The organism is Marinomonas ostreistagni (genome assembly GCF_016461785.1).
GTDB classification, from domain to species: domain Bacteria; phylum Pseudomonadota; class Gammaproteobacteria; order Pseudomonadales; family Marinomonadaceae; genus Marinomonas; species Marinomonas ostreistagni_A.
In genome coordinates, this window is record NZ_JAEMUH010000014.1 from 1 (window position 1) to 57,671 (window position 57,671).

Annotated in this window: 58 protein-coding genes and 1 riboswitch (1 of these 59 running past the window's edge); of the genes, 37 read left to right on the top strand and 21 right to left on the bottom strand. The window is 42.7% G+C overall.

Annotated features, from left to right (window positions below; all coding sequences use genetic code 11):
- Positions 1–571 precede the first annotated feature (571 nt).
- The gene (locus tag JHD44_RS14285) at positions 572–1,180 is read left to right on the top strand and encodes a hypothetical protein (protein WP_199463445.1); all 609 of its coding nucleotides are present in this window, start codon (positions 572–574) and stop codon (positions 1,178–1,180) included.
- 255 nt (positions 1,181–1,435) lie between these two features.
- On the opposite strand, the gene JHD44_RS14290 is transcribed toward JHD44_RS14285, so the two are convergent.
- The 4 genes from JHD44_RS14290 to JHD44_RS14305 all read right to left on the bottom strand — a co-directional run bounded on the left by JHD44_RS14290 (position 1,436) and on the right by JHD44_RS14305 (position 5,370).
- Positions 1,436–2,428, bottom strand: a complete 993-nt coding sequence (locus tag JHD44_RS14290; protein ID WP_199463446.1) for an AraC family transcriptional regulator — start codon at positions 2,426–2,428, stop codon at positions 1,436–1,438.
- 56 nt (positions 2,429–2,484) lie between these two features.
- Complete coding sequence (locus JHD44_RS14295) at positions 2,485–3,267, bottom strand: SDR family NAD(P)-dependent oxidoreductase (protein ID WP_199463447.1); 783 nt, start codon at positions 3,265–3,267, stop codon at positions 2,485–2,487.
- Between the two features lie 530 nt (positions 3,268–3,797).
- Positions 3,798–5,042, bottom strand: a complete 1,245-nt coding sequence (locus JHD44_RS14300) for an HD-GYP domain-containing protein (protein WP_199463448.1) — start codon at positions 5,040–5,042, stop codon at positions 3,798–3,800.
- Positions 5,043–5,214: 172 nt separating this feature from the next.
- On the bottom strand, positions 5,215–5,370 hold the full coding sequence (locus tag JHD44_RS14305) for a hypothetical protein (RefSeq protein ID WP_199463449.1): 156 nt from the start codon (positions 5,368–5,370) through the stop codon (positions 5,215–5,217).
- Between the two features lie 239 nt (positions 5,371–5,609).
- Here JHD44_RS14305 and JHD44_RS14310 point away from each other — a divergent pair, with 239 nt between their 5' ends.
- Entirely contained in the window at positions 5,610–6,704 is a 1,095-nt protein-coding gene (locus tag JHD44_RS14310) for a DUF748 domain-containing protein (protein WP_199463450.1), read from the top strand.
- Positions 6,705–6,745: 41 nt separating this feature from the next.
- Here JHD44_RS14310 and JHD44_RS14315 read toward each other — a convergent pair whose 3' ends face one another.
- The 3 genes from JHD44_RS14315 to JHD44_RS14325 all read right to left on the bottom strand — a co-directional run bounded on the left by JHD44_RS14315 (position 6,746) and on the right by JHD44_RS14325 (position 9,983).
- The gene (locus JHD44_RS14315; RefSeq protein ID WP_199463451.1) at positions 6,746–7,927 is read right to left on the bottom strand and encodes a multidrug effflux MFS transporter; all 1,182 of its coding nucleotides are present in this window, start codon (positions 7,925–7,927) and stop codon (positions 6,746–6,748) included.
- 185 nt (positions 7,928–8,112) lie between these two features.
- Positions 8,113–8,553: a cyanase gene (cynS, locus tag JHD44_RS14320; protein ID WP_199463452.1), complete on the bottom strand. Its 441-nt coding sequence runs from the start codon at positions 8,551–8,553 to the stop codon at positions 8,113–8,115.
- Between the two features lie 317 nt (positions 8,554–8,870).
- Positions 8,871–9,983, bottom strand: a complete 1,113-nt coding sequence (locus JHD44_RS14325) for an App1 family protein (protein WP_199463453.1) — start codon at positions 9,981–9,983, stop codon at positions 8,871–8,873.
- Positions 9,984–10,205: 222 nt separating this feature from the next.
- Between JHD44_RS14325 and JHD44_RS14330 the strand changes: the two genes are divergently transcribed.
- The gene (locus JHD44_RS14330; protein WP_199463454.1) at positions 10,206–11,039 is read left to right on the top strand and encodes a hypothetical protein; all 834 of its coding nucleotides are present in this window, start codon (positions 10,206–10,208) and stop codon (positions 11,037–11,039) included.
- Positions 11,040–11,129: 90 nt separating this feature from the next.
- Here JHD44_RS14330 and JHD44_RS14335 read toward each other — a convergent pair whose 3' ends face one another.
- The 3 genes from JHD44_RS14335 to JHD44_RS14345 all read right to left on the bottom strand — a co-directional run bounded on the left by JHD44_RS14335 (position 11,130) and on the right by JHD44_RS14345 (position 14,514).
- Entirely contained in the window at positions 11,130–13,121 is a 1,992-nt protein-coding gene (locus tag JHD44_RS14335; protein ID WP_199463455.1) for a BCCT family transporter, read from the bottom strand.
- A 210-nt stretch (positions 13,122–13,331) separates the two neighbouring features.
- Complete coding sequence (locus tag JHD44_RS14340; protein ID WP_199463456.1) at positions 13,332–14,075, bottom strand: helix-turn-helix domain-containing protein; 744 nt, start codon at positions 14,073–14,075, stop codon at positions 13,332–13,334.
- Positions 14,068–14,514 (bottom strand): carboxymuconolactone decarboxylase family protein, encoded by a 447-nt coding sequence (locus JHD44_RS14345; RefSeq protein WP_199463457.1) that lies wholly within the window; start codon positions 14,512–14,514, stop codon positions 14,068–14,070. Before JHD44_RS14345 ends, JHD44_RS14340 begins: the two co-directional genes overlap by 8 nt.
- A gap of 144 nt (positions 14,515–14,658) precedes the next feature.
- Here JHD44_RS14345 and JHD44_RS14350 point away from each other — a divergent pair, with 144 nt between their 5' ends.
- Positions 14,659–15,039 (top strand): MAPEG family protein, encoded by a 381-nt coding sequence (locus JHD44_RS14350; RefSeq protein ID WP_199463458.1) that lies wholly within the window; start codon positions 14,659–14,661, stop codon positions 15,037–15,039.
- 28 nt (positions 15,040–15,067) lie between these two features.
- Here the strand turns inward: JHD44_RS14350 and gvpU are convergent, their stop codons facing one another.
- Positions 15,068–15,502 carry a gas vesicle accessory protein GvpU gene (gvpU, locus tag JHD44_RS14355; protein WP_199463459.1) on the bottom strand — a complete coding sequence of 145 codons (435 nt, stop codon included), beginning with the start codon at positions 15,500–15,502 and terminating at the stop codon, positions 15,068–15,070.
- Positions 15,503–15,716: 214 nt separating this feature from the next.
- Between gvpU and JHD44_RS14360 the strand changes: the two genes are divergently transcribed.
- The 7 genes from JHD44_RS14360 (at position 15,717) to hpf (ending at position 23,133) form a co-directional block, all read left to right on the top strand.
- Entirely contained in the window at positions 15,717–17,240 is a 1,524-nt protein-coding gene (locus JHD44_RS14360) for an FMN-binding glutamate synthase family protein (RefSeq protein WP_199463460.1), read from the top strand.
- Positions 17,241–17,328: 88 nt separating this feature from the next.
- A riboswitch (yybP-ykoY riboswitch) is annotated at positions 17,329–17,495 on the top strand.
- 79 nt (positions 17,496–17,574) lie between these two features.
- Entirely contained in the window at positions 17,575–18,543 is a 969-nt protein-coding gene (locus JHD44_RS14365) for a calcium/sodium antiporter (protein ID WP_199463461.1), read from the top strand.
- A gap of 32 nt (positions 18,544–18,575) precedes the next feature.
- A complete protein-coding gene (locus JHD44_RS14370; RefSeq protein ID WP_199463462.1) occupies positions 18,576–19,421 on the top strand; it encodes a mechanosensitive ion channel family protein in 846 nt (281 codons plus the stop codon).
- Between the two features lie 195 nt (positions 19,422–19,616).
- A complete protein-coding gene (locus tag JHD44_RS14375; RefSeq protein ID WP_233402166.1) occupies positions 19,617–21,236 on the top strand; it encodes a thiamine pyrophosphate-dependent enzyme in 1,620 nt (539 codons plus the stop codon).
- A 201-nt stretch (positions 21,237–21,437) separates the two neighbouring features.
- Positions 21,438–22,022 carry a YqaA family protein gene (locus tag JHD44_RS14380; RefSeq protein ID WP_199463463.1) on the top strand — a complete coding sequence of 195 codons (585 nt, stop codon included), beginning with the start codon at positions 21,438–21,440 and terminating at the stop codon, positions 22,020–22,022.
- Positions 22,023–22,113: 91 nt separating this feature from the next.
- Entirely contained in the window at positions 22,114–22,449 is a 336-nt protein-coding gene (locus JHD44_RS14385) for a DUF411 domain-containing protein (RefSeq protein ID WP_199463464.1), read from the top strand.
- Positions 22,450–22,737: 288 nt separating this feature from the next.
- Positions 22,738–23,133, top strand: a complete 396-nt coding sequence (gene hpf, locus JHD44_RS14390) for a ribosome hibernation-promoting factor, HPF/YfiA family (protein ID WP_199463465.1) — start codon at positions 22,738–22,740, stop codon at positions 23,131–23,133.
- A gap of 72 nt (positions 23,134–23,205) precedes the next feature.
- On the opposite strand, the gene acnB is transcribed toward hpf, so the two are convergent.
- Positions 23,206–25,806, bottom strand: a complete 2,601-nt coding sequence (acnB, locus tag JHD44_RS14395) for a bifunctional aconitate hydratase 2/2-methylisocitrate dehydratase (RefSeq protein ID WP_199463466.1) — start codon at positions 25,804–25,806, stop codon at positions 23,206–23,208.
- Between the two features lie 217 nt (positions 25,807–26,023).
- The gene (locus tag JHD44_RS14400; protein WP_199463467.1) at positions 26,024–27,745 is read right to left on the bottom strand and encodes an SUMF1/EgtB/PvdO family nonheme iron enzyme; all 1,722 of its coding nucleotides are present in this window, start codon (positions 27,743–27,745) and stop codon (positions 26,024–26,026) included.
- A gap of 95 nt (positions 27,746–27,840) precedes the next feature.
- Between JHD44_RS14400 and JHD44_RS14405 the strand changes: the two genes are divergently transcribed.
- On the top strand, positions 27,841–28,452 hold the full coding sequence (locus JHD44_RS14405; protein ID WP_199463468.1) for a tRNA-(ms[2]io[6]A)-hydroxylase: 612 nt from the start codon (positions 27,841–27,843) through the stop codon (positions 28,450–28,452).
- A gap of 120 nt (positions 28,453–28,572) precedes the next feature.
- A complete protein-coding gene (locus tag JHD44_RS14410; protein WP_199463469.1) occupies positions 28,573–28,884 on the top strand; it encodes a hypothetical protein in 312 nt (103 codons plus the stop codon).
- Between the two features lie 33 nt (positions 28,885–28,917).
- Here the strand turns inward: JHD44_RS14410 and JHD44_RS14415 are convergent, their stop codons facing one another.
- The 4 genes from JHD44_RS14415 to queC form a co-directional block, all read right to left on the bottom strand.
- Positions 28,918–29,697, bottom strand: coding sequence for a UDP-2,3-diacylglucosamine diphosphatase (locus JHD44_RS14415; protein WP_199463470.1), 780 nt, complete (start codon positions 29,695–29,697; stop codon positions 28,918–28,920).
- A 4-nt stretch (positions 29,698–29,701) separates the two neighbouring features.
- Positions 29,702–30,199: a peptidylprolyl isomerase gene (locus JHD44_RS14420; protein WP_133559679.1), complete on the bottom strand. Its 498-nt coding sequence runs from the start codon at positions 30,197–30,199 to the stop codon at positions 29,702–29,704.
- Between the two features lie 30 nt (positions 30,200–30,229).
- On the bottom strand, positions 30,230–30,880 hold the full coding sequence (queE, locus tag JHD44_RS14425; protein WP_199463471.1) for a 7-carboxy-7-deazaguanine synthase: 651 nt from the start codon (positions 30,878–30,880) through the stop codon (positions 30,230–30,232).
- Positions 30,881–30,985: 105 nt separating this feature from the next.
- Entirely contained in the window at positions 30,986–31,645 is a 660-nt protein-coding gene (gene queC / locus JHD44_RS14430) for a 7-cyano-7-deazaguanine synthase QueC (RefSeq protein WP_199463472.1), read from the bottom strand.
- Between the two features lie 174 nt (positions 31,646–31,819).
- Between queC and JHD44_RS14435 the strand changes: the two genes are divergently transcribed.
- The 5 genes from JHD44_RS14435 to cysS all read left to right on the top strand — a co-directional run bounded on the left by JHD44_RS14435 (position 31,820) and on the right by cysS (position 36,973).
- The gene (locus JHD44_RS14435) at positions 31,820–32,764 is read left to right on the top strand and encodes a bifunctional helix-turn-helix transcriptional regulator/GNAT family N-acetyltransferase (RefSeq protein ID WP_199463473.1); all 945 of its coding nucleotides are present in this window, start codon (positions 31,820–31,822) and stop codon (positions 32,762–32,764) included.
- A 1-nt stretch (position 32,765) separates the two neighbouring features.
- Positions 32,766–33,488 (top strand): AzlC family ABC transporter permease, encoded by a 723-nt coding sequence (locus tag JHD44_RS14440; protein WP_199463474.1) that lies wholly within the window; start codon positions 32,766–32,768, stop codon positions 33,486–33,488.
- The gene (locus tag JHD44_RS14445) at positions 33,481–33,810 is read left to right on the top strand and encodes an AzlD domain-containing protein (RefSeq protein WP_199463475.1); all 330 of its coding nucleotides are present in this window, start codon (positions 33,481–33,483) and stop codon (positions 33,808–33,810) included. The genes JHD44_RS14440 and JHD44_RS14445 overlap by 8 nt, the downstream gene beginning before the upstream one ends.
- 101 nt (positions 33,811–33,911) lie before the next feature.
- Entirely contained in the window at positions 33,912–35,582 is a 1,671-nt protein-coding gene (locus tag JHD44_RS14450; RefSeq protein ID WP_199463476.1) for a glutamine--tRNA ligase/YqeY domain fusion protein, read from the top strand.
- 8 nt (positions 35,583–35,590) lie between these two features.
- Positions 35,591–36,973 (top strand): cysteine--tRNA ligase, encoded by a 1,383-nt coding sequence (cysS, locus tag JHD44_RS14455; RefSeq protein ID WP_199463477.1) that lies wholly within the window; start codon positions 35,591–35,593, stop codon positions 36,971–36,973.
- 67 nt (positions 36,974–37,040) lie between these two features.
- On the opposite strand, the gene JHD44_RS14460 is transcribed toward cysS, so the two are convergent.
- The gene (locus tag JHD44_RS14460; RefSeq protein ID WP_199463478.1) at positions 37,041–37,478 is read right to left on the bottom strand and encodes a universal stress protein; all 438 of its coding nucleotides are present in this window, start codon (positions 37,476–37,478) and stop codon (positions 37,041–37,043) included.
- Between the two features lie 54 nt (positions 37,479–37,532).
- On the opposite strand from JHD44_RS14460, the gene JHD44_RS14465 reads away from it, so the two are divergent.
- Entirely contained in the window at positions 37,533–38,012 is a 480-nt protein-coding gene (locus tag JHD44_RS14465; RefSeq protein WP_199463479.1) for a hypothetical protein, read from the top strand.
- On the opposite strand, the gene JHD44_RS14470 is transcribed toward JHD44_RS14465, so the two are convergent.
- The gene (locus tag JHD44_RS14470) at positions 37,978–38,766 is read right to left on the bottom strand and encodes a DNA topoisomerase I (protein ID WP_199463480.1); all 789 of its coding nucleotides are present in this window, start codon (positions 38,764–38,766) and stop codon (positions 37,978–37,980) included. The two genes, JHD44_RS14465 and JHD44_RS14470, sit on opposite strands and share 35 nt — an antisense overlap.
- A 179-nt stretch (positions 38,767–38,945) precedes the next feature.
- Here JHD44_RS14470 and topA point away from each other — a divergent pair, with 179 nt between their 5' ends.
- From topA to JHD44_RS14485, 3 genes are read left to right on the top strand one after another with little or no spacing between them, the layout of a single operon-like run.
- Positions 38,946–41,573 (top strand): type I DNA topoisomerase, encoded by a 2,628-nt coding sequence (gene topA / locus JHD44_RS14475; protein WP_199463481.1) that lies wholly within the window; start codon positions 38,946–38,948, stop codon positions 41,571–41,573.
- Complete coding sequence (locus JHD44_RS14480; protein ID WP_199463482.1) at positions 41,570–42,040, top strand: DUF6586 family protein; 471 nt, start codon at positions 41,570–41,572, stop codon at positions 42,038–42,040. The genes topA and JHD44_RS14480 overlap by 4 nt, the downstream gene beginning before the upstream one ends.
- A 2-nt stretch (positions 42,041–42,042) precedes the next feature.
- Positions 42,043–42,309 carry a hypothetical protein gene (locus JHD44_RS14485; protein WP_133559692.1) on the top strand — a complete coding sequence of 89 codons (267 nt, stop codon included), beginning with the start codon at positions 42,043–42,045 and terminating at the stop codon, positions 42,307–42,309.
- Between the two features lie 72 nt (positions 42,310–42,381).
- Here the strand turns inward: JHD44_RS14485 and lexA are convergent, their stop codons facing one another.
- A complete protein-coding gene (gene lexA, locus JHD44_RS14490; protein ID WP_199463483.1) occupies positions 42,382–43,008 on the bottom strand; it encodes a transcriptional repressor LexA in 627 nt (208 codons plus the stop codon).
- Positions 43,009–43,078: 70 nt separating this feature from the next.
- Here lexA and dinG point away from each other — a divergent pair, with 70 nt between their 5' ends.
- From dinG to JHD44_RS14565, 15 genes are all read left to right on the top strand, one after another.
- On the top strand, positions 43,079–45,202 hold the full coding sequence (dinG, locus tag JHD44_RS14495) for an ATP-dependent DNA helicase DinG (protein WP_199463484.1): 2,124 nt from the start codon (positions 43,079–43,081) through the stop codon (positions 45,200–45,202).
- A gap of 88 nt (positions 45,203–45,290) precedes the next feature.
- Positions 45,291–46,622 carry a DEAD/DEAH box helicase gene (locus tag JHD44_RS14500; protein WP_199463485.1) on the top strand — a complete coding sequence of 444 codons (1,332 nt, stop codon included), beginning with the start codon at positions 45,291–45,293 and terminating at the stop codon, positions 46,620–46,622.
- 9 nt (positions 46,623–46,631) lie between these two features.
- Positions 46,632–48,047, top strand: a complete 1,416-nt coding sequence (locus JHD44_RS14505; protein WP_199463486.1) for a protein adenylyltransferase SelO — start codon at positions 46,632–46,634, stop codon at positions 48,045–48,047.
- A gap of 19 nt (positions 48,048–48,066) precedes the next feature.
- Positions 48,067–49,098, top strand: a complete 1,032-nt coding sequence (locus tag JHD44_RS14510; RefSeq protein ID WP_199463487.1) for an NAD(P)H-dependent glycerol-3-phosphate dehydrogenase — start codon at positions 48,067–48,069, stop codon at positions 49,096–49,098.
- Positions 49,091–49,366 carry a DUF4389 domain-containing protein gene (locus JHD44_RS14515; protein ID WP_199463488.1) on the top strand — a complete coding sequence of 92 codons (276 nt, stop codon included), beginning with the start codon at positions 49,091–49,093 and terminating at the stop codon, positions 49,364–49,366. Before JHD44_RS14510 ends, JHD44_RS14515 begins: the two co-directional genes overlap by 8 nt.
- A 1-nt stretch (position 49,367) precedes the next feature.
- Positions 49,368–49,841: a phosphohistidine phosphatase SixA gene (sixA, locus tag JHD44_RS14520; RefSeq protein ID WP_199463489.1), complete on the top strand. Its 474-nt coding sequence runs from the start codon at positions 49,368–49,370 to the stop codon at positions 49,839–49,841.
- A gap of 19 nt (positions 49,842–49,860) precedes the next feature.
- A complete protein-coding gene (locus JHD44_RS14525; RefSeq protein ID WP_199463490.1) occupies positions 49,861–50,721 on the top strand; it encodes an alpha/beta fold hydrolase in 861 nt (286 codons plus the stop codon).
- Between the two features lie 32 nt (positions 50,722–50,753).
- Positions 50,754–51,563 (top strand): DUF4892 domain-containing protein, encoded by an 810-nt coding sequence (locus JHD44_RS14530; protein WP_199463491.1) that lies wholly within the window; start codon positions 50,754–50,756, stop codon positions 51,561–51,563.
- A 26-nt stretch (positions 51,564–51,589) separates the two neighbouring features.
- On the top strand, positions 51,590–52,516 hold the full coding sequence (locus tag JHD44_RS14535) for a patatin-like phospholipase family protein (RefSeq protein ID WP_199463492.1): 927 nt from the start codon (positions 51,590–51,592) through the stop codon (positions 52,514–52,516).
- Positions 52,517–52,617: 101 nt separating this feature from the next.
- Positions 52,618–53,355 (top strand): hypothetical protein, encoded by a 738-nt coding sequence (locus JHD44_RS14540; protein WP_199463493.1) that lies wholly within the window; start codon positions 52,618–52,620, stop codon positions 53,353–53,355.
- A gap of 57 nt (positions 53,356–53,412) precedes the next feature.
- Positions 53,413–54,321: a 50S ribosomal protein L3 N(5)-glutamine methyltransferase gene (gene prmB, locus JHD44_RS14545; RefSeq protein ID WP_199463494.1), complete on the top strand. Its 909-nt coding sequence runs from the start codon at positions 53,413–53,415 to the stop codon at positions 54,319–54,321.
- Between the two features lie 9 nt (positions 54,322–54,330).
- Complete coding sequence (aroC, locus tag JHD44_RS14550) at positions 54,331–55,431, top strand: chorismate synthase (protein WP_133559705.1); 1,101 nt, start codon at positions 54,331–54,333, stop codon at positions 55,429–55,431.
- Positions 55,432–55,478: 47 nt separating this feature from the next.
- Positions 55,479–56,042, top strand: coding sequence for an inosine/xanthosine triphosphatase (gene yjjX / locus JHD44_RS14555; protein ID WP_199463495.1), 564 nt, complete (start codon positions 55,479–55,481; stop codon positions 56,040–56,042).
- A complete protein-coding gene (gene yjjG / locus JHD44_RS14560) occupies positions 56,026–56,718 on the top strand; it encodes a pyrimidine 5'-nucleotidase (RefSeq protein WP_199463496.1) in 693 nt (230 codons plus the stop codon). Before yjjX ends, yjjG begins: the two co-directional genes overlap by 17 nt.
- A gap of 725 nt (positions 56,719–57,443) precedes the next feature.
- Positions 57,444–57,638, top strand: a complete 195-nt coding sequence (locus JHD44_RS14565) for a hypothetical protein (protein WP_199463497.1) — start codon at positions 57,444–57,446, stop codon at positions 57,636–57,638.
- A 32-nt stretch (positions 57,639–57,670) separates the two neighbouring features.
- Here the strand turns inward: JHD44_RS14565 and JHD44_RS14570 are convergent, their stop codons facing one another.
- On the bottom strand, position 57,671 holds a 1-nt sliver of the coding sequence (locus JHD44_RS14570; RefSeq protein WP_199463498.1) for a CLCA_X family protein. 737 nt of this gene lie beyond the right edge of the window; just 1 of its 738 coding nucleotides falls inside the window; the start codon falls outside the window, past its right edge — the gene reads right to left on this strand; the stop codon is cut by the window's right edge — 1 of its three bases falls inside, at position 57,671.

Genomic DNA, 57,671 nt, shown 5'->3' on the forward strand with positions numbered 1-57,671 from the left:
TTAGCTATTTTATATTTGTTTTTTTAGAGATTTTATCATTCTATTTATATATTTATAATGTTTCTAATAGAACTGGCAATGAATTATCTAGCTCGCCAATAATATTAATGGTGTATCTAGCAATTCCTATAGCATTTGCGTTCTATCCGATATACTTCTTTAATAAAAAAACATTGTTTTCAAAGAAGTATGATTAATTGAGATACCCATCTTAAAAAGTGACTGGTACTTCAATTCTAACCAGCGCCAAACAATCAGCCAGCTTCAATCGAAACTGGCTTTTTTGTGTGTATTTGCTGGGGAGTTAGCTTTATCTGCGCTGTTTTGACTAGTTTAAGGCGAGTGGGGGGGGCTTACCAGTTAGGTAATCGTATAAGAGTTGGGGAGATTTGTTAGAGCAGTAGTTGTTTGGCTTTGCGGATTTTGGGCCTTCGTTTATAGCCGGCATTTTGGTAGTAGCTTGATAAGATTATTTCAGTACCTACAACAGCTAAGGTATGTTGTTTAAATTTAATGGCGATGGTGTGCCAATTTTCCGATGGGATGTTGAGGCGTTGCAGTATGGGGACAAATGATAGATCGACGCAGACATATTTATCTTATGCGGCCAGTGAGGTCAACAAGCTCTAGGCAGTCTTACGGTTTAGAACTGGCCTTTAGACCGGTTTTCTTATTGATTGCCTTCAAAGTTAGCTTTATTTACAATGCTTATATTAAATATATTCAATTTTTATCTATGAAAATTTTATTGTTACTGTTTTTTGCAGCTTGTATTAGTGGATGTACGGGGTTAGCAGTTGGTACTGTCGGTGTTTTTGAAAGAGAAAACAAAAGCTTTACTAGTAAAGAATTAACCAAACAACAATTCATCTCTAAAATGGGAGAGCCTGATGATATTTGGAATTATAAAAAATGTGAGGTTCTAACCTATTATGATGGATATACATGGGGAGGAATAGGGGCTTTTGTTTTAATTTTACCTATCCCATTAATGCTTCCAACTGGATATAAAGAAACAGACTTTTATTTTATTGACAATATATCCGTACGAGAGATTTACGAGTTCAGTGATATCACAGCTTCTTTTGGCTATACATGTGGAAGCAATGATTGCTCATGGTTAAACCCTAAAGGAAACACACACGACAAAAGAAAAGTAGAAGTTAGTTGGTGTGATTAAAAAACAGGAAGTTAATTGAGGCACCCACCTTAAAAAGTGTTCGTAGTATCCCTAGCCTTTTCCAGAAAAATAGTAATTTTTAGCTATTTTTCCTGAAACTTGAGTTTCGATGTTTTCAGTTTCCAGAAAACTAGTCACTTCTTTAAGGTGTGCTTTCAATGGAAGGAGAGGCTGATATCTTTCAGTATCAAACTCGTTTTTGCCCCAAAGCTTGCCAGAGGTATGTAAACAACAATTACATAATCTAATCACAATCTAGGTACGAACTTGTCCAGGTGAAACTCCAGTCCATGTACTGTACGCCCGAATAAACGAGTTTACCTCTCGATAACCCAACAAGAAAGATACTTCAATGAGTGGTAGCTCGGTTTCATTCAAGTAATGTTCGGCTAATTGCAGGCGTACTTGCTGTAGGAGGGTTTGATAACTAACCCCTTCATTAGTTAACTTTCTTTGTAAAGTGCGTTTGCTGACTGCGATGTGAGACGCAACAGATTCTATAGAGCTTTCACCTTGAGGAAGTAAATCTAACAAAATTTTAGAAACCGCATCAGAAGTCGTACCACGATGGGTCACTGCCTCTAACCTCTGTTTTAACTCACCATCAAAAACAGACAGCATCATCTGATTATCAGTCAGGAATGGCATTCGAGCGTCTTCAGCACGAAACGTAATGCTTGTTTTGGAACCTTGGCGAATGGGACAACCAAAGTAAGCTTGATAGGCACTCAGGTTTTTCGGCAGTTCTTGCAGAATAATCTCAACGGGTTGTACGTTTGACCGAGTAGCAAGCCGTGTCAATTGAGTGAAAAATACTAGCTCCGTAAGGTTAAGCATGCTCGGCAGTTCGCCGTCATAGCCGTTACAACCGATATCAATACGGGTGTGTTGCTCGGTTTGTTCAATAGTGAGCAACATTGGCCCGATTAGAAGTTTGTATTCCTGAAGCCGTTTGACTGCCGCATTAAGGTTCGCGCTGCATATTGCGGCTAATATTGGAGCATCAAATGACTCAAAACTCATAACTTGCGCAAACTTTAGCCCGATATCAATGCCTTTCACCTGAGCGGCAGCTTCTATACCATGCCATAGTTGGAAGTATTGAGACGGGGTTAGTTGCACCTTATTTTGGTCAAATAACCTTGGTGGCAGTTCGGCAAAACCTAATATGTGTTGAAGCTCTATTCCCAAGTCATTAAATAGCACTTTCCAGTTTGGAGGTATAACAAACTTACTCGCTCTTTTCATCGCACTTCTACTTATTGATACTGCAGATACCGACTATATCAAATGAGCCCGCTACTTTATTTGGTGCTCTTTTCCATTGTTTGGCGTGATATTTTTAACACAAGCTTGCGCGGTAAAAACGGAATAACCCAGTTAAGCATGAACTTTAATGAAGGCTCATTAAATGCCACTAGCTCACCTTTTTCCATAGCGTTATAGCCGCACTCTGCAACAGAGCTTGGTGTTTTTGCATTTTCCCACGCATCAACGCCTTCTAAATTTCCCGCTTCTACAAACCCAGTCGCCACAAAACCAGGGCATAGTGCCGTCACGGTTACACCGTTATCTTTAACTTCTTCTGCTACCGCCTGACTAAATGAGGTGACATACGATTTTGTTGCGTAATACACCGCCTGTAATGGACCTGGCACGAATGACGCGGTTGATGACACATTAAGGATTTTACCTTGCTTACGTTCAACCATGCCTTTTAGATAAAAGTGCGTAAGGTTAGTCAATGTTACCATGTTCACCTGCATCATTGCTTGTTCATCGGCCAGAGAGCGTTGATGGAATTTGCCGTGGCCACCAAAACCTGCGTTGTTAATTAGCGTATCAACTTGTAGAGAGCGCGCTTCGGTTTGTTCAAATAGCGCTTGAGCTGAGCTCGGTTGAGAGAGATCTAAAGCAATGACAGTGACCTGAATACCATACTGATTTTCTAGTTCTGATTTAAGGTCATTGAGTTTTGACTCAGAGCGAGCTACAAGTATCAGGTTACCACCTTTGCTTGCGTGAATTTTTGCCAGTTCAAGACCGATACCGCTTGATGCGCCAGTGATTAATGCTGTGTTTGTCATGCTGAGTGCCTATTTCGTATGCCATGATTTGCTTAGCGTCGTAAGCTGATGGATACATTATAGGCTCTCAAATCGAGCCACTAAACATCCAATGACGACAGTGTTCAATCAGATCGTGCCAATCATTCAGTATTGAATCGAAGCCTGCATCTTTTGTTTGTCTATCTCATTTTCTATTGGGAATGTAGAGGGGAAGTGAGTTTGGCTACATTCATATCTGCTGAGTATATGGTGGTAATACCTGAGGTAATCCAAAGGATCAAAGTATGTTTTTGTTCGTGACTCACTTTTGTCCAAAAACGAGTTTGGTGCGGATCAGTGGTAGCTGTGATCCGTGGTAGCCCACTTTGGAAGAATATTTAGTGTGCTAGATAGGTGTTACTTGATTGGTACTACTTGGTTTCTTTCTATCTTAGCAATTTACTCTCGAAGCTCTGCAAATTAATTAAGACACCCACACTAAAAAGGAAAAAGTTATCGAGACAAAGACTCAGCTCTGATCAGAACTCCTGAAAAGACTGTTTAATGGACTAAAAGAACGAATGCTTACGCATTTTATCAAGCATTAACTCTCGACAGCCGTCTTCGTCTAGGTTAAAAATTTTTGTATGTAATGGCTTGGAGATGTTTACAAAAATATCGACGAGGTCTGGATCAAAGTGGTTTCCTTTTCCTTCTTTGATAATGGATATTGCTTTTTCATAGCTAAAAGGGGGTTTGTAGGGGCGCTCAGAACACAGCGCATCAAAGACATCAGCAATGGCGAAAATACGCGCATTTTCTGGAATGTTTTTAGCTCTTAACCCGTTGGGATAACCACTTCCGTCCCATTTTTCATGATGTCCTTCAATGATGTCTTTGGCGTCTTTTAGCCATTCGATGCCATCTACCATGGCACATCCTTCCTGAACATGAGTTTTCATAATGGACATTTCTTGATCGTCTAGCTTTCCGGGTTTTAGCAAGATGGTATCTGATATGGCAATTTTGCCAATGTCATGTAGGTAACTTCCCAAGATAAGTCCTTTCATGTCTTCTTTGCGGAAGCCTATTGCCTCGGCAATCTCAGTGGCGAGTAATGTTACTCGGTAGTTGTGTGCTCCTGTATCACAGTCGCGCAGAGTGATGGTTTTTCCGAGGGTAAGCATCATATCGACGTTGCCTTGGGTAATGGCGTTTGCTTGGCGTACTTGTTCTTTGTTAAGAAACAAAATGATTGGATATATAACCGCAGCACAAAGCCAAACAGCACCAACTGCAATCAGTGCACCTAATAGAGAAAATTCGCGGATAGAGGAACGCTGCCACTCCGGCACAAGACGAACACCTTCAAAATAGCCCCAAATATTGTCACCATCCATAATTGGAACAAAAGTTCGTAAGAGCCAGTCGCCGTTGTCTAGGGTTAAACTTTGATAAGACGACTTAATGTAATGAGGATCAACATGACCGGGGAGTTTAGTCTCAATTACTGCACCAGCTTTGGTCAGTGATTCCGATATTTTGCGGGCGTCTTTATTGTACAACTCTGCAATATCAAACAATCCAGTGCTAAGTGACTGTGTAACTTGATGTGCTTTTTGTAGCTGCTCTTCACCAACCGCCTCGATCAGCCCCGATTGTTTTACGGTATTGCGGCTGACTTCCATTGCGAGATCAACTGCTTCTTTTTCGGCACCTTCTACCGCAATAAACCATGCAACCAATCCAGCGCCTAGACTAATTATAAGACTTGCAACAATAATACGAAGAAAAGCTTGTCGAGCGAAGTACATACATAGACTCCCATTTCAATCTCTGAATAGTAAACCGTGTAGCTTAAGAAAAGCTTAAGTAAGTTATCGAGACGCCCTTCATAAAAAGTGACTCAGTTCTAACCAGTACTAAACAGCTAGCCAGTTTCAGTCGAAACTGGCTTTTTTGTATGTATTAGCTAGGAAATTGGCTTTATTTGAACTGTTTAGACTTGTTGATCTTGGGCCTTCGTTTGTAGCCAGCATTTAAGTAGTAGTTGGAAAGTATGGTTTCGGTTCCAATGGTGGCGAAGGTATGTTGTTCAAATTGTGTGGCAATGCTGATTAGTTGTTTTCTGGGTTTTGGCATACTCAAATCCTCTATCCTTGAGGTGTTTGGATAAGTTTAAAGTATAACTGTATGAATATACAGTTATACTTTTTAGGCCACCGTTTAGGCCATTATTAGTGCTGATTAATCCAGCCCAAATTTGAAAGGTGATTGAATCAGCTCTGTGCAAATAATGCATCTTAATTGAGGGTTTTTGCTTTCTAAGTTGCTTGCTTAAGCCTTATCCCTCTAATGTGATGTCAAAAGAGGGATTTTTTATGACGAAGCGAAGTTTAAATAGAACCCTAATATGGGTAGGTGTGATTGCTCTACTGTTGTTGGTAATTCACCTGACACTACCTTACTGGTTGACTAAGTTTTTGAATAAACGACTTGAGAATATGGAAGGATATAAGGGCCATATTGATCATGTGTCACTGCAATTATATCGAGGGGCATACCAGCTTCATGACCTATCCATCGTTAAGGTGGATGGCACCAAACAAGTGCCTTTTGTACGGGTGACTGAAATCGATATCTCGTTAAGCTGGAGAGCTTTATTTAAAGGTGCTGTGGTGGCTGATTTCGTGTTTGATGAACCAGAAGTGAATTTTGTTGATGGTCAGTCAGAAGAGCAGAGTCAATCAGGGCAAGGTGCTGATTGGCGTAAAGTGGTCAATGACCTAACACCTATCGTTATTAACAAAGTAGAGGTTCATGATGGCACGATTGCTTTTCGCAACTTTCAATCTACACCGCCTGTGAACATTCAAATTAACAATGTCCAAGCGACGCTGAATAATTTAACGAATGTGGATCAAGGCAACGGTAGGGTAGCGACCTTAGATGTGACGGCCAATGCCTTAAATGATGCAAAAATGATCGTTAATGCGGAGCTAGACCCATTTGTGGACGATGATTTTATTGTTGCTTTACGCTGTGAAGAATTAAGTTTGCCCATGTTCAATGACCTAGCAAAGGCTTATGCGGGCCTTGATTCTAAAGGGGGTACAGGTCAGTTGGTGAGTGAAATACAGGCAAAGGAGGGGGCTTTAAGTGGTTATGTTAAGCCTCTTTTTAAAGATGTAGATATCTTTGACTGGGAACAAGATGTAGAGGACCAGAAGGACAACCCATTTCAAATAGCTTGGGAGGCGATCGGTGGTGGTGTGGCTGGTATATTGACCAATAGTGATAGTGACAAAGTAGCGACAAGATTGGATTTTTCAGGGCAACTGGATAATCCTGAAATTGGAACTTGGCAGACCATCAAAAATACCTTGAGCAATGCATTTTTAGAGGCCTACAGCACAAGGTTCGAAGGGTTATTTAAATCCAGTACTCAAGAAGCAGCCAGTGATGTGAACACTTAATTCTTTTCAACACTGGCTGTAACGCCTACGACATTATCAAGCTAGCTCTGTATTGGGGTTTTGTTTGGTTTGACGATAAAGAACCAAGATAAAGCCCCGAGTGCGTAACAGATAAAGACGACGATCGCCATCGAAAGCAAGCTGGTGCCATTAATACCTGTTAAAGGGGATGAGATGCCACCAAAAGCAAACATGGTGGTGCCTAAGATAGCGGAGCCGACCCCTGCATTTTTGTGAAGTTGCTGCATGGCTTTTGAGTTAACCAACGTCGCTAACGCACTGGTAAAGGCAATGGTCACCATCAAGATAGGCATAACAATTACCAAAGAACTATTTAGTAAGCTTGTCATTAATAATGCCCCAGCGCTTAAGACGGCAAGTACGATGGCATAGTTAATAACGGTAGTTTCTCCATGGTGTCTGGCAAATTTCGCTGCGATGGTTGCCGAGAGAATCATGCCAAAGCCATTCAAACCAAACACATAGCTGTAGGCTTGTGGAGATAGTTCAAATTGCTCCTGAAAGACGTATGAAGAAGCGGCAATGTAAGCAAACATGCCAGCAAAGACAAAGCCTTGTGCGAGACTCATCCCAACAAATGGACGATTACTTAAGACACGCTTCATTCCAGTTAACATTGACTCTTGGCTGACTTGATCCGGTCTAAGTGACTCTTTCAAGCCGATTCCTGACGCCAATAATAAAGCCCCTGCGATGACGGCTAAGCTAATAAACAAACCTTGCCAAGGCGTGTATTGCAGTTGAAATCCGCCAATAATGGGTGCTGCTATGGGAGCTAATCCGTTGACAGCCATAAGCAGTGCAAAAAAGCGTGTTAGATCAGAGCCAGAGTACATGTCGCGAGCAATAGCACGGGACAAAACGGCACCACCGGAGCCCGCTAGCCCTTGAATAAAGCGAGCGATGATCAGCTCATTGATATTGTCTGCCATGGCGCACCAGACTGAGGCGCCGATAAATAAGCTTAATGAAAGTAATAAGGGCACTTTGCGTCCAAACTTATCACTCACAGGACCAAACACTAACTGACCAATACCTAGCCCAAATAGGGCGGCAGTGAGGGTTATCTGAGTAGTGGCCGATGTTGTGCTAAGTTGGGAAGTAATATCGGGAAGTGCTGGCAAATACAAGTCAGTACACAATGGACCAAGACCGGCAAGTAATCCAAGAATAATGACTAAAAAGGTTTTCTGATTAAGCATAATGTTCCGTTAAAAGACAATTATAGTTGATATAGTCAACTATAATTGTCTTTTAACTTTTATGTAAGCAAAAATCTAAGTAAATAGAGTGCAGCTTTTGGTTTCTGCCCACGTCGATTCACTGCTACCTCTATGTTTCTAGAAAAGCCAAAAACCAAAGGGACATTCAACCAGATTATGCTGTGTTACCAACTTTTGTATGGCAGAAATTTACCATTCATTGTAAGCAGGACTCGATCTCCTTTTGGGTCTTCAATTTTCTCAATGTCCATACTAAAGTCGATAGCGCTCATGATGCCGTCGCCAAATTTCTCTTGAATGACTTCTTTTAGTGTTGGCCCATAAACGCCTACGATTTCATATAAACGATATATTAATGGATCAGTTGGTACTGTTTGATCCCAAATTTTTGTCGGGTAGGCTTCTAGTGCACTGGCAACATCTTCCCCCAAGCCAAGATACTCTGCAATCGCTGTGGCTTTTTCTTTCGGTGCGCTGTTCATACCAAGGCATGCTGAGGTTAACCAAACTGGAGACATACCCAAATCATTCCCCATCGTTTCCCAAGTTAGGTTTCTTTCTAATTTTGTAGCAATAATTGTTTCGGTCATAGTGACTTTATCCACGGCATAGCTCCTGTATTAAAAAGTGGCAAATATGTTGTGACTGAGGTATTCATGCCCACAAATGAGGGCAAAACAGAGTGTAAGTATCTGTATTTAGGTATGTAGCAATGAAAATGCCAAGAGCACTGCAATAGAGTGAAAGTGGAGTGAGCTGATACTACGGAATAGGTAAGAAAGTCTTACGTTTTCAAAGGATCGTTAATATTGTCATACCTCCAATACCTCCAATACCTCCAATACCTCTTCCTAGAGATACCAGAGGAAACTATCTGAAGTTTAACATTTTACTGGGGAGCGGGATTTCGAGTGAAAGATTTCTAATCGTTATAACCCGTTGCTGCATTCTGTTTAACTTTATCTGCCGCATCGTCTGTGACTAAGTTCAACGTCAGTGCATGCTCTACGGCATCACCAGCGTCACGTATGAATGCAAATGGGACGTTGCAATCAGAAAACTCAGCTACGGCTGACATCATTTTTTCAGAACGAGCATCTGGTTTTAAATCACGGATATATACCGCAAGGATTCTATCTGGGTAGTCTTTTGCAACCCTTAAATAAGCGTATACATCTTTTTGACCTGAGTCTCCGATTAATACAAGTTTCAGTGTCGGATACGTTCTTAGAATGGTTTCAATACGATCGGTCTTGTAGCTCTCATGGCTGCTTTTAAACCAACGATCTTCACGCAAACCAAAGTCTTTTAAGAGCACGGGGCCTTTTGGAAGCTGGTGAATATGGATGAACTCGGCAATCAAGTCATAAATATTCCAAGGGCTACTCGACACATAATAGAAAGGGTTTTCTGCTTTGCCTGAACGCCCTTTGTGTAACGCGTTGTAGAATTCAGACGTTCCAGGCATTAATTCTCGGGTATGGGCATTGTTCATCAACACAGTTTGAGTGTGGCGAAAGAAGTTTGTGGCGCCAGTATGCATGATGGTGTCATCCACATCGCTGACAACGCCAAACTCAGTGCTTTCACTGAGTAAAGAGACTTCTGCTACGCTGTGTTCTTCAGCTTTTGGCAACTTAGGATCGGTGGGCTGTAGGATCAATTGCGTCCAAGGATTTTGTATGTATTGCTTGTCCTTTGTATGCCAACGAAAATTGAAATAGCCATGAGCATCCGTTGTTACAGTGCGAACCTCATCTCCCAGTATCATATTGATTTTAGTGAAAGGAATTTCATCACTGCGGTAGCGGCGCATCATGTGCAACATGTTTTTTAGACGGCTATCTTCAAGGTGGCCTTGTATTCTTTTTGCTTCCAAAAGCCTGCCCGCAATCCATAGGCACTCAGTCGTTCCATAAGTTATATAGGGTTGTACGATAACAGGAGAGTATCCACGCCAACGTTTTAGGCGGTGCTTTAGCTTGTCGTAACGTCGGTTTAAGCGATATACCCATTTTCGAGTAGTTTTTTGCATCCTAAATCCCTTAACTACAGGTATTTATGAATTAATTTATTGGCCGTAAGGAGGCTATCAGATGCTTTAATCATAGTAAAAGCACTACTATAAATTTATCGGTTCAAAGGAGTTGTGTTTGTGTATCATAAATTTGAGAAATCTCATGATATGGAAGTATTTATTTGATCATGAACAACTCGTAATACATTATAAATCTATCAAATTAATGCTGGTAATTTTATGGAAACGCAGTCTCTGAGTAACTTAATAGGTAAACACGTCATAGCCGTTCTGGGAGCATACCCCAAAGCTATGGAAAAGATGGATGTTTATATCTGTGGTGTTGAGATACAAAATGATTCAACCTTAATGGTGCGATTTCCAAAAGGGCATACTCTGTATGTTTCGCAATCTGTAACGATACATCTAGATAATAGAACAGGGGTTTCGGACTACGATGCAGATCTTGCGGTTTACCGTTGTTCATTCAAGGGTAGGGTAATAGCTGTCAATGAATATGATGCCATTATTGAGGCAATAGACTATCAAGTTTATTACGGTATTTCGGTAGCAAAAGAACTCTCTGTTCCTGATTATCAATTTCCCGTTGATGATAGAAGTCTGAAAGAGTTACCCGTCTCACCGCTGATAGAAGCACCACAAATGGATTTGGAAGAACATGATAATAAAATTGGTGTGCTGCTGACCTATGCCCAGTCCCAGCCACACACTACAGTAATGGCGTTTTTATCGTCTGTTGATGATGATATTTTCTTTATCACTTTGCCAAGTACTTTTAAGGGGCAGCTACTACAAAAAGATAACCGCTGCTATTTTGCTATTGATGGCCGTTCTACATTTACGTTCGAACATGCAATTGAATGGAATTACAGTATTGTAAGTGGAACGGTGTATCAGGTGCCGAAAGACTCTTATCTATTTGCGCAGGTTCAAGAGCTGTTTATAGCAAAAAATCCTTGGGAGATGGGTTTTTTTAGCCTGCCAGATATTGAGATGTATCACCTTAAGGCTGGCCATGTGGTTTGTCCGAAAGCATCAGAGCTGAGCTGTTAGACAGCTATCAGGTTAAAATAGTGTTTATGATTTAGATGTTAGAAATTTTACTAAAAATGGGAGCTAATTTAGCTCCCATTTTGCTCAATGTTAGTCGGAAACCGTATTCCAAGGAAGGTGCCCTGGTGCTGCATCCACGAAGTTGAAATATTGTTCTAACTGATCAATCAGATCACGGATCACCTCATCTTGGCTACAACCAAATAGCTCATAACCTAGAGCACCATTTCGAATGTAAACATCCGCCTGCCAGTGAGTGTCGTATTTTGAGTTTTCACTGTGCGCTTCTGGTATTTCATGCTCTGTGGCGATGACTTGGTAATAAAAGTCTAATTTGTCATCGCGCTCTAGCTGAAAGGTTACGCCATTCTCTTCTCGAGTGATGTTGGCATTCCAGCCATGGGCAGCAAGCTCTTTTTGTACTTCAACCATAGCTGGGTCAACGACTTCTTTAATGAAGTGCGTGACCTTTGCTTCGCCTGGGAATTTAAAAAGAGTGCTGAGACGTTTACGCCAGTTCCCCTCGTTGCTAAAGGCCCGAGTAGGTGTTGCTGCGGCTTCAACTGCGGCGCCTCGATGCCCTTCAATCACCAATGCTCGCCACAAGCCTGCTGCAGCGATCAGCATGATAATGGCAAACGGCAAAGCAGCAAGAATACTCATGGTTTGCAATGCACCCAAACCACCTGCTAGTAGCAATGTGGCGGCTATGACACCCTCAAGAGACGCCCAAAATACTCGTTGCCAGATTGGAGTTTCCAATGCACCACCTGAGGCCAATGAGTCAACAACCAATGAACCCGAGTCGGACGAGGTAACAAAAAAGGTGATGATCAAGAAAACCGTCACAACAGACAAGAATGTTGAGCCTGGTAGTAGATCATAGAATTGAAAGAGAGCAACCGAGTGATCCGCTTGAACTTCACCAATCAGTACGTTTTTGCCTTCTTCCATGATCAAGTGTAAGGCGGTATCACCAAAGATCGAGAACCAAAGGAAAGTGAAAACAGTCGGCACTGCTAGCACACCAATAATGAACTGTCTGATCGTTCTACCGCGGCTGATTTTGGCAATAAAGAGCCCAACAAAAGGTGCCCAAGCGATCGTCCATGCGAAGATAAACAGTGTCCAGTTCCCGATCCAATCACTTTGTGTATAGGCTTGTAGGTTAAAAGTGCGCTCAACAATGTTGCTCAAGTAGGAACCTGTATTTTGCACAAACGCATCAAGGATATGGATGCTTGGCCCGACAAAGAACACAATCACCATGATGAATACGGCTAAGCCCATATTTAAAATGGATAGGTTTTTCACCCCTTTATCCATACCGGCGACCACTGAACCGATTGCCGCCAATGTGATTAAACCAATAGCGGTAATTTGAACGGTTGTGCTGATAGGAATGTCACTCCAAAGATAGTGTAATCCCGCATTAATTTGTGTGACGGATAGACCAAGTGTTGTTGCTAAGCCAAATAATGTACCGAGTATGGCGAACACATCGACTGTATGACCAATCGGCCCATGGATACGATCACCGATTAAAGGATATAAAGCTGAACGGACGGATAAGGGTAAACCATGACGGAAGGTGAAGTAGGCTAAGACTAGCCCCATTAAACCGTAAATGCCCCAAATGTGTAGCCCCCAATGAAAGTAGGCAATTTGCATTGCTTCTCGCGCTGCATTAATGGTTTCAGGCGTGGCGCTAGGCGGCTGAGAAAAATGTAGTACGGGTTCTGCTACCCCAAAGAACAGCAAGGCAATACCGTAACCAGCAGAAAACAGCATAGCGAACCAAGCGGGGAAGCTGTAATCAGGATCGCCGTGATCGGCACCTAGTCGAATGTTGCCCCAGCTACTGAACCCAATGCACACCAGAAAAACCAGAAATACAGCGGTAGCAAGCATGTAAAACCAGCCAAAAGTGTTGGTTATCCAAGCCAAGGCACTCTGAAAAGCTTCTCCCGCAAGCTCAGGATTGCTTAGAGTACCAATAATTAGAAGTAATGTGATAACAGCAGTTGGAACAAATACTGGTAACAGCATTGCCCCCGTCCCTGCCTTTTTAATTTGATTCATGGCCGATCCTCCTTTATTAAAAGTTTACAAATGGCAGGGATGAAGGCAACTAAAGTGAGCGAAATATAGTTAGAGATCTAATTATTTTCTTGGTTGTATTGAAATAGGCATAAAGTGAGGCGGAAAGATAGGAGAAGGGTTGAGAAGGTCAAATCGAGTTCATGGATATATTAGGTAATTTGATTATCATATATACCAAATTTACTTGTTTTAACAACGGCTAACCAAGCAACGGCGATACTTAGCTGGGGTAATTCTCATAATGCCGCGAAACTCTCTAGTGAAGTGTGATTGGTCACAGTAGCCGCACTCCAAAGCGATTTGAGTCATGCTCTTGCTTGTGTCCATTTTGATGGCGGTCATTGCTTGCCTTACACGATAAATACGTGCGAGATGTTTCGGTGTGATGCCACATTGCTGTTTAATATGTCTTTCTAATTGACGTTGACTAAGTGGGGTTTCATCAAGCGCATCCATAAGGTTTTGTCGTTCAGCAAGTCGCTGAATAAATGCATGCGTAAAATCGGCGATATGATCTCTCGAAAATGTGAAATCAAAATATGGTGCCAAGGCTTTTTTAAAGTCTAATAAATTGTTGCACTGTGTGACTTGTTTAGAGATACAACTTAGATTGTCGATTTGGGTTAACGGGTGGTTTAGCGCTTCAAGCTGTGAGTAGCCCGCCGGTTGAAAGCGTATTCCAAACAGCATCATTTTATTTGAATAAGTGAATTTTTTCGATTGCAGTGAATGCCTCTGAATATCATAGGGCTGCATGATCGGTTTATCGTCAACTTTAGCGTTGCCTCGCTTTAAAAATACGATACCTGATCCGGCATCACTTGGCAGCCAAATCTCACCGTCAGTTGTACTACGTGCAAACCATATAGATTGCACGTAGTACCCTGTATCACCCTGAGGCGACTCTATTTCAAGGAAGAGCGGTTCAGCCATTGAATTCCACATTAGGCTTAAACATTTTGACGACACGGTTCCAGCTATTGATGGCATTGATTGCTATGGTCAAGATTACCAATTCCTTGTCGTTAAATTCGCTGGTTAGTTTGCCGTAGAAATGATCATCTATCTCGTAAGATTGCGTCAGTTTCTCACACAGCTCAAGCGCTAAACGTTCTTTTGCATTATAGAAGGGCATATCTCGCCAAGCGCTTAGCCCTATGATCCTTTTATAATCTTCTCCCAAGTGTTGAGCCTCTTTAGTGTGCATGGCAATGCAGTAAGCGCACTGATTAATTTGTGATGAGCGAAGTTTGATTAATTCCCAAATAGTTAAACCAAAAGAGATTTCCGATTGTTGCTTTATCAGTTCTTCTTGCTCAATCAAGTGCTTCAGTAAAATAGGGGATGTATTGAAATAATCAGCTCGTTTCATAATGCTTCTCCGTTTAGTTTGGAGGCATTTTAAGGGCGATAGGTGGGCAATAATTGAATAAAATCGACGTTATAAATACTCAGGCTTGAGTGACTTGTTTACCCAGAGTAAGCTGACTGGATATACACAAACAAGGATGCCCCAATGATTACGCCTATTTACGCTGCTTTACTAGCATTGCTATATGTTTATTTAAGTGCTCGCGTTATAAAGTTACGTATGAAATATCAAGTCGGCATAGGGGATGGGCAGCAAACGTTGCTAACCCGTGCCATTCGAGTGCAGGGTAATTTTGGTGAATATGTACCATTCGCGCTGTTATTGGTGTGGATGTACGAAACGTTGAGCGGTGGGCCGATTGTAGTTCATCTGTTGGGTATCGCGCTCTTGATTGGACGCTTACTTCATGCATACGGTGTAAGCCAAAAACAAGAAGTCTTGAAATACCGTCAAATTGGCATGGTTATGACTTTTTTGGTGATTGTTGTAAGTGCTTTGTTGTTGCTGTTTAAGGCGATCATTTAAAAACGTGGCACTTTTCGTGTCAGAGTATCTAGTTTTCTGACACTAACGCTCCTAAAGAAAAACCTGACACTTCTGAAACTCTGCCGCGCCACCAAACTCCTCTATTTTCAGGAATTGGGGAGCCTGAGGTGTGGAAGAAGTGAGCATTTTTTAAGTGTATGTAATTTGGTGGCATGCTATGACTGGTCGTAGTATTAGAAACGTAGATTTGGCCATTCTTAGCGAAAGCTTTTTTTACTTTTTCAGCTGCTTCACCATGAAGGCCAAAGGAGAATTCCTCGCCAAAGCCTTCAAAATACTCTTGTCCACCAATCAGCGTACCTGAGATTAGAAATCCCCCAACTGTTAGCGTGATATCAAAAGCAAGCTTACCGCTGTTTACGATTTCAATCAGGTCTTGGAGAAACCAATCCTTTCCATCCATGTTTACTACCTCGGCGGCAGCTACCTTTTGCTCACTCATAGAATAAAACTCGCTAACCTTAATTTTCTAAACTAAGTTAACAACATAGACCATTATGAAAGAAGTGCCAGCTTGAAATATCTAGCAATGTATATTTAGCAGGTATTTTTTTAGCCCAATTTTGAAGTTTTAAGGAAGCCTTGATCAAAGTGTTGTTTCACGTGGATGAAATGTGTGATGTTAAACCAACTTTGACATTGTATTCGAGGCATCTATGGAACAGGTTCTATCCCTTTCTGAATGGCTAATTCATTGGGGGGCGATTATAACGTTCGCTTTATTGTTTTTGGGCATTGTGTTTTTTTGCATTCTATATGTGATCGATGTTCGACAAACGCAGCACACTATTCGTCGTAACTATCCCGTTATTGGCAGGATGCGATACATTCTCGAGCATTTAGGTGAATTCTTTCGCCAGTATTTTTTTGCTTTTGATCGAGATGAATTACCTTTTAATAGGGCTGAACGTTCTTGGGTATATCGAGCTGCCAAACATGAAGATACGACCCAAGCTTTTGGCTCTACTCGGCCTTTAGATCAAAAAGGTGAAGTGTTCTTTGTCAGCAGTACCTATCCTAAATTAACGGAAGAGTTAGTAGAGCCCAGCGCAATTTGTTTTGGTGAATTTACTGCTCGAGAACCATATCGAACCAACTCAATTATTAACATTTCTGGCATGAGTTTTGGCGCTTTGTCCAAGCCTGCTATTAAAGCGCTTTCAAAAGGTGCTGCTAAAGCAGGAGCTTGGATGAATACGGGGGAAGGAGGCTTATCGCCTTATCATCTGGAGGGTAACTGTGACATTGTTTTCCAAATTGGTACGGCTAAGTACGGTGTTCAGGACGACCATGGTCACTTGGATACAGAACGCTTAAAAAATATTGCTCAACATAAGCAAGTGAAAATGATTGAGATAAAGCTTTCTCAGGGGGCCAAACCAGGAAAAGGTGGTATGTTGCCAGGTAGTAAAGTAACCGCTGAGATTGCCGAAGTACGTAACATCAAAGTAGGGGAAGATTCAATCAGCCCTAACCGACATGTCGATATTGCAAATACTCATGATCTGCTTGAAATGATACATAAAGTTCGTAAGCTGACAGGCAAGCCAACGGGTATAAAACTTGTCGTCGGTGAGCTTGATTTCTTTGATGAACTTTTTAAGCAAATTCATCAGCGTGGTTTTGAGTATGCTCCAGATTTTATTACGTTAGACAGTGCCGATGGAGGGACGGGCGCAGCTCCTCAGACATTAATGGATTACGTAGGTATGACCGTACGTGAAAGTTTGCCTGCGGTTGTCAATCGAGTGACATCTTATGGACTCCGTTCACGTATAAAAATCATTGCCACAGGTAAGTTAGTGGTTCCCGGTAAGGTTGCTTGGGCGTTTGCAATGGGGGCTGACGCAGTGGTAAGTGCTAGAGGTTTTTTGTTTTCAATTGGTTGTATCCAAGCTTTAAAATGTAATCAAAACACCTGTCCAACAGGTATAACAACTCATGATGAGAAGTTACAGAAAGGGCTGGTGCCAGAAGAAAAGGCTGAACGTGTAGCAAATTACATTAGTGAAATGAAGCACAGTGTTGGCTTGGTGGTTCAAGCATGTGGTGTGGATGAGCCTCGACAGCTGACAAGAAAGCATGTTCGTCTCATAGAAGATCAAAACCATTCAGTTCGTTACGATGATGTAGACCCTTTGCCAACAGAGGGGGCCAGCCTAGAAAATCATCCTTCATAGATCAGCGAGATTTATTAGCGATAATGTAAGTAAAGTTCTAAATAATGCTATGGTGTTTACCAGAGCGATTGATTACACTCGGCTTGTTTAGGGGAGTAGCCTTCTTCAGTCATTGAAGAGTAAACATCAACAGTCTCCAAGCATCTGCTTGTGGTGTTTACGTACTTAAGTGTATTGGCAAGACTTAAGCGATATTTGCGCGCGGACAGGGCGTAGATGTTGCTTGAGTAAATGCCTGTCCGCTAACAAGAGTACGTACAGTGAAATCCTTCCTTTCTAAAATGATCAGTATCTCTATCTTTGCACCCACTGAGTTATACAGTGGAGGTAAGCCATGATTTTACCTATTGTCGCCATTATCATTGGCTTTGTCTTACTTATCAAAAGTGCGGATAAGTTTGTAGAAGGAGCTTCGTCAGTCGCGCATCACAGTGGCATGCCACCTTTATTGATCGGTATGTTAATCGTTGGGTTTGGTACTTCCGCTCCAGAAATGGTTGTTTCAGCCATGGCGGCAATGGATGGCAATCCGGCTTTAGCACTTGGTAACGCCATTGGCTCAAACATCGTCAACATTAGCTTAATCCTTGGTGTGACGGCTGTTCTAGCGCCCATTGCGGTACATTCCAATATTGTTCGTAAAGAGCTTCCTATCCTTGTGTTTATCTCATTGGCTCTTGGTGTGATGTTGTGGGACTTTGAGATCAGTACCTTAGAAGCTTACGCACTTTTAGGCATATTTTTTGGCGTGTTCGGTTGGCAGATCTACGCTGGATTAACGGGGAAAGGGGATACCTTAGAAGCAGATTGCGAAGCGGATATTGGATCGGCTGCAACATCATTATCAAAATCCATTTTGATGTTGACGCTAGGGCTTATTGTGCTGGTTGCAAGTTCTCGACTGTTGGTTTGGGGGGCTGTTGAAATTGCAGCTGCATTAGGTGTAAGTGATCTGATTATTGGCTTGACCATTGTTGCTTTAGGAACTTCTTTGCCGGAACTGGCTGCATCGATCACCGCTGTACGTAAAGGTGAACATGACTTAGCCATTGGTAATGTTGTGGGATCAAACATGTTTAATACACTGGCAGTCATTGGTATCGCTGGTGCTATTCAGCCTATTTCTAATATCGGAGCTGAGGTGTTCTGGCGTGACTGGTTAGCGATGATTGTTTTGACTGTTCTCTTACTGCTGATGTCCATTAAAATCGGCAAATCACGTACCATTAACCGTTATGAAGGTGGTGCGTTGCTATTAACGTACGTTGGCTATAACGCATATTTAATTTCTTCAAGTTTTTAGGTTTGTATCATGACTGTCCAGGAGTTTAATAAATGGATACCTTGTTAGCGTTTTATCACACCTATGAGAATCAGATCTTCAATATGGGTAAAAATACCTTGCTCACATTGATGATCTTGGTGATCGCGTCCCTGCTATCAAAAATGGTTAAGAAAGGGGTGTTTGCTAGCGTTTCACGGCTGAGTAAGAACGATGAAATTGTGTCTGCTTTGTTATCTAAAGTTGCCGCCTATGCCGTGTTTTTGGTGGCAATGGTCATTATTTTAGACTTGTTTGGCGTGAATACAGCAAGTTTGGTTGCATTAGTTGGTGCCGCTGGTTTGGCTATTGGTTTGGCATTGAAAGATACACTAAGCAACATCGCTGCGGGCATTATGATTTTGTTTTTAAAGCCGATCAAAAAGGGCGAGTTCGTAGAATTTAGCGGTACCATGGGCACAGTAAAAGACATTGGTTTGTTTACTTCTATCTTTGAAACCGCCGATGGTTTGTATATTTCTAGCCCAAACAGTGCGGTATGGGGATCTACTATTAAGAACTTTTCTCGCAATAGCCGTCGGCGAATGGATATCACTGTGGGGATTTCTTACGATGATTCCATTGATGTGGGTATGAAAGCGTTATTGGATTTAGCCAATGAGGTGGATGTGCTTCTTAAAGACCCTGCTCCTCAGGTGATTGTTCATATGCTTGCTGATAGTTCGGTGAACCTTCAACTGCGTGCGTGGGCGCCAACGGACAAGTATTGGGAAACATTCTGGGCAATGCAGAAGGATGCCAAGCTTCGCATAGAGGAAGCAGGGCTTACGATTCCGTTCCCTCAACGAGATCTTCATATCTACAACCATGCGCCTGGACCACAAAGCGCTGTACAATAAATAACCCGAAAGATTTTAAAAGGCCTCCTATGAGGCCTTTTGCGTTTTAAGGTTCAGTCATCATGGTATTTTCAACTTCATGACATTTCGTGCACGTTATTAATATTTATAGCAATTTATCTTCCATTAAGTACATTCGATGGAGTCTCAAGCAGCAACACGACAACGGCATCAAATTAAGCGAAGATGATTTTTATGGATAGCTTAAGGAGATTAAAGATGAGCAAAGATGTAGCAGAGGTAATTGTTGAGACATTAAGTAACGCAGGTGCAAAGCGATGCTATGGTGTAGTTGGAGATACGATCAATCATTTCACAGATAAAATACGAACATCTGAGTTGGAATGGGTGCATGTAAGGCACGAAGAAGTAGGCGCTTTTGCAGCAGGCGCAGAGTCTTACATGACACAAGAGCTATCAATTTGCGCTGGAACTTGCGGTCCAGGAAGCTTGCATTTTATCAATGGCATTTTTGAATCTCATCGTAATGGCTCTCCTTTAGTGTTTATTGCGTCAAATGTTGACCGTATGGAAGAAGGCCTTAACTTTCCACAGGAGGTCGATCAAAAGCAAATTTATGAGCAATGCTCGGTATTTTGTGAAAGGATTTCCCACCCTGACCAAGCTTGTCGAATTGTCACTCAGGCAACTCAAGCAGCATTAGCTAACAAAGGTGTCGCAGTGGTCGTTGTCAATGGCGATATGTTCAAGGAAAAGGTAAACGATCATTTGAAATGGACAGTTAACCGAACATCGCCCGTGACTCATCCTAACGAATCCGAGCTTGGGCAATTAATAGATCTGATTAATGAATCTAAAAAAATTACCTTGTATGCGGGTATTGGCGCTAGAGATGCTCGAAATGAAGTGATAGAGCTTGCTAAGCAACTTAATGCCCCGATTGTTCATAGCTCAAGATCAAAGGAATTTATTGAACCAGAAAACACTTATCAAGTTGGTATGACTGGCATATTGGGCAATAAAGCGGGTATGGAAGCCGTTTTAGACTGTGACCTCCTGCTATGCCTTGGGACAGATTTTGCCTACACACAGTTTTACCCTACTAATGCTAAAATCGCGCAAATTAACCTAAATACTGAACATTTAGGCAAACGTTGCCCGATAGATTTAGGGCTGACAGGAGATGTCCGATCTACTTTGAATATTCTGCTCAATAGATTAACAACTCAAAAAAGTGATGCGCATCTTAAAAAAGCATTAAACCAATGGCGCCATGATTTGGAAGGATATCGCAAAGAGGAAGAGTCTAATTACTCATTAATTCATCCTCAAACAGTCACACGAAAATTAAACGAATATGCTTCTGACAATGCAGTTTTCACTGCAGATGGTGGCTCACCAATGGTCTGGCTATTAAGGCATTTAGAAGCCAAAGGAAAAAGAAGGTTTTTAACCAGTCTTTCTCATGGAACCATGGCAAATGCCTACCCACAAGCTATGGGCATAGCAAAAGCTTATCCAGAGCTGCAGGCTATTGCATTGTGTGGTGATGGTGGAATGACAATGTTAATGGGGGATTTATTAACACTTGTTCAAGAAAATATACCAGTGAAATTGCTGATATATAACAATGAGTCTCTGGGTTTCGTCGAAATGGAACAGCGGGTAGAGGGGCAATTAGACAGTTTCACCAAACTTCAAAATCCTGATTTTGCAAAAGTTGCTGAAGCGATCGGTTTAGATGCCTGGCGAGTTGAGGAGCCAAAGGAAATTGATCATGCAATGAAGCAATGGCTTGCATCAGATAAACCAGCACTACTTGATGTAAAAAAGTCAGCCCAATGGAGCTGGTGATGCCTCCAAAAATTGAAGCAGGGCAAGTTGCATCAACCGCTTTATTTGGTATTAAAGCGGTCTTAAACGGAAGAGCTGATGAGGTGGTTGATCTGCTTAAAGATAACTTCATCCGTTAATTTCATTTGATCCCCCCCATGAAGTAGTGACGTTTGTTGCTGCTTTATGGGGTTAGGCAATTTTAAAGTAAAGGGAATTAATATGGCATTTTTAAAATCCATTGAACAAACGACAAAGCGAGCGATTAACTCCAAACACATGCTTAAGGGGATTACTCTTGCTTCGTTTCTTGAATCCATTATCGTGCCCATTCCGTTAGAGGCTGTGTTGGTCCCTTTGCTTCAGGCACGTAGAGAAAAAATATGGCTGATCGCATTCATGACAACCTTGGGTTGTATGGTGGGAGCATTAGTTGGTTATGCCTTAGGTTACTACTTATTTGACCTTGTCGGTGACTGGGTCATACAAACCTTTTCTAGCCCTGAGCAATTTGAACAAGTTAGCAATAAAATGGAAAGCCAAGGTTTTTGGTTTGTTTTAACGCTAGGGATTGTCCCCGTGCCGTTTCAAATCGCCATGCTGGCTGCAGGAGCAACGAAGTATTCATTGATTGGGTTTATCGCTGCCACAACGATCGCTCGCTCTATCCGTTACTTTGGCTTGGCCTTAGTTGTATATTTCGCTGGAAATCAAGCAGAAAGCCTTATTCGTAAGTACAAAACAAAGGCAATTATCGTTCTGTCCATTTTAGTTATCGTGTTGTGGTGGCTGTCATCTTTCCTATAAAGCTCACTCGAAGGCATCTTTTGACTTAGACGAGGCATTTTTAGTTCATAAAAGCCCCACATGTGGTTGCTGTACAGGATGGGTTGATCATATGACGTCACATGGTGCACATACCAAGATCCAACATTCTGATAATCTAGCGGGATTAAAAGCCGATTTAGGCATACCTGCTAATGCTAGATCCTGCCATACCGCCGTGTCTGATTCTGGTTATGTTTTCGAAGGGCATATTCCAGCAAAATTTATCCAGCAATTTTTAAGTAAGCCCGTTTTAGATGCGAAAGGGCTGGTTGTCCCTGGAATGCCTGTTGGATCGCCCGGCATGGAATACAACGATCAGTTCATGCCATATGTTGTTTATTTACTTAAGTCGGATGGGGAACTCGAAGTGTTCGAGAAAGTTAACTCACTAGCTGATCAATCATAGACGATAGATAAATCGAATATTCGTGTGTCGAACGCTGCTGCATAGCAGCGTTTTTTTTAACAAGATAGAAGTCGTAAGCTAATGTTAATTATTGTAGGCTTCTGATAAGTAAAGGTTTTTATAAAAAATATTTCTTTAGATGTGGCTCTGATCAATTGCTACAAAAAATTATCAGTCTTTTTACTTAGCACTGGTTGAAAAAGAATGAAAACACCCTTAGGTTATTAGTTGTGACAATGAAACGCTAAACGTCCCTGAGTAATGGGATAGGAAGAAGGAATTATTATTATGTATACATTAGATATCAGCGGTCACCATGTTCACACTACTGAAGAAGTTCAGAATACAATCAAAGAGGGAATGGATCAGCTAGCTGACATCAACAGCCATATTACTTCTATCAAAGTCATAGTTAATTCAGAGAGCCACCAAAATAAGAGTGAACTAATTCTTGAGGCACGAGTTCACATTCCGGGTCACGATTTATTTGCTTCTGTTACGACTGATAAACAACTTGGCGTAGCAGTGGATACTTTAGTCGAAAAACTTGAGAAACAACTTCTCAAACACAAAGCCAAACACGAAGGCCGAAAACATCATCCTGATGCTCGTGATGTAGAGACAATAGAAGAACGAGAAGAGCAAGAAGAGTTTAATGAGCTAGATCGCCGCGATGCAATCTAAGTGATTTTTATATTTTTCAAGAATAGAAAAGGGCGCTTGTAAAGCGCCCTTTTTTGATCATCGAATTTATAATTAAGCTTTTGCATCAGTTGCGATGACAGAGGAAGCTTTCTTTACATATTCTCCCATTTGATCGAAATTCAAGTAATCGTAGATCTCAGCAGACATGCTATTAATCTTATTCGCATACTCAAAATATTCTTTAGGCGTTGGCAGTTTACCTAGTAAAGACGAGACAGCAGCCAGTTCAGCAGAGGCTAAAAAGACATTTGCACCATTCCCTAGGCGGTTAGGGAAGTTACGTGTTGAGGTAGAGACAACCGTTGCTTTATCTGCGACTCGCGCTTGGTTACCCATACACAAAGAGCAGCCAGGCATTTCAACTCGTGCTCCTGCTTTACCAAATATACTGTAATAACCCTCAGCGGTAAGTTGCTGTTGGTCCATTTTCGTTGGAGGTACTATCCATAGTCTTGTTGGAACAACTTGTCCAGCTGACTCAAGAAGCTTACCCGCAGCACGGAAATGGCCAATATTGGTCATACAGGAACCGATAAACACCTCGTCGACTTTCTCACCCTCTACCTCAGAAAGTAAACGAGCATCATCAGGGTCATTCGGTGCACATAAAACTGGCTCTTTTAAGGTATCAAGGTCTATCTCGATCACTGCAGCGTACTCTGCATCCTTGTCTGCTCGCATTAATTGCGGGTTTTGCAGCCAAGCTTCCATCGCTTTAGCGCGACGTTCTAAAGTACGAGGATCGCCATAACCTTCTGCAATCATCCAGCGTAACATGATGATATTAGACTTGAGATACTCAGCGACAGATTCTTCTGATAGGTTAATGGTACAACCGGCTGCAGAGCGTTCAGCAGAAGCGTCAGACAGTTCAAATGCTTGCTCGGCCGTTAAATGCTCTAGACCTTCAATTTCAAGGATACGGCCTGAGAAAACATTCTTCTTACCTTTCTTTTCAACGGTCAAATGACCATCTTTAATGGCTTGATAAGGTATAGCGTGAACCAAATCACGTAATGTAATTCCTGGCTGCATTTTACCTTTAAAACGGACTAGCACAGATTCTGGCATATCAAGTGGCATCACCCCTGTTGCAGCCGCAAAAGCGACAAGTCCAGAGCCAGCTGGGAATGAAATACCCAAAGGGAAGCGGGTGTGGGAGTCACCGCCTGTACCGACAGTATCAGGAAGCAACATTCGATTTAACCAGGAGTGAATAATACCGTCCCCTGGACGCAATGACACACCACCCCGGTTCATAATAAAGTCTGGTAGTGTGTGGTGTGTGGTCACATCCACTGGCTTTGGATAGGCTGCAGTATGACAAAAAGACTGCATAACCAAGTCTGCAGTGAAACCAATACATGCCAAGTCTTTTAACTCATCCCGGGTCATTGGACCGGTTGTATCTTGTGAACCAACGGTTGTCATTTTAGGCTCACAATACGTATTTGGGCGAACACCCTCAAGGCCACATGCTTTACCGACCATTTTTTGGGCGAGCGTATAACCCTTACCTGAGTCTTCAATTTCACCTGGTTTTAAAAATAGATCGGAGTGACCTAAACCAAGTGATTCACGTGCTTTATTGGTAAGACCTCGTCCAATAATGAGGGGGATACGGCCGCCAGCACGAACTTCGTCTAGTAAAACCTGAGTTTTCAACTCAAAGGTTGTGATGACATCATCTGTGTCGTGTTTTTTTACAACACCTTCGTATGGGTAAATGTCGATCACATCTCCCATTTCCAGCCCATCAACATCAAGCTCGATAGGCAAAGCACCAGCATCCTCCATGGTGTTATAGAAAATTGGTGCAATTTTGCTTCCTAAGCAAATGCCGCCTGACCTTTTATTAGGTATAAATGGGATATCTTCACCCATGTGCCAAAGCACCGAGTTGGTTGCTGACTTACGGCTTGAGCCCGTTCCCACTACATCACCAACATAGGCTAAAGGAAAGCCTTTCTCTTTCAATTTGTTGATCGTTGTAATCGGGCCTACTTCGCCATCAACGTCTGGTGTGATGCCATCACGAGCCATTTTTAGCATCGCATTAGCATGTAAGGGAATATCTGGTCGTGACCAAGCATCCGGTGCAGGGGAGAGGTCATCAGTATTTGTCTCGCCTGGAACTTTGAAAACAGTAACAGTGATTTTCTCTGCTAACTTAGGCTTGCTTGTAAACCATTCGCCGTCAGCCCAAGACTTGATGATTTGCTTAGCGTATGCGTTTCCAGAGTTGGCTTTTTCTTCTACATCGTGGAATGCATCAAATATTAAAAGTGTATTTGACAGTGCTTTAGCTGCAATGTGGGCAACCTCTTCATCATCGAGACACTCAATGAGAGGCTGAATATTATAACCACCTAACATGGTGCCTAGTAATTCAGTTGCGTAGGCTTTATCAATTAGTGGTGAGGCGGCTTCTCCTTTTATGATTGCTGAAAGGAAGCCTGCTTTAACATAAGCAGCCTCATCCACCCCAGCTGGAATTCGATTCTTAAGTAAATCAAGTAAAAATTCTTCTTCACCGGAGGGCGGATTTTTGAGTAGAGCAACCAATTTAGCTGCTTGTTCTGCATCAAGAGGTGTTGCGGGTATACCCTGAGTGGCACGCTCTTCGACGTGTTTCCGATATGCTTTTAACATGATAGATCCCCTTACTTCTGGGCATCGATTTGTTAATCGATGCTGTTTAAGCCGAAGCAACACTGTCCAAATAGGAATGTTTATGAGAACAGAGCTCGGCACTGGCAAATAGATCAAATATCATTCTAACGAAAAATCGGTGCTCGTGAGCACCGACAGGCATATAAATGTAAAATAGGTGGTATTTGTGAAGATTATTGGAACAGGGTGGTAAGAGTTATGGTTTTACTACTCTTACCACACGAAAGCCCCAATTACTGGCTCTCAGTGTGGGTTCAGCTCTATAACGCGTAGCGCTTCTGCCTACGGTTGGAATATCAAACCAAGAGCCTCCCCTTAGGACTCGGCCGCTACATTGGTCAGACAACCACACTTGATTTGAAGTGGGGGCACCTTCGTAGTTAGGGTGATAGCAATCCTCAACCCATTCGGCCACATTTCCATGCATATCAAAAATGCCCAGTGGATTGCTTGCTTGTGATGTTACAGGAGCCGTAGACACGCCATCCCATTGACTACCACAACTATCACAAACACTGTAACCGGGTTTAACATCATCGCCATACCAATAAGCGGTTGATGATCCTGCTCTAGCCGAATATTCCCATTCGATTTCAGTAGGTAGGCGGTATTCTGAACCTGTTTGTTCAGATAGCCACGCAGTGTAGGCTTTTGCGTCATACCAACTTACGTTTATTACCGGGCGAGAGCCTCTTCCCCAACCATTATCCGGTGGAGGCATTCGCCCAGAAGCGGCCACAAAGCGGTCATATTGATCAAAAGTAACTTCATTCTTACTAAAATAGAAACCTGTAGGTATGTTTACTTCATGAACGGGAGACTCGTTTTCATCACCTGACTGATTAATATCCCCCATCTGGAATGTTGCTGGAGCAATTTTCTCTACTTTTGGAGCCTTACCACCATCTTTCAAATCTTCTTCAAGTATTTGAGGTAGGGCATCAAATTTATTTTGGGGGGTGTTAGAGGCAGTCGTCTGCTCCAAAGGTTCAGTTGGATCGGATTCAGGCCATAATAGAGTTGCAGCAATCGCCGAAGCTGCAAATAAACCTAAACCTGCCGCCAGAGTAGTTTTCCTGGATAGCTTTTTCTTGGCCGGTGGCAGTGAAGCGTCAGCGTTGGACTTTGAGCTATTCAAAAAGAGATTTGCACGCAAGAAGCGCATCACATCAACAAGTGACTTGGGACGATGCCTCTCCGACGGATGCGCCCATTTACGTAATTTATTCCATGTTTCTTTGTTTAAGTTATCGACATGATCTGGCAAATGGTCCAGTTTACCATTATCAAGCCATGACTCGCCCACCAAAGAAGCGATCAACAAACGCATAAACATATAATTGTCAGAAGCGACGGTCATACTAGGGCGACGCTTTTTATATTCAGGTGGGATGAAACGTCCATCCATATCTTGATCGGTTATTTTATCGAGCCAGCTATGTGTTCCAAAACCGGTCAATACTCCCGCACCATTTACTACATGAACACTGCTTAAATCTAAATGGCCATGTATGTATCCGTGCTGATGTACTTGGTCTAGCGCCTTTGCGATAGGATCAAAGATACTTAGCACGATATTGAGCGGAGCGCCTTCTGGGTATTTGCCGAGGTGGCTAAACAAGCGCTCACCACCACACAAATTGTAAATCGAGAAGACCCACAAATTTGAATAGAAAGGAGGGTAGCTCCTAGTAATCGCCGGATGCTTTAGTTTTGCATGACGTCGGGCAATGGACAGAAATTGATTAACATCCCCTCTCTCAGATCTGAAAAAGCGTAATACAAAAGATTGCCCACCCTGATCTGCAACCCAAACACTTCTATCATCGCTTAAAGGATAGTTAAGAACATATGGGTCAATCTCGACTCCAACCTGTTGGCCAATGCTCAGTTTACTTACATCATAAAATTGGTTCATTGCCGAATTGATATCCAAATCAATGTTTTGCTTGTGCTGATTAAACGTCTTAATGAGAGTATAATCGGTTTTTTTTTAGAAAAAAGGTAGTGTTGATGTTAACTGATTATCCTGAGCTGGTAGCTTTTTTACCATGTCAATCACCTGATGCATGGGTGAAATGGGCTTTGGAAAATGAAGAATTGCTTTTAGTAGATCATGCTCACTGTGAAAAGAAAGCGGCTTCAACGGCGATGAATCTCATGTATCGCTATGTTGATCGGGAAAATCTGCTGCATAAAATGTCTCAATTAGCACGTGAAGAGCTATTACACTTTGAGCAAGTTCTTAAGATTATGAAAAACCGTGACATCGAATACCGTCATCTTGAGGCTTCGCGTTATGCCAGCGGTTTACGTCAACACATTCGAACTCATGAACCTGCTAAACTCATCGACACTTTAATCATTGGTGCGTATGTAGAAGCTCGTTCTTGCGAACGTTTTGCTGTATTGATTCCACACTTACCTCCAGAAATTGCTAAGTTCTATAAATCTCTTCTTAAATCTGAAGCACGACATTTTGAGGATTATTTGTCCTTAGCTGAGGAGTATGCAGGAGAGTCGATAGAAGATCGTGTTCAATTCTTTCGTGAAGTTGAACGCCAACTCATTAATGAGCCAGATGTTGAGTTTCGTGTACACAGCGGCCCACCAAAGGCCGCATAAGTACAGCGATTGATACAAAGCTTTACTGAACTAAAACAAACGTTTGTAAAGAATTCCCTTCACAATCCTAGTTAGTGTGCTAATCTCGAAGTAACTACTCTAACAAGAGGAGGGCTGAAGATGGGCACACAAACAAACGATTTATTGCCAGATGTGACGTATTGGCTAACTTTGCAAATCGCCAAGAGTGATCCTGGTATTGATTTGGAGCAGGTCTATCAAGGTACAGTTGAGTTGGATTATTTGTACCAAGTACTAACGAGCAAAGCTCAGCAGCATTGGTGGTCGAAGTATGGGGTCGAGCTTAGCCCTGTGACGGTAAATAATGCTTTTTTTCGGGCCATTGCTGTCCTCCATGATCGTAACATTGAATACAAGCGTTCAAGAAATCGATCCGAAACTGATTGGGTTAGAGATTTACTTCATCTGTAAAAAAAAGAGCAGTCAAACTGCTCTTTTTTTTACTCAGCTCATAGCGGCATGATGTTCTAGATGCCAGCTTGATACCGTATTTTTTGATTGAATGTATTTATCAGTCTCGATTGAATATTGATTTAATTGAGTTCCCGACAAAATCGCGCACCAAACAAAATCATCCCAGTCACCTAAAACTAAACGCCTAAAAGCTTCATTTTGGTGAAAAGCTGGTCGGTGTGTGTGGCCATGAATAAGTAAAGATGTATGCTCTGGAAGCGCATTTACAATAGCTTGATTATTTACATCCATGATCGCCATGCTTTTGTCTGCAGCACTACTTTTAGAGTCATTTCGGAGCTTTTGAGCAAGTGCCAAACGTTGTTCGAGAGGCATGGAAAGCACTTGTTGTTGCCAGGCAGGTTGTCTAACCATTGCTCGGAATTCTTGGTAATCTTTGTCATCAACACAAAACTCATCACCATGAGCCAATGCTATTACCTTGTCGCAGGTTTCAAGCTCAGCTTGCTCAGGAAGAGCGATGACATGATTGCGCTCGAGCCAATACTGACCTATTAAGAAGTCACGATTACCGACAATAAAATAAGTGTTTACACGGTATTGATGAAGCTTTTCAAACTGTTGGTCTAATGTTTTCATCCAGTCAGGCTGGTAATCGTCACCAATATAGGCTTCAAAAAAATCACCTAGAATATACAACTCACAAGGCTTTTCTTGTTGGCAGATTTCATCCGTTAGATGTACAAACGCCTGGATGAGATCCAGGCGTTTGTCACTCAAATGCAAATCTGAGATGAAGTATCGAAGCATGCGCTTATTCTTTGATTAGCTCAGCTGATTCGATGATCACGTCTTCAGCAGGAACGTCTTGGTGGCCTGCTTTGATCGTTGTTTGAACTTCTTTGATCTTGTTCACAACGTCCATACCAGCCGTTACTTTACCAAACACTGCGTAGCCCCAACCATCTGGAGTTTTGCTGCGGTGGTTAAGGAAGCTGTTATCAGCAACGTTTATGAAAAACTGAGCAGAAGCTGAGTGAGGATCCATTGTGCGGGCCATTGCTAGTGAGCCAGCAACGTTTTCTAGGCCATTGTCTGCTTCGTTTTCAATTGGAGCTCGTGTTTCTTTTTGCTTCATGCCTGGCTCAAAACCACCACCTTGGATCATGAAGCCATTGATAACACGGTGGAATACAACACCGTTGTAAAAGCCTGATGTTACATATTCTTCGAAGTTTTTAGCCGTTTTTGGCGCTTTTTCGTAGTTAAGTTCGATAGTGATGTCGCCAAAATTCGTATGGAAAACGATCATGTAACTTTCCTTTATTCAGTTAGGTTTAAATCAATCAATGCCGAGCATTTTATGTGTTTGTAAACTTAGACGCCACTGCGGATTCTGTAAACAATAGCGAATTGTCTGTGCTTGAGCGTCATTGATGCGCTCACAACCCTCTGGAAGGGCGCTCTGATCCATTGGTTGGAGGTAAAAGTGCTCAAATTCAAGGTCAGAGAATAAATTAGGCGGTAAATGATCCTGCGGAAAGACCAGTTTTAGCTCACTGCCTTGGTTCACAACTAGGGGGGCTGCGGTCTTAGGGCTAACACAGATCCAATCAATACCATCGGGAAGGGGAAGTGTTCCGTTGGTTTCGATAGCCAATGTATAGTGTGCAGCTTTCGCAGCCGATATCAACGCTTCGTCTAGTTGTAAAGCAGGCTCACCACCGGTAAAGATTAAATATTTATGGCTTGTTTGTTCAGGCCAGAGTGTATCTAAATGCTCGATCAATGCTTCTGCAGTTTTGAATTTGCCGCCATTTTGCCCATCGGTACCAATAAAATCGGTATCGCAAAACTGACACTTCGCACTAGCTCGGTGCTTTTCTTTGCCTGTCCACAAGTTACAGCCAGTAAATCGACAGAATATAGCAGGGCGACCTGCATGAGCGCCTTCCCCCTGTAGGGAATAAAACGCTTCTTTAATGGAGTACATGGTTATTCCTTCAATCACCCGAAAACAGTCGGGGTTGATAGTGATAACGGTCATTAGCGAATTGCTTGGCAAAAGCTAAATCAAGTTACGTATTTTTACGAATCGTTAGACTTCGTAGTTTAATGGGTCAGTGACGCCTTGTTCTGTAAATGCCTCTAGGCGCTCATTACACGCTCCGCATTTACCACACGCTTTTTCACGTCCGTTGTAACAAGTCCATGTGTCAGAGTAGTCTAAATTCATTGCTAAGCCAGCAGCTAAAATCTCACCCTTAGAGCTGTTCAAGAAAGGCGTAACAATTTCTACGGGCTCATAGTTAGCAATTTTAGACACAGCATTCATGGCGTGAACAAATTCTGGACGGCAATCTGGGTAAATATGATGATCTCCAGAGTGTGCACCATAATAAACTTCTGGCGCTTCAAGTGATACTGCGTAAGCAATCGCCATTGATAGAAGCACCATGTTTCGGTTAGGAACAACCGTGTTTTTCATGCTTTCTTCAGCGTAATGTCCCTCTGGAATGTCGATTTCGCTGGTTAGTGATGATCCAGCCATCAAGCTATTGATTGCTGAAATATCAACAATCTTGTGCGGAATGCCGTGTTTTGCACAAACGGCAGCTGCTACATCAAGCTCTTTACTATGGCGCTGTCCGTAGTTAAACGACAGAGCATACACTTCTTTTCCTTCTGCTAGGGCTGTGTGCAACACAGTGTAAGAATCCATTCCTCCTGAATAGACCACAACGGCTTTATTTGACATGGATAATTTCCCCTTCGTTTCAAGGGCGCGGATTATAGCAAAAACCGTATTTCTAACTAGTCCTAGCTATGAAATAGCAATTTTTATAGCGAGAAGGCAATAAATTCACTTGTGCGTAACTGGTTACATATATAAAGTACGTAACCAGTTACATACTATGAGAGCAAGTTCATCATGGAACAGTTTGGAATTTTATCCCTAGGAAGTCGCCTAAAGAGATTGAGTGACTATCTATACAGTGAAGTTCAGTCAATCTATACAAGTCAGTCTCTTAAAATCTCATCGACCTATTTCCCTATCCTTCGCTTGTTACAGCAGGCAGAGGCATTGTCAGTGGTTGAGATTTCAGAACAACTGGGCCTATCGCATCCTGCGGTAAGTAAACAGGTCGCAAAAATGTTAAAGGAGGGGCTGCTTTTAAAGGTTCAAGATCCTCATGATCAACGCAGATCATCAATTAGCCTTTCAGAGCTAAGTAAACAAGAAATGTTAAGAGCGGAACCTATTTTGAAAGTGATAGGCGAAGAGCTTCAGCGTTATCTGGATCGTGTTTCGGGTTCCTTTCTACAGCAATTAGAGCTGCTCGAAGGTGATTTATTAAATGGACCTTACGCTAAGAGAGTCATTTACAGGCTTAACCCAGAGCAATTAGTTATCCGATCATGTAATACCGTCAAAGATTTTAAGGCATTCAAGCAACTTAACTTGGAATGGCTTGAGAAATACTTTTGCCATGAAATCTATACCAAGGACACACAATTGCTCAGCCAACCTCAGAAGTATATTGGTGACTTAGGAGGTGTTGTAAAAGTTGCTAGCCTAGGAGGAGAGGTAATAGGTGCTTATTACGTGTTGCCACATTTAACTCATGAAATTGAGCTTGGTAAGCTTGCCGTGACTGAAGCTTATCAAGGACTAGGCATTGGTGAAGTGCTTTTAAGCGATGCTATGAATGAAGCAAAAGAACTAGGTGGCCAGCGCTTGATGCTTGAGTCACACACATCGCTTAAGCCAGCACTTAATTTATATCGTAAAGCAGGGTTTATTGAAGATTTGGACGCTGATAGGTTCAGTGTGCCACGAGCCAACATAAGAATGATAAAACAATTGGTGGGATAACATGAAAACACTACAGCATGCGCAAAGAGGTGCTATTGCCTCAATACCGATGATCATCGGGGGAATTCCATTTGGATTATTGTTCGGATCGTTGGCCATCGCGAATGACTTAAGCATTTGGTTTGCAATCGCCATGTCGAGCATTGTATTTGCTGGCTCAGCTCAATTTGTTGCATTGGGGTTAATTGCTGCAGGTGCGCCCATATGGGTGATTGTATTGACCACATTTGTGGTCAATCTGAGGCACATATTGTATGCGGCCGACATGCTAAAGTTTGTTAAACATTTACCTTTAAAACTCCGGTTATTTATGGGATTTGGGCTCATTGATGAAACCTATGCTGCGGTTCGCCCGATGTATGACATGGGATCAGCCAATAAAGACACAGGACATAAAGCCTATATTGGCTCATTTTTTAGCTTTTATTTAATGTGGAATGTAACAACGGTTATTGGTGCTTTAGCGGGGGAATTGATACCAGGTATCAGCCAGTGGGGCTTAGAGTTTGCCATGGTTGCAACGTTTATCAGTATCGTGACTCCATATTTGAAAAGCGTTCCCTATTGGGGAGCATTTGCTGTGGCAATCGTTGCTTCGGTGGCATTGCGCGAGATGCCAAACCACCTAGGACTGATAATGGCCACATTGATGGCGGTAACAACGGGTTATGTGCTTGATCGTGATGATGCACAGCATGCTTCACAGGAGGCGAAACATGTCTAATGCTCAACTAACACTGATTATCATTGGTATGTTTTTAGTAACCTATTCTGTGCGCACAGTTCTATTTGCAAGTGCACACAAAGCCCACATCCCAGACTGGTTAAACAAAGCGTTGAAATTTGTGCCTATTTCGGTGTTAACCGCCATCATTGCGCCGATGTCCTTAACCAATGCCAATGGACTCTTGCTCACACTTTTTAACCCTTGGCTAGTTGGTGCACTAACTTGCCTTGTCGTTGGCTTGTTCTTTCAGCGTCAGTTACTCACGATATGTGTAGGGGTAATGGTATTTTTCGTTATGAAAGTCTTTGTTGTGGCGTAGTTTTCGCTTTTGAACATACCAATCAATCAATAAAATCAGATATACTCTTACGCTAATTTTTCTAAACGTTACATGAACACCAATCGGGATTCGAACATAACATGTCAGAAGCGTCTAAAACTGGGAATTTCATTACCCAAATTATTGATAAAGATAACGAAACTGGCAAACACGGTGGCAAAGTCCTAACGCGCTTTCCGCCTGAGCCAAACGGTTATCTTCACATCGGCCATGCAAAATCTATCTGCCTAAACTTCGGCATTGCACAACGTTACCAAGGCCAATGTAACTTACGCTTCGACGACACAAACCCTGAAAAAGAAAGCGTTGAGTACATCGAGTCAATCAAACGTGATGTTGAATGGCTTGGCTTTGATTGGGCGGATGAGCCTAAATACGCATCAGATTACTTTGATAAGCTTTTTGAGTTAGCTTGCGAATTGATCAAACAAGGTAAAGCTTACGTTTGTGAGTTGAACGCAGAGCAAATGCGTGAGTACCGTGGCACACTAAAAGAGCCAGGTAAAAACAGTCCATACCGTGACCGTACACCAGAAGAAAACTTAGCCCTATTTCTAGAAATGCGTGACGGCAAGTACGCTGACGGTGAGAAAGTATTGCGCGCAAAAATTGATATGGCTAGCCCAAACATCAATATGCGTGATCCAATTATCTACCGTATTCGTCACGTACATCATCACCAAACCGGTGATAAGTGGTGTGTTTACCCAATGTATGACTTCACGCACTGTTTATCAGATGCGCTAGAAGGCATTACCCACTCTATCTGTACACTTGAGTTCCAAGATCACCGTCCGCTATACGATTGGACGCTTGAAACACTTGGTACTGCGCATCCTCAACAAATTGAATTTGCGCGTCTAAACCTAAACTACACAGTGACAAGTAAGCGTAAGTTAAAGCAATTGGTCGATGAAAATCATGTCGAAGCATGGGATGACCCACGTATGCCTACTATTTCAGGTATGCGTCGTCGTGGCTTTACACCAGCCTCTATCCGTAATTTCTGTGAGCGTATCGGTGTGACTAAGTCAGACAGTATCGTTGACTTTGGCATGCTTGAGCACGCAATCCGTGAAGATTTAGATGCTAATGCAAACCGTGCGATGGCCGTGCTGAACCCAATCAAGGTGACACTGACAAACTACCCAGAGGATAAAGAAGAAATCTTCACCGTTGGTAACCACCCGAAAAACGAAGAAGCAGGTACACGTGAAGTACCATTTAGCAAAGAGCTTTACATTGACGCTGCTGACTTCGAAGAAGTACCACCTCGCAAGTGGAAACGCTTAAGTCTGGGTACTGCTGTACGTCTTCGTGGTGGCTACGTGATTACCTGTGACGAAGCCATTAAAGACGACAATGGTAACGTTGTTGAACTGCTATGTTCTTACGATGAAAACACGCTTGGTGTTAACCCAGAAGGTTATAAGCCAAAAGGCGTTATTCATTGGGTAAGTGCTAAGCACGCTGTGAACGCTAAAGTTCGTCTATACGATCGTTTATTTAACGATGAAGCGCCAGATGCGAAACACGAAGGCAAAACATTCCTAGACTTCATTAACCCTGAGTCCATGACTGTTGCAGAAAATGCGAAACTTGAGCCGTCTCTTGCGAAAGCAGAAGCAGGCGTTGGTTTCCAATTTGAGCGTGAAGGTTACTTCTGTCGTGACTTAAAAGAAGAAGGTATGGTGTTTAACCGTACTGTTACACTACGTGATTCTTGGGCGAAAATCGAAGCGAAAGGCTAAGGCATAGCATGTTAAAACTGTTTAACACCATGACCGGCAAGAAAGAAGAGTTCAAGCCGATCGAGGAAGGTAAAGTAAAAATGTACGTATGTGGCATTACAGTCTATGACTTTTGCCACATTGGTCACGCGCGGGCGATGATTTCTTTTGACGTCATCACACGATTCTTGCGTCACATTGGTTACGATTTGACATTTGTTCGTAATATCACGGATGTAGATGACAAGATCATTAAACGTGCTGAGGAAAACGGTGAAAAGCCATCTGAGCTTACCGAACGCATGATTGCGGCAATGCACGAAGATGAATTAGCTCTAGGTAACAAACTGCCTGATCAAGAGCCTAAAGCAACTGAGTTCATGCAGCAGATCATCGACATGATCCAAGTATTAGTGGATAAAGGCTTCGCATACCAAGGCGAAAGTGGCGATGTATTTTACCGTGCAAGCAAGTTCTCTGAGTACGGTAAGTTAAACAACCGTAAACTTGAGGACATGCTGGCTGGTGCTCGAATTGAAGTGGAAGCTTCAAAAGAGCACCCAGCGGATTTCGTACTTTGGAAGCCAGCGAAAGCTGGTGAAGTTTCTTGGGATTCACCTTGGGGCAAAGGTCGCCCAGGCTGGCACATCGAGTGTTCAGCGATGTCGACTCACTGTCTTGGTAATCATTTTGATATCCACGGTGGCGGCCCGGATCTTAAGTTTCCACACCACGAAAACGAAATTGCGCAATCTGAAGCAGCAACAGGCGAGCAGTATGTTAATTACTGGATGCACTGTGGTGCGGTTCGTGTAAATAACGAGAAAATGTCTAAATCACTAGGCAACTTTTTCACGATCCGTGAAGTGCTTGAGAAGTTCAACCCAGAAGTAGTGCGTTACCTGATGGTATCGAGTCAATACCGCAGCAGTATTGATTACTCTGACGCGAGCTTGAAAGAAGCCAAGACAGCACTTGAGCGACTGTACACAGCGCTTCGTGGTCAAGAAATCGCGAGTAGCTATGATGCTACGGAATACACTCAACGCTTTGAAGATGCGATGCGTGATGATTTCAATACACCTGTAGCGCTTTCTGTTCTGTTCGAGTTGGTACGTGAGCTAAACAAAGCCCGTGCAGAGGGAAGCGAGCAGGCTGCAACGCTTGCTGCTGAACTTAAAGCATTGGCTGATCTTGTTGGTTTGTTATCTCAAGATCCAGAATACTTTATGCAAAACAGCACGGTTAACGAGGGCTTATCTGCTGAAGAAATCGAAGGCTTTATCGCTGAACGCGCTCAAGCACGTAAGGATAAAAACTTTGCACGCAGTGATGAGATTCGTGATTTGTTACTGGAGCAGGGGATTACACTGCTTGATACCCGTGAAGGGACGACTTGGACGCGTGGATAATATAGAGCGTGCTTGGTAAGTATTAAAAAGGGAGGCTTTGCCTCCCTTTTGTCTAGAGTGATGGAGATTAGTCGCCAGATTTAACGCGAACAGCTAATACATCGCACGGAGCTCCGTGTAATACGCCATTGGCTGTAGATCCAAGTAGCAGAGCAAGACCATGTCGGCCGTGGCTACCCACCACAATTAAATCAGCGCCATTTTCTTCGGCAACACGATGTATTTCGCTTTCAATACCGCCTTGGGTAACAACGGTAGACTGAACTGGTACATCTAGTTGATCAACCAAGACTTCCATGCGTTGTTTTGCTGTCGTCTGCAGTTGCTCTTGAATGTCACTTACATCAATCGGTACATCACCACCGTAAGCATAGTTTAAAGATTCAATTACGTGGATAATAGTTAATTGTCCCTCAAAGGCTTTACATAGCGCTGCTGCCTTGTTAGCCACTAAAATACTTTGATCCGTTAAATCCACCGCCAAAACAATGCGTTGGTAGGGCATGGGATACCTCCAATTTTGGGTTCCATTTGTTCTTAACTTAATAAGAGTAATTCAATGACAGCTTTAATTGTAGTATTTATTACCCTTTCATTGATGGGGTCCGCATTATGGATCATGCCATCAAAACGAGAGCGTCAGAAAATGTCACTTCGTATGCTGGCAAGAAAGCATAATTTAACAGTACAGCTAACCAGTATCGATCTACCCGACAAATGGGATAAAATCACTGAAAAAGAGAGCGTTTGTGCTTACCACAAATATCGCGAAAAACCCTTAAAAAGCTTTGATACCATTAATGTGTACCCATTTGAGGTATGGAAACATAATGAGATATGCAAGGGGTGGTATGCAAACAAGCCGTTAGAGTTAAGCGATTCCTCAATTGCAATCTTGGAAAAGTCTCAGAAGATATTTGTAGCCCTAGAAATAAGTGATGCAAAGGTAAGCTTATATTGGCGTGAGCAAGGTGACGAAAATACTGTAGACGAGGCAAGCGAGCTCATTGCTGACCTTTCTCTGGTTCGTCCAACATAGCATCAGAAGCACTTTGATCCTCTAGGGTGTGCATGAACTCAGAAAGAGCTTCTTCTGGGTTTTCCGCATCCTGAATGGCCATAATTTGTGGTGCAATGATTTCTTTCATACGTCCATCAACAAATTTTTCCAACTCTTTCTTCTCAGGTCGATCAACGTTGTTAGATTTCAAATGTGAAAGAATAACGCTGTATAAAGTCTGTGCAACGCGCATATCTCCAGAGTGAAAATTTTTATTGGCCTGAACAATTTGGCGATTTAATTGAATCCACAAATTTAGCCAGCGAAGATAGGTGTAACACAGTTTATAGTGAGTGTTGCTGATACGCCCTTTGCGACGCATGTATAGCAGCATTTTAGCCGCCTTGGTTAAGCGCTCCTTATATTTTGTTTTTTCATGAAAGCTCATCTCATCAGGCTCTAAATTGAACTCGATAGGAGCTTCTTCTCTTTCGTTTTCTGCTTTAGCAATGCGCTCTTCAATTTTTTCAGGGTCATCAGAGTAAGAAACTAGCTCACGTAGATTTTCAAGGTAAAAATCATAAAATACGTCGCTTACAATCATATCGGTGTTAAGTTGGCGTAGGCCTATGATATGTTGCTCCATTCGATCAGCTCTGTTTTGCAGCTGAAGATATTTTAAACGTCGCTCTTTTAATTCTTGCTCTTTCTGGTGCGCACGTGACCCAATAACCACTGAAACCAGTACGATTATGAAAAGAATGACTATAGTTAAGATCTGAAGCGTAGCCATGATTGTCCTTTTTAAGTGATTTCAGTATGTTAAAGGGCAAATGCTGGACTCGGCAATAGGAATGTTGTGAATCTGCAAGGGATTGCTTGTCATATAATAGCGCTTTGCTTAATATCTGCGCCCCTAAAGTATTCAAACTTCGTTCATCTTTCAAAAGTAATTAAGGCTCGAACAACTCAATGGCTAAATCTCTGGTTATCGTGGAATCGCCGGCAAAGGCGAAAACAATTAACAAATACCTCGGCAACGACTACGTCGTGAAGTCGAGTGTAGGTCATATTCGAGATCTGCCTACCGGGACGACTTCCACCACTACGCCAAAAGAGCGTGCTAAACAGGCGGCTTTAACTCGAAAGATGAGTCCTGAAGAAAAAGCCGAATATAAACGCACTAAGGCGCGTAAGCAGCTAATCAATCGTATGGGTGTTGACCCCGAACAGAATTGGTCAGCTCACTACGAAGTGCTTCCGGGCAAAGAAAAGGTCGTTGATGAGTTAAAACGACTAGCAAAAAATGCTGACACTATCTATCTCGCAACCGATTTGGATAGAGAAGGTGAGGCGATTGCGTGGCATTTACGTGAAGCGATAGGTGGTGATGACTCGCGATACAAGCGAGTAGTGTTTAACGAGATTACTAAAAACGCCATTAAATCTGCCTTTGAAACGCCATCTGACTTAGATATGAACCGGGTTAATGCGCAACAGGCACGTCGTTTCCTTGACCGTGTTGTTGGCTTCATGGTGTCTCCTTTGCTTTGGGCGAAAGTTGCGCGTGGTTTATCCGCTGGACGTGTACAGTCTGTGGCAGTTCGATTAATCGTCGAGCGTGAAAAAGAGATTCGAGCTTTCATTCCTGAAGAGTTTTGGGAATTGGATGCTAACTTAGCGACAAAAGATGATTCAAACATCACCTTTGAAACTGCTAAGTACCAGGGTAAAGAATACCGCCCAACATCAAAGGAACAGTCTGACGAACACGTTCAGCGAATTGAGAAACTACCGTTCAATGTCGCCAATCGTGAAGATAAGCCAACGCGATCAAAACCCTCAGCGCCATTTATTACTTCTACATTGCAGCAAGCCGCCAGTACGCGTTTAAGTTTTGGTGTAAAGAAGACGATGATGCTCGCTCAACGGCTATATGAAGCGGGTTATATTACTTACATGCGAACTGACTCAACAAACTTAAGTCAGGAAGCAGTAGAGTCGGTTCGTGAGTTTATTCAATCGAGCTACGGTGATGCTTACTTACCAAAAGAAGCGCTTCGTTACTCAAGTAAAGAAGGGGCCCAAGAGGCTCACGAAGCAATTCGACCATCAAGCGTAACAGTTACTCAAGACATGCTTCAGGGCATGGATAAAGACGCTCACCGTCTTTACGACTTAATTCGTAACCAATTCATCGCTTGTCAAATGACACCAGCAGAATACACATCTACTACGATCACTGTCATGGCTGGCGATTACGAACTACGTGCTAAGGGTCGTATTCTACGTTTTGATGGTTACACACGAGTGTTGACAGCAGTTGGCAAGAAAGCAGAAGACACGATCCTGCCTGATGTACAAAAAGGCGATCAACTCACTCTGCTAAACTTAGATCCAGCACAACACTTCACTAAGCCGCCTGCTCGCTTTAGTGAAGCTAGCCTTGTAAAAGAGCTAGAAAAGCGTGGCATTGGTCGTCCTTCAACTTATGCTTCGATCATCTCTACGATTCAAGATCGTGGCTACGTTCGAGTTGAGAATCGTCGCTTTTATGCTGAAAAGATGGGCGACATCGTTACAGATCGATTAGTAGCAAGCTTTGATGACCTAATGAACTACAGTTTCACCGCGCAAATGGAAGAGAAGCTGGATGACATTGCAGAAGGTGAGCAAGATTGGATCAAAGTCCTTAATAACTTCTATCAAGATTTCAGTCAAACGCTAAATCAAGCGGAAGCTGAAGACGGCGGTATGGCTCCAAACGAGCCTACGCCTACAGATATTCCTTGTCCTACTTGTGGGCGTCCAATGCAAATTCGTACAGCAAGTACTGGGGTTTTCCTATCGTGCTCTGGTTACGCATTGCCACCAAAAGAACGCTGTAAGGCAACGATCAATTTAGTAAGTGGCGATGAAGCGGTTGCAGTAGATGATGAAGAAGGTGAATCTAAAGCGCTGATCAACAAGCGACGCTGTGACATCTGTGGCTCAGCAATGGACAGCTACTTAGTTGATGAGCACCGTAAATTGCATGTGTGTGGCAATAATCCATCCTGTACAGGTTATGAAGTCGAGCAAGGCACGTTTAAATTGAAAGGGTATGATGGCCCTGTCATTGAATGTGACAAGTGTGGCTCTGAGATGCAGCTTAAGACTGGCCGTTTCGGTAAGTACTTCGGTTGTACCAATGAGGAATGTAAGAACACTCGTAAGCTTTTGAAAAATGGTGAAGTCGCTCCTCCAAAAATGGATCCAGTACCAATGCCTGATTTGGCATGTCAAAAAGTAGAAGATCACTATGTTTTGCGTGACGGTGCTACTGGCTTATTCTTGGCTGCGAGTCAATTCCCACGCAAGCGTGAGACTCGACCGCCATTGGTAAAAGAGTTGAAACCGTACATGGATCAAATTGATCCTAAATACCACTACTTCGATAAAGCGCCGTTACAGGACGAAGAGGGTAACCCAACCGTGATTCGCTTTAGCCGTAAAACTAAAGAGCAATACATTATGACTGAAGTAGAGGGTAAGCCTACTGGCTGGAAGGCTTTCTATGACGGTGGTAAATGGAAAATCGAACACGGTAAGAAGAAATGAGTGGCTCAAGTTTAGCAAGTGTTACTAATCAGCGCCTAGATGCCGCTAGAAGACTGCTTCAGCAAGCAACAGAAATGGATAACGATTGGATGACTCAAAGCCTAGAGTCATCTGCTTTATTCCAGTTAAGAAGCGGCTTGAATGGACTTTTACAAGAGGTGAAAACTTCTTATAACCTATCTGCTTCTCTTGATTTGGAGTTGTTGCTCCAAGCCGCGAATGAAAAAGGGATCAGTGTTCCTGTGTTGAATGAGCTAGCGCTGTTGAAAAGCAATGCACAATCGTGGCTGAGCCAATTATATATTGCTTATCAAGCCGCTTTGGATTGTCAGGTGGCTAATCAGTCCTATGCAGCAGGAGTTGAATTGATTGGTCGCGGCTCTGATGCCGGCACATCTACGAAATACATTTTGAGCTCTTTAACAGAGTTAGTCTTACGTTACCGCGAAGACGCAGCAGAATATTAGTGATGAAAGATACATACTTAGAAATTGTCGAATTGGAAAATGGTGAAATTGTCTTACGCCCAGCAGGGGAGGATGACGATAAAACTCCCATCGCAACGCTCACGATTTCTGATGATACGAAAGACTTCCTGAAAGACCGTTATTTTGAGCTTGCCAAGTGCATGTTCCATGCGGGAATCGACTTCGTTTATTCAGAAGACTTCGGTGGCATGGATTCCTCTGAAGGCGATGTGCACGATGAAGAGTTTATGCCTAGGATATTACATTAAATAATGCATTCCGAATTATGGTGAAAATGTCATAAAAAAAGCCTCTATCGCTAGAGGCTTTTGATGGATTGATTAATGGCCTCGTCGGATAACGCCAACTGATAGCCCTTCAATGGCAAAGTCTTCGCTCTCAAGGTCTACGATAATGTCATTAAATTCTTCGTTCTCTGGAATTAAACGCACTTCACGACCCTTTTGTTCAAATCGCTTAACGGTGACTTCGTCTCCAATGCGTGCCACCACAATCTGACCATTTCGAACAGTGTGAGTTTTATGGACAGCGATCAGGTCACCATCTAAAATGCCTGCGTCTTTCATGCTCATGCCGTTAACAGACAGTAAATAGTCTGCTTTTGGCGAGAACATTGCGGCAGCGATAGGTATTCTGGAATCAATGTTTTCTTGTGCCAAAATGGGATAGCCTGCAGCCACTCGCCCAACGATTGGTAACGTGCCAGCTTCATCGTTCGCACTAACGGGCGCTTCTTGCTCGACAAGGCGAATACCACGAGAGGCACCAGATAGCATTTCAATTGCGCCTTTTTTGCTAAGCGCTTTTAAATGTTCTTCTGCAGCGTTTGGGGAACGAAAGCCTAAACGTGCCGCAATTTCAGCACGAGTAGGCGGGAAGCCTGTTTCGCTAATAAATTCGCGAATTGTTTCTAGTACGTCAGACTGTCTTTTTGTTAATTTAATCATACGGCATCTGTTTGTTTATACAGTTACTGTTATTATATACAGCTATCAATCAATTGCTCAACTATATTCCATGCTTTCAGACTCAATAAAAGAAAATATTCAAACAGCGTATCGCGCTTATCTTGAAGCCAAAGGACATAAAGCACGTGTTGGCCAACGCCATATGATTGCAACGATTGCACGAACGCTTGGCAATATACGACAAGGGTCAGAAGGTGAAAGGCTTGGGGAGAAGCATGTGGCCGTGGTTGAGGCTGGAACAGGTACAGGTAAAACACTGTCTTACTGTTTATCAGCGATCCCTATTGCGAAAGCCAAAGGGCTCAAATTAATCATATCAACAGCCACTGTCGCGCTACAGGAGCAGATTCTCCATAAAGAGCTACCAAGCCTACTAGAATATACCGATTACGCATTTCGCTATACCTTGGCCAAAGGTCGTGGCCGATACCTTTGCTTAAATAATTTAGAGAGTTTTTTGAGTGCGGAAGATCAAGCGACAGAAGATATGTTCGCAGGCCTGTTTGAGCAACACTTAACCCCCGATGACGTGAATACCGTTTTGTACCAAGAAATGGATGATTCGCTTCGTGACGGTAAGTGGGATGGAGACAAAGATAATTGGGAGGGCATTATCCGTGAGCAGGATTGGCGACGTTTAACCACCGATCATCAGCAATGTACGAACCGAAATTGTGCGAATTTTTCAGCCTGCCCATTTTTTAAAGCCAGAGCCGAGTTAGAGACGGCCGATGTCATTGTGGCCAACCACGATCTGGTATTGGCTGACTTATCATTGGGCGGTGGTGCGATCTTATCCGATCCCAAAGAAACCATTTATGTGTTTGATGAGGGGCATCATTTACCGGACAAAGCCATCGGTCATTTCCGTCATGAGGTTCGCCTTCAGCAAAGCATTAGTTGGCTTAAGCAGCTAGACAAGAATTTGATCAACCTTCGTCAAGAACTGACCGATGAGGTCAGTCTAACGGGGCAAATCCTTCTAAAATTGCCACAGCAGATACAAAGCACGATCAATTTTATTCAATATGCACAGCAAGGGCTTGCTCCGTTTATTCAGAATTTGGGGTTAGACGAAGACTCTCGACAGCATCGTTTTGAGTTTGGAGTGATTCCTGATGAATTAAGGCAGCTTGCTTACAGTCTATCTACTTCCTATCAAAAACTGTTTAACCAAATAGAGAACATTCAAGATGAATGTAAAAAGGTAAAACAAAACGAAGGGATGGGATTAAGTGAAGAAACCGCTGAAAACTGGCTGCCTATCCTTGGTGTTATCCTTGGTCGCTTAGAAGCTTGTGTGGAACTTTGGAAGCTCTATGCGGCGCTGGACGACCAAAACTATCCCCCAAACGCTCGCTGGTTACTGGTGGTTGGGCAAGGACTTGAGCAGGATATAGAACTGGGTGGATCACCGATCTTGGCTGCACATACGCTGAGAATGCAACTGTGGGATAAGTGTTTTGGTGCTGTGGTGACATCGGCCACACTGACTGCGTTAAACGAATTTCATCGTTTTAATATGCGCTCCGGTGTGCCAAGAGAAAGCGAATACCTAAGAGTAGTCAGTCCCTTTGATTTTCAGAACAAGGGCACGCTGGTTGTTCCGAATATGATGTCCGAGCCCAATCATGCAGAAGCTCATACAAAAGAGCTAATCACATACTTGAACGATAACGTCGATACATCACTTGGATCCTTAGTGTTGTTTTCCTCGCGGCGTCAAATGGAAGAGGTAGCAGCTGGCCTTAAAGATAACCTTAAAGACATTCTGCTGATTCAGGGGGAGCAGTCGAAGCGCATTATTTTGGAAAGCCACAAAGACGCTATAGATGGTGACAAAGGCAGTTTGTTATTTGGCTTGGCAAGCTTTGCGGAAGGCGTTGATTTACCTGGTAAGTACTTAACACGTGTATATATCGCCAAAATCCCATTTGCAGTTCCAGATGATCCAGTTGAAGCCACACTAGCAGAGTGGATTCAGCATCGCGGTGGTAACCCATTTATGGAAATTACAATTCCTGATGCCTCGTTGCGACTTGTTCAGGCAACGGGGCGTTTACTAAGAAGTGAAACAGACAGCGGTGAAATTCACATTCTGGATAAGCGCTTACATACGAAGCGCTATGGTAGGCAATTAATCAATAGCTTGCCGCCTTACAAACAGATTTAACCAAACTAAAGGTGATAAAGAGCTACCATTTAGGTACACTTCATGCCTGAGTAATTACATTCATTCAAAAGAGATTAAAGACTCTCACATGGAAAAACAGCAAGAAGCCGCGCGCCCTGCATCAAAGGGACCAAAGCGCCAACGTAGACCCCGTCGCAAACACAACAAAAGCAGTGCTAACGCTTCGGGAGCTGATACTCCAACTGCTGAAAAAACGTCTAATGGAGAACTTTGGTCAATTAAAGACTTTAAGGTTGCTGAAGTAGAAGGCAAAGTGCGTTTTCATGACATGAATCTACCCGATCGTGTGATGAGAGCTATTCAAACCATGGGGTTTGAATACTGCAGTGAGATCCAAGCAGCAACACTACCTGCTACACTCCAAGGTTATGACCTGATTGGTCAAGCTCAAACGGGCACCGGTAAGACAGCCGCGTTCTTGATTGCGATGATAAGTGATTTCTTAGATTACCCAACTGACGGTGATCGTGCGAATAACTTCCCACGTGGTTTGATCATTGCACCAACTCGTGAGCTTGCTTTGCAAATCGCTGATGAAGCAGAAAAACTGACTAAGTACACAAACTTAAACGTTGTGTCATTAGTGGGTGGCATGAACTATGAAAAACAGCGTCAGCAGCTTGAAACAGAATATGTTGATCTAATTGTTGCCACGCCAGGTCGTTTACTTGATTTCGCACGCAGCAAGAAAGTGATGCTTAACAAAGTGGAATGTGTGGTTCTAGATGAAGCTGACCGTATGCTATCTATGGGCTTTATCCCTGATGTAAAAAGCATTATTCGCATGACGCCTCACAAAGAGCGTCGTCAGACCATGCTGTTTAGTGCAACCTTCCCGAAAGACATTCAGGCATTGGCTCGTCAGTGGACCTTCCACCCGAAAGAAGTGTCTGTTGTCCCTAAAGAAACGACGAATAAAAATATCGATCAAGTTATTTACACGGTTTCTAATAACCAAAAATGGCCAATCTTGAAAAAGCTAATCGAAGAGAATGGTAGTCAACGTACTATTATTTTTGCGAACCGTCGTGATGAGACCCGTGATCTCCACGAAAAACTGAAGAAGGCTAATATTAACTGTGCCATGCTTTCAGGTGAGGTTTCTCAAGATAAGCGCGTTAAAACCCTTGCCAAGTTCAAAGACGGAAGTATTCAGGTATTGGTAGCGACTGATGTCGCTGGTCGTGGTATTCACGTAGATAACATTGAGCTGGTTGTTAACTATGCTTTGCCTGATGACCCTGAAGATTACGTACACCGCATCGGTCGTACAGGTCGCGGTGGTGAAATGGGTAAATCAGTAAGCTTCGCTACTGAAGACGACTCTTTCATGATCCCTGAAATTGAAGCGACCATCGGTACGTCTATTCGTTGTGAATACGTTCGAGATCAGGACTAGAAATAGTTTATGCGTTTGCAGCATCGTTTTGCTCAACTAGGTAATGAGTTTAGTGCTCATACCCATGTACAACCGTTGCAAGAGCAACGGTTGGTTGAGATAAACAAACGTCATGCTCAATATCTAGACATTGATATTGCAAACGCTCAGACGCTTTCTATCTTATCTGGTGAAGCCACATTATCTGATAGTCTGAGCATGGTCTATGCGGGTCACCAATTTGGTGGCTTTACACCACAACTCGGAGATGGCCGAGGTGTTCTTCTGGGAGAAGTCATCGCTCAAGATGGCTCTTATCACGATCTTCACGTAAAAGGCTCAGGACAAACACCATTCAGCAGGCAGGGTGACGGTAGGGCTGTTCTTCGCTCATCTATTCGAGAATATTTAGCCAGTGAAGCAATGGCTGCTCTTGGTATTCCAACTTCCAGAGCATTAGCATTGTTCGATAGCAAACAAACCGTCTATCGCGAGCGTCCCGAAATCGGCGCTATGCTCATTCGGACAGCTCAAACACACATTCGCTTCGGTCATTTTGAATACTTTTTTGCTCATAAAAAGCCAGCAGAGCTACAGCGCCTCATCGACTTTACTCTAGAAAATCATTTTCCGCATTGTCTCAACACTGAATTTCCAATAAAAGCCATGCTTATTGAAGTGGTTGAGCGGACCGCTCGCATGATCGCTAAGTGGCAAGCGAATGGTTTCCAGCATGGGGTAATGAATACCGATAATTTCTCTATTTTAGGAGAAACCATCGATTACGGTCCGTTTGGTTTTATGGAAAATTTCAATGATCGTTGGATTAGTAATCACTCCGATCACGAAGGGCGATATGCTTTTCATCGTCAACCCGGGATAGGGCTTTGGAACCTAAACTGTTTGATGCACGCTTTCTCGGGTCATTTAACTCGTGACGATCTGATTGATGTATTGAAGCATTACGAACCTTGCCTACAAGAACATTACGATAACTTGATGGCACAAAAGCTTGGTATTAAAGTCGATGAAAACCTCGAACCTTTACTGGACAAGTTATTTGCTCTACTGCGTCGTGAAAAGCTCGATTACTCATTGTTTTTTAGATCTTTGTCGCATTTAACACCTAACAGTCCAGAATTACTCTTAGATAAGGTGATCGACAGGCAAGCAATGTCTCAATGGCTTGACTACTATTGGTCTGTGCGCAATAAATCACAAGTAGATGATGCCCAGCATAAAATGCTGGACGTAAACCCTAAATTTGTTTTAAGAAATTATCTGGCTCATGAAGTCATAACAGCTGCTGAAAAGGGAAACTATTTACCATTTCGTCAGCTGCTTGCGGTCGTATCTAGTCCTTTTGAGGAGCACCCAGAGAGTAACTCTTTGGCCATGCGTAGCCCAGAATGGGGAAAAGACCTAGAAGTAAGCTGCTCATCTTAATGTAAGGTTAAATATTTATATGGATAAGCAATCAGTTTGTGTATTAGGTGGTGGTAGCTTCGGTACGGCGTTGGCTAACATCATGGCAAAAAATGGCCACCAAGTAAGCCAATGGATGCGCAACGAAGAACAAGTGGAAGAGATTAACTTAACAGGACTTAATAGCCGTTATCTTCCTAATGCGCCGTTACATCAAGAGCTACTTGCCACGAGCAATTTGGAAGAAGCCATACGTACCAGTAACACGATCTTTGTATCGATTCCCTCCAAATCATTTGAGCAGGTCGTGGAAAGAATTAAGCCGTTGCTGACACCGAATCAGGTATTGATCAGCACGACTAAAGGCTTCAACCCTAATCGCTTCGAGCTTATGAGTGATATTCTGAAGCGAAACGGTGTCACTGAGCGCATTGGCGTATTAAGTGGTCCAAATTTAGCGAAAGAAATTGCTGCTGGCCATTTAACCGGATCTGTTATTGCCAGTGATGATGATGCACTTAGAACTACTGTTATTGAGCTACTTAAATCTCGGACGTTTAGAGTCTATGAGAACCGTGACAGCACCGGTGTTGAATTAGCCGGCGCCTTGAAAAACATTTATGCCATTGTCTGTGGTTTAGCAAAAGCTATGAAAGTGGGTGAAAACACCATGGCGATGATTATGACACGTAGTCTTGCAGAAATGAGTCGCTTTGCGGTTCATTTTGGTGCCAATCCAATGACTTTTTTAGGCCTTGCAGGAATGGGAGATCTAATCGCTACCTGTACCTCTCCACTGAGTCGTAATTATCGAGTAGGGTTTGCTTTGGGTTCAGGAGAAGAACTGGAAAAGGCAATCGGAGCTATTGGTGAAGTTGCGGAAGGTGTAAATACCCTAAAAATGGTAGTAGAAGAAGCGGATAAACATGGCTTGTATATGCCATTAGCTTCTGGTTTGTATAAACTTATTTTTGACAACGCGAGTTTAGATTCTTTAATCGGTAGCATGATGACCGGCGAACAGAAATGGGATGTAGAATTCGCAACTGCTGGAGTAAATAGAAATGAATAAACCTGGTTACGCAAATCAAGAGTTTTGGATCCGACTCGTTTTCATGTTGATTTATTGGTGTCTTCTAAACCTAGCCCTAACGGTGTTCGGTTTTTTAGTTGTTATAACTACCATCGTTAAATTTGCTTCGAAGTGTGAACTTTCAAGCTTAACGTATTGGGTGCGTTCTACAGGTGTGTTTGTAAAGCAAATCGTATCATTCTTGTCTTTTAGTACAGAAGAAAAGCCATTTCCTTTCCAGCCTTGGTCTGACAAAGATGGCGAATAAGATGAAGCGGTTATACGTCATGAGGCACGGCCATGCCGAGCCTCATGGTTATGAGTCTGATGATCAGCGTCAGCTGACGCAGCAAGGATTTGAAGAGGTACAGCGAACAGCGGAACAGTTTGCAGCGAAGCTAGAGGACTTTGAAGCGATTTTTGTCAGTCCATATGTTCGTGCTCAGCAAACTGCCAATGAGTTCATTAAGACATTAGGCACAGGGGCAAAATTCCAAACAGTGGACCTGATCACGCCGAGTGGTAAACCGCTCGATGTGGCTTTGTGGCTACACGACTTACCTTTTTCTTCTGTATTATTGGTTACTCATCAGCCATTTGCTTATCAGTTAGTGGACATGTTAGTGGATGAACCATTGCCTTATGATTTTCAAATGACAACGGCAACTATGGCTGCACTTGAGGGGGAACTCTTTGCAACGGCTTGCTGTCAATTTAGATGGGCAATCTCTCCAAATCTGTAAAGAGTTTAGTTAATAAGTTATGTCTAATGATACGCAATATAACTTAGGTCACACTAGCTTAGCGGGGCAACAGTGGCTATCAAGCAACCCTAATGCTCTTAGGCTGCTGATGCTCCATGGCTGGCTAGATAATTCAGCGTCCTTTACGAATTTAGCTGGCTATTTATCTGATTATAATGTATCGGCTGTGGATCTTGCAGGGCATGGTCTATCTGATCACCGGCCAGATGGTTGTTTTTACCATTTATGGGATTATGCATTAGATATTATTAGCATCTTGAACCTCAGCTCTCAGCCTATTTGGTTAATTGGGCATAGCATGGGGGGAGCAGTTGGCATGCTGGTCGCTGCTTTGGCACCAGAAAAAGTACGTGGCTTAATTGTTTTAGACAGTCTTGGACCCGCGACTGCAACTCCTGATGAGCGTGTTGTTACGATGAAGCGCGCTATGCAGAAAATGTTGAAGCAACGAACTCTAAGAAACACTCATTACCCATCCCAAGAGGATCTTGTCTACGCAAGGATGCATGGCATGACAGAGCTTAGCTATGAAGCAGCCAATCTATTGGTTAGTCGTGGTTCAACGGTAAGAAATGGAGAATGGGTATGGCGATCAGATTCAAAGCTATCATTCCCTTCACCATATCGTATGGATGAGGCCTCTGTGGAGGCTTATATTTCTTCTATTAAATGTCCAACTCTGGCCTTGTTGGCGAATCAAGGCTTTTATAGAAATGAACCAGATTTACTTAAACGACGTACTCAAATGTTCCCTTGGATAAAAGTGCAGTTTCTCGATGGTAGTCATCACTTCCACCTAGAGTCTGAAACTTGCTATTCGGTTGCACAGGAAATTCATCGATTTATCGACCAGAATTAATATTCGTATAACCGTGTTAAGGAGTGAGCAATATGTTACGTAACTTTGTCACCGCGTTCACGGCAGCTTGTTGTCTAAGCAGCACGGTTGTCTTTGCAACAGAAGCCTCTAACAACCAACAAGAGATCCCTGTGTATCGAAGTGCTCAGATTGTTAAGAGCACGCCAGTAGAAAACGCCAGTTTTGAAATTCCTTTGGCTAAGATATACCGCTCGGGACGAGGTTGGGAGCCCGAAAAAGTAACAGTTGTTGAAGGCTCATCTGTTAGAACACTTTATAAAATCGGTCGCAATGTTCCAATGGAATCGGTTGAGTCTTTTTATGATCAAGCTATTCGAAATTTAGATGGTGTTGAGCTCCTTTTTGAGTGCCATAGCCGCTCATGCGGTAGCTCAAATGCTTGGGCAAACAACTTCTTTAATGACTATTTGCTTTACGGTGCCGACTCTAGTCAGACTTTGTGGGTAGCAAAAGACGCTCAACAACACTACTGGGTCGTATACCTGAATCGCCGTGGGGCTGGTGATGTTATGGTGAGAATTGATGAGATCATCCCCCAAGACAGTGAGCAGAATATTGCTATTCTTGCCCAATTTAATGCTAACGATATCCCAAGAATTCGACGTTTTTTATCTGAAACAATCGATCTAAGTTCAATTATTGGCTTTGTGACAAGTAAGGCTGATAACCGAACAGCGGTAAGCGTTGGAGATCAATATATTCATGATATTCAATTGGGTTTAAGTCCCGAAGAGCGACGTGACGTGCGTTTTATTAACTTGGCCGACATGGGTGACCCTGCACTCGGTTCGGATCGAGTTGTTTTTATTCGTAATCAATAAGTACGAGCATCAAAGGAATAGATTATATGGCAGGAAAAACCGTTTCATTAGTACTCGGGAGCGGTGCGGCTCGTGGTCACGCTCATATCGGTGTAATAAACGCACTTGAGCAACAAGGGTATGAAATTATTTCCATATCAGGCTGTTCGATTGGTTCTATTATTGGCGGGATTTACCTCTCAGGCAAGCTTAAAGAATATCAAGAATGGGCAGAATCTTTAGATCGATTTCATGTGCTAAAGCTACTTGATATGGCGGTGCTAATGGGTGGATATGTGAGAGGCGATCGCTATTTTAAAGTGATCGAAGAGTTGTTAGGAGACGACATTAACATAGAGGAACTACCTCGACCATTTACCGCAATAGGCGTCGATTTACTTAGCCAAAAGGAATTTTGGTTTCAAAAGGGTAGCCTGTTAAAAGCTATGCGTGCATCTTCTGCGGTGCCTTCTATTGTTAGTCCAGTACAAGTTGGCGGTAGAGTTTATGTTGATGGTGGTGTGCTCAACCCACTTCCCATTATACCGACCGTGTCGGCTGGAGCTGATTACATTATCGCTGTGGACCTTAACGGGCCAGCTCAAGAGCTGCCTGAATCTGAGGTTGTCCAGCCAGAGCAAGAAGCTGAATGGTGGCGAAGTGTCAAAGATTTCTTTGGTAAAACAGAAGACGGCTCAGAGACTGACCTTGAACCAGAAACCCGATATGACACTCATAATTGGGGGCGAATTCAAACTATTAATATGATGTTTGAGACGATGCAAGAGTCTCTCACACAATACAAAATAGCAGGATATCCTCCAAACTTATTGATTTCATTACCCAAGGACGCCTGCAATTTCTATGAGTTCTGGCGTTCAAAAGAATTAATCGAGCTCGGACATAAAGTCACAACCGATGCTTTAGCGCAACTAGAGTCACCTAAACGCGACTACTTTTCTTTCCCGAGCTAACTTTATTATTTCGCAACTATGATATGAGCTCCAAACATAGATATAAAAGATAAAATAAGTATAATATTTTTCATTATTATTTTATCTAAGGTTTTATTGTTATGGCTCGTAAGGCAAATATAGCGAAAGAAGAAATCATCCAAGCCTGCTGGGATCTTATTGAGCAGAACATCTTTCCTAACATTCCACGGTTGAGTGACTACTTTAAAAACCTTGATGGTCGCGGCTGCTCGAATACAACATTGCTAAACGCCATCTGCGAATGGGAAGAATCGTATAAAGAACATCAAGAGAATGAGCTGAAAGAAGTCACCGAGCATTTTGCTCCAACCTTCAAGCGCTTCGAAAGAGATATTATTCAATCACTTTCTATCATCCTGGATGAACAGATTACTGCGCATGAAGAGAAACTATCTCTTAGACAATCATCTATTGAAGGAAGAGAGCGCTCCCTATCAGAATCTTTTATTAACTCTCAACAAGCGCTAGAAACAACCCTTGAACAAAAGCAGATATTTGAGACCCGCTGTAATGAATTGCAACAAGGCCAAAAAGCACTAGAAGAACGACTAGAGTATTCATTAACTCGAAACAGGGTACTCGAATCGGAAATTGAACAATGGAAGCAAACTCAGAGAGAAGCAGACACCAAACTCCATCAAGCGCAAGTTGATCTAGCCAAACAGGATAATGAAATTTCCCAGTTAAAACAGCTTTTAATGGACAGCCAAGCAGAAGTTCAGCGCTTAAAAAAGCAAAACGATCAGCTTTTAAACAGTGCAATCAAACAAGTCTCAAAGCTTGCAGAAAGCGTGGCGACAAAATCTTCAGATTCATAGAGTCTAGCGGGGATTATCGCTATAATGACACGCATTTTTAACGCATAAGATATTGCTATGAGTAGACACCAATCCGCCATAAAGGATTTATTGACCATTCAAGATTACATCCGCTGGACGTATTCTCGTTTTCGTCGTTCTGATATTTTTTATGGCCACGGTACAGACAATCCTTGGGATGAAGCTGTTCAGCTGGTTCTTGGAGCGCTTTCATTGCCTTTAGATTTTCCAAAGGAACACTTGGACAGTCGCTTAACCCATGATGAGAAAAAGCGGATCTTAAAATTGGTAGATCGCCGCATAAACAATCGTGAACCATTGCCGTACCTATTAGGCGAAGCATGGTTTATGGGGCTACCGTTTAAGGTTACTAAAGACACCTTGATTCCTCGCTCGCCAATTATGGCTCTAATCGAGAATCAATTTGCCCCATGGTTAGAGCAATACCCGCTGTCCATTCTTGATATGTGCACTGGATCTGGGTGTTTAGGCATCGCAGCAGCGTTAACCTTTGATGAAGCCGAAGTAGACATTACTGACGTTAGTGACGCGGCATTGGATGTGGCTTTGCAAAACATCGCTATGCATGAGGTGGAAGACCGTGTACATGCTATCCACTCCGATATGTTTAATGCATTATCCGGTAAGCAGTACGATTTGATTATTTGTAACCCGCCTTATGTGGATGCGAATGACTACAATACTGCACCAAGAGAATTTCACAACGAACCACAATTAGCCCTAACATCGGGCGATGATGGTTTGGACTTCACTAGAGCATTCCTAGCGCAAGCGGCGGATTACCTTCATGACAATGGCATTGTTGTCTATGAAGTGGGCAACAGTGAAGTTGCATTACAAGAAGCGTACCCTGATACACCATTTATGTGGGTAGAATTAGAGAACGGTGGTAACGGTGTCTTCGTGTTAACCAAAGAAGAATTGAAAACCCTACAACAAGAGTAACTAGACAACATGGCTGGCAATACATTTGGTACGTTATTTAAAGTCACAACTTTTGGGGAAAGCCACGGTTTAGCCCTAGGCGCAATCGTTGATGGTTGCCCTCCAGGACTTGAGTTGACTGAAGCAGATCTTCAGCGCGACTTAGATTTGCGTAAACCAGGCACATCAAAACATACAACGCAACGCCGAGAGCCGGATGAAGTAGAGATTTTATCAGGTGTTTTCGAAGGCAAAACAACAGGCACCCCCATTGGTCTGTTAATTCGCAACACAGATCAACGCTCAAAAGACTACGGCAATATCAAAGAAACATTCCGTCCTGCACATGCTGATTACGTATACGACCAGAAGTTTGGCTTCCGTGACTATCGCGGTGGCGGTCGTTCTTCAGCACGAGAAACAGCGATGCGAGTTGCGGCTGGAGCTATTGCTAAAAAATGGCTTAAACAGCGCTACGGCATCGAAATCCAAGGTTTCTTGTCTCAACTTGGTCCAATTAAATTGGATGTTAAAGATTTAAGCCAAGTCTACGAGAATGCGTTCTTTAGCCCTGATCCTGATGCCATTCCTACGCTTGAAGAGTACATGGTAAACCTTCGCCGTGAAGGCGATTCAGTCGGTGCTAAAATTACTGTCATTGCTAAAAACGTACAGCCAGGTTTAGGTGAGCCAGTATTTGATCGTTTAGACGCTGATATCGCTAAAGCCATGATGGGCATTAATGCTGTGAAAGGTGTAGAAATCGGTGATGGTTTCGATGTGATCGAGCAAAAAGGAAGCCAACATCGTGATGAAATGACTCCAGAAGGTTTCTTATCGAACCATGCCGGCGGTGTAGTTGGTGGCTTGTCCTCTGGTCAAGATATTGTGGTACACATGGCATTAAAACCAACGTCAAGTATTACAATTCCAGGTAAAAGCATTGACCGCTCAGGTCAAGCGATAGACGTCATTACAAAAGGGCGTCATGACCCTTGTGTCGGCATTCGAGCGACACCAATTGCTGAGGCGATGCTTGCGTTAACCATTATGGATCATGCATTACGCCATCGAGGGCAAAATGCCGATGTCCATTGTGAGACACCCATTATTAAAGGCCAAGCCGAATAAAATACAAAAGGTCGCAATTGCGACCTTTTTGCTTTAAGGAGAACTGTATGTCGAGCGTAGTAATTAGAGTATTAGTAGGCTCTACCAATCCCGTTAAGAAAGGGGCCGCGATGAAAGCATTCGCTAAGGCATTCCCTGATCATGCTATTCATTGTGAAGATCTTAACGCTCCATCAGGTGTTGCTGATCAACCTATGAATGAGCAAGATACCAAGCTTGGAGCACAAAACCGAGCGACTTATTGTGCCCATTTTGATAGCCAACAGAAATACGATTACTACGTGGCTATGGAAGGTGGCGTGGATTATTTTGATGAAGGACCCGCAACCTACGCATACATCACCGTCCGTAATCAGCAAGGGCGAATGATCACAGGACGCACAGCCAATTTACCGTTACCTCAGTTCGTCTATCAACGCCTTGAACAAGGCGAAGAGTTAGCTCATGTGATGGACGATATATTCAATCAGCACAATATAAGACAAAAGGGCGGTGCTATCGGTGTTTTGACAAACCATATCGAAACCCGTGAAAGTGTTTATATGCAAGGGTTAGTGTTAGCTCTCGCGCCGTTTTTACACAGTGAGATGTTTTATGAATTACCTGTATGATTTCTATATTTTTGATGCGGACCACACATTATTTGAATTCGATGCTTTTAAAGGGCTTAAGCACATGTTTGCCAATTTTGATGTGCAGTTTAATTTGGAAGATTATGAGTTCTACCAACAAACCAATAAGCCATTATGGGTGCAATATCAAAACGGAGAGATAAGTGCCGACACATTGCAAACTGTGCGATTTAGCCACTGGTCTAAAAAGCTTAATATAAATCCTCAGGAGCTCAATGAGCGTTTTTTAGACAGCATGGCTGAAATTTGCGAACCGTTGCCACATGCTAAATTGTTACTAGAAACGTTAAGAGCTAAACGAAAAAGTCTTTCTATACTCACCAATGGCTTCACAGCCTTACAGCAACGCCGATTAAATAAAACGGGATTGGCTGATGTATTTGACCACGTAATTATTTCTGAACAAGTTGGCTTTGCAAAACCAGATGAACGCGTTTTTAAACATACTCTGGATAAACTAAATATCCATCAAGACCAAAAGAGTCGCGTGCTAATGATCGGAGATACGTTTGCTTCAGATATTGTTGGAGGACAACGGGCAGGTATTCAGACGTGCTGGCTAAATCTCCACAACGAACAACTTACTGATGAACAGATTAAGCCAACGTATGAAATTAAGTCTTTAAAAGACCTGATGGCATTATTAGAGCTTTAATAGATCTAGAATAGGTCTAATATTTCCGATAAATGTTATTATCGGAAATAACATAATATTAGTAATTAAGGCCTTTTCTCGTAATTTCTTATTAGACTCAAAGTAAAATTATAAAACCGTACGTTTTACAAGATGATTCGTCAAAACGAATTCATCTTTTGTACAACCTAAGTCTATCGGGGAAATAAATTCTTTTATCGCTGACTGGGGTCAGCTCGTACGCCGTATTCCGTTTCGTACGCCCCGATTCTATCGGGATTAAATATATTTTTATCGCTGACAGGAGTTAGCTCGTAAGCAAGACTCCAGCAAAGAAAATAAAGCCAACATAGCTGACTAGCGTCTGATTGTACGACTCAATTTCATTGGAGAAACAATGCTCAAATCGCTCACAGCTCGTATGATCCGATTCTATCAGTAGCCATCCTTGTTTATTTCTTAATCATTCGATTGACATCTCGTCTTAAAAACGAGTTAATAACAAAGTCTTATAAAGACATTCCATTTAACCCTAAACCGATTCGGAGGCCATTATGACTTGCATGCATTCCATCATGACAACATCTACAACTGCGTCTCGAATTTATGTCCGAACAGCCAATAAGGCTTCTGGCATTCGCGTTTAGTGTTGTTTATTACATTGATCGCGAGAATTTACGCGGTCAAACAAGCAATTAAGTCCACTCCTCGTAAATTCTCATGATCTCCCTATTTAGGAGAATATTATGAGTTTTATCGCATTATTAAATTTAGTTAAAGAATACGTTGAACAACGTCGCCTTAACCAAACTTTCAGTCATCTTGATAATCACGTTTTGCGTGACATTGGTTTTGTACGTACTGATGCAGGTATTCGCCCATTAAATCCTAATGCAAAAAGCGAAACACCACCTCCCCAAAGTGAGTTAAATCCTAGGTGATGAATGCTACTGGAGGCAGGATCAATAAAACAT

Coding starts and splice junctions, on each gene's coding strand:
- acnB (WP_199463466.1), bottom strand. CDS start 25,806: ATGTTAAAAGCATATCGGAAACACGTCGAAGAGCGTGCCACTCAGGGT.
- JHD44_RS14315 (WP_199463451.1), bottom strand. CDS start 7,927: ATGCTTAATCAGAAAACCTTTTTAGTCATTATTCTTGGATTACTTGCC.
- JHD44_RS14535 (WP_199463492.1), top strand. CDS start 51,590: ATGGCAGGAAAAACCGTTTCATTAGTACTCGGGAGCGGTGCGGCTCGT.
- JHD44_RS14565 (WP_199463497.1), top strand. CDS start 57,444: ATGAGTTTTATCGCATTATTAAATTTAGTTAAAGAATACGTTGAACAA.
- gvpU (WP_199463459.1), bottom strand. CDS start 15,502: ATGAGTGAGCAAAAGGTAGCTGCCGCCGAGGTAGTAAACATGGATGGA.
- JHD44_RS14410 (WP_199463469.1), top strand. CDS start 28,573: ATGGGCACACAAACAAACGATTTATTGCCAGATGTGACGTATTGGCTA.
- JHD44_RS14400 (WP_199463467.1), bottom strand. CDS start 27,745: ATGAACCAATTTTATGATGTAAGTAAACTGAGCATTGGCCAACAGGTT.
- queC (WP_199463472.1), bottom strand. CDS start 31,645: ATGTCAAATAAAGCCGTTGTGGTCTATTCAGGAGGAATGGATTCTTAC.
- JHD44_RS14530 (WP_199463491.1), top strand. CDS start 50,754: ATGTTACGTAACTTTGTCACCGCGTTCACGGCAGCTTGTTGTCTAAGC.
- JHD44_RS14285 (WP_199463445.1), top strand. CDS start 572: ATGATAGATCGACGCAGACATATTTATCTTATGCGGCCAGTGAGGTCA.
- JHD44_RS14310 (WP_199463450.1), top strand. CDS start 5,610: ATGACGAAGCGAAGTTTAAATAGAACCCTAATATGGGTAGGTGTGATT.
- JHD44_RS14290 (WP_199463446.1), bottom strand. CDS start 2,428: ATGAAAAGAGCGAGTAAGTTTGTTATACCTCCAAACTGGAAAGTGCTA.
- JHD44_RS14340 (WP_199463456.1), bottom strand. CDS start 14,075: ATGGCTGAACCGCTCTTCCTTGAAATAGAGTCGCCTCAGGGTGATACA.
- JHD44_RS14360 (WP_199463460.1), top strand. CDS start 15,717: ATGGAACAGGTTCTATCCCTTTCTGAATGGCTAATTCATTGGGGGGCG.
- JHD44_RS14485 (WP_133559692.1), top strand. CDS start 42,043: ATGAAAGATACATACTTAGAAATTGTCGAATTGGAAAATGGTGAAATT.
- JHD44_RS14365 (WP_199463461.1), top strand. CDS start 17,575: ATGATTTTACCTATTGTCGCCATTATCATTGGCTTTGTCTTACTTATC.
- JHD44_RS14325 (WP_199463453.1), bottom strand. CDS start 9,983: ATGCAAAAAACTACTCGAAAATGGGTATATCGCTTAAACCGACGTTAC.
- sixA (WP_199463489.1), top strand. CDS start 49,368: ATGAAGCGGTTATACGTCATGAGGCACGGCCATGCCGAGCCTCATGGT.
- yjjG (WP_199463496.1), top strand. CDS start 56,026: ATGAATTACCTGTATGATTTCTATATTTTTGATGCGGACCACACATTA.
- JHD44_RS14500 (WP_199463485.1), top strand. CDS start 45,291: ATGGAAAAACAGCAAGAAGCCGCGCGCCCTGCATCAAAGGGACCAAAG.
- lexA (WP_199463483.1), bottom strand. CDS start 43,008: ATGATTAAATTAACAAAAAGACAGTCTGACGTACTAGAAACAATTCGC.
- JHD44_RS14405 (WP_199463468.1), top strand. CDS start 27,841: ATGTTAACTGATTATCCTGAGCTGGTAGCTTTTTTACCATGTCAATCA.
- JHD44_RS14470 (WP_199463480.1), bottom strand. CDS start 38,766: ATGGCTACGCTTCAGATCTTAACTATAGTCATTCTTTTCATAATCGTA.
- yjjX (WP_199463495.1), top strand. CDS start 55,479: ATGTCGAGCGTAGTAATTAGAGTATTAGTAGGCTCTACCAATCCCGTT.
- JHD44_RS14305 (WP_199463449.1), bottom strand. CDS start 5,370: ATGCCAAAACCCAGAAAACAACTAATCAGCATTGCCACACAATTTGAA.
- dinG (WP_199463484.1), top strand. CDS start 43,079: ATGCTTTCAGACTCAATAAAAGAAAATATTCAAACAGCGTATCGCGCT.
- JHD44_RS14415 (WP_199463470.1), bottom strand. CDS start 29,697: ATGCTTCGATACTTCATCTCAGATTTGCATTTGAGTGACAAACGCCTG.
- JHD44_RS14330 (WP_199463454.1), top strand. CDS start 10,206: ATGGAAACGCAGTCTCTGAGTAACTTAATAGGTAAACACGTCATAGCC.
- JHD44_RS14540 (WP_199463493.1), top strand. CDS start 52,618: ATGGCTCGTAAGGCAAATATAGCGAAAGAAGAAATCATCCAAGCCTGC.
- JHD44_RS14380 (WP_199463463.1), top strand. CDS start 21,438: ATGGCATTTTTAAAATCCATTGAACAAACGACAAAGCGAGCGATTAAC.
- JHD44_RS14460 (WP_199463478.1), bottom strand. CDS start 37,478: ATGCCCTACCAACGCATTGTTTTGGCGGTGGATTTAACGGATCAAAGT.
- JHD44_RS14335 (WP_199463455.1), bottom strand. CDS start 13,121: ATGAATCAAATTAAAAAGGCAGGGACGGGGGCAATGCTGTTACCAGTA.
- JHD44_RS14370 (WP_199463462.1), top strand. CDS start 18,576: ATGGATACCTTGTTAGCGTTTTATCACACCTATGAGAATCAGATCTTC.
- JHD44_RS14525 (WP_199463490.1), top strand. CDS start 49,861: ATGTCTAATGATACGCAATATAACTTAGGTCACACTAGCTTAGCGGGG.
- JHD44_RS14420 (WP_133559679.1), bottom strand. CDS start 30,199: ATGATCGTTTTCCATACGAATTTTGGCGACATCACTATCGAACTTAAC.
- cysS (WP_199463477.1), top strand. CDS start 35,591: ATGTTAAAACTGTTTAACACCATGACCGGCAAGAAAGAAGAGTTCAAG.
- JHD44_RS14385 (WP_199463464.1), top strand. CDS start 22,114: ATGACGTCACATGGTGCACATACCAAGATCCAACATTCTGATAATCTA.
- topA (WP_199463481.1), top strand. CDS start 38,946: ATGGCTAAATCTCTGGTTATCGTGGAATCGCCGGCAAAGGCGAAAACA.
- JHD44_RS14465 (WP_199463479.1), top strand. CDS start 37,533: ATGACAGCTTTAATTGTAGTATTTATTACCCTTTCATTGATGGGGTCC.
- JHD44_RS14345 (WP_199463457.1), bottom strand. CDS start 14,514: ATGAAACGAGCTGATTATTTCAATACATCCCCTATTTTACTGAAGCAC.
- queE (WP_199463471.1), bottom strand. CDS start 30,880: ATGTACTCCATTAAAGAAGCGTTTTATTCCCTACAGGGGGAAGGCGCT.
- JHD44_RS14445 (WP_199463475.1), top strand. CDS start 33,481: ATGTCTAATGCTCAACTAACACTGATTATCATTGGTATGTTTTTAGTA.
- JHD44_RS14295 (WP_199463447.1), bottom strand. CDS start 3,267: ATGACAAACACAGCATTAATCACTGGCGCATCAAGCGGTATCGGTCTT.
- JHD44_RS14440 (WP_199463474.1), top strand. CDS start 32,766: ATGAAAACACTACAGCATGCGCAAAGAGGTGCTATTGCCTCAATACCG.
- JHD44_RS14510 (WP_199463487.1), top strand. CDS start 48,067: ATGGATAAGCAATCAGTTTGTGTATTAGGTGGTGGTAGCTTCGGTACG.
- JHD44_RS14505 (WP_199463486.1), top strand. CDS start 46,632: ATGCGTTTGCAGCATCGTTTTGCTCAACTAGGTAATGAGTTTAGTGCT.
- JHD44_RS14515 (WP_199463488.1), top strand. CDS start 49,091: ATGAATAAACCTGGTTACGCAAATCAAGAGTTTTGGATCCGACTCGTT.
- aroC (WP_133559705.1), top strand. CDS start 54,331: ATGGCTGGCAATACATTTGGTACGTTATTTAAAGTCACAACTTTTGGG.
- JHD44_RS14450 (WP_199463476.1), top strand. CDS start 33,912: ATGTCAGAAGCGTCTAAAACTGGGAATTTCATTACCCAAATTATTGAT.
- JHD44_RS14350 (WP_199463458.1), top strand. CDS start 14,659: ATGATTACGCCTATTTACGCTGCTTTACTAGCATTGCTATATGTTTAT.
- JHD44_RS14375 (WP_233402166.1), top strand. CDS start 19,617: ATGGATAGCTTAAGGAGATTAAAGATGAGCAAAGATGTAGCAGAGGTA.
- JHD44_RS14480 (WP_199463482.1), top strand. CDS start 41,570: ATGAGTGGCTCAAGTTTAGCAAGTGTTACTAATCAGCGCCTAGATGCC.
- prmB (WP_199463494.1), top strand. CDS start 53,413: ATGAGTAGACACCAATCCGCCATAAAGGATTTATTGACCATTCAAGAT.
- JHD44_RS14435 (WP_199463473.1), top strand. CDS start 31,820: ATGGAACAGTTTGGAATTTTATCCCTAGGAAGTCGCCTAAAGAGATTG.
- JHD44_RS14300 (WP_199463448.1), bottom strand. CDS start 5,042: ATGTACTTCGCTCGACAAGCTTTTCTTCGTATTATTGTTGCAAGTCTT.
- hpf (WP_199463465.1), top strand. CDS start 22,738: ATGTATACATTAGATATCAGCGGTCACCATGTTCACACTACTGAAGAA.